Genomic DNA, 56,907 nt, shown 5'->3' on the forward strand with positions numbered 1-56,907 from the left:
AAGAAGCGCGTCATCGCGGAGACCGGTGCCGGACAGCACGGCGTCGCCACGGCGACGGCCGCGGCCCTGCTCGACCTGGACTGCACGGTGTACATGGGCGAGGAGGACACCCGGCGTCAGGCCCTCAACGTCGCGCGCATGCGGCTGCTCGGGGCCGAGGTCGTGCCGGTGCGGATCGGTTCGCGCACTCTCAAGGACGCCATCAACGAGGCGCTGCGGGACTGGGTGGCCAACGTCGAGACGACGCACTACCTGCTCGGAACCGTCACCGGCCCGCACCCGTTCCCGGAGATGGTGCGCGACTTCCACCGAGTGATCGGCGAGGAGGCGCGGGCCCAGCTCGCCGAGGAGACCGGGAGGCTCCCGGACGCCGTGGCGGCGTGTGTCGGTGGCGGGTCGAACGCGATGGGCATCTTCAACGCGTTCGTCGACGAGCCGGACGTGCGGCTGTTCGGGTTCGAAGCAGGCGGGGAGGGCATCGACAGCGGCCGGCACGCGTCCCGGTTCTCCGGCGGAGCGCCCGGTGTGCTGCACGGCGCACGGTCCTATCTGCTGCAGGACTCCGACGGCCAGACGCTGCCGACGCACTCGGTCTCCGCGGGCCTGGACTACCCGAGCGTCGGCCCGGCGCACGCCTGGCTGCACTCGCTGGGTCGGGCGACCTACCGCCCGGTGACGGACACCGAGGCGATGGACGCCTTCGCCCTGCTGTGCCGGACCGAAGGCATCATCCCGGCCATCGAGTCGGCGCACGCGCTGGCCGGCGTCCTGGCACTGGGTCCTGAGCTGGACTCGTGGGCCCTGGACCACGACCCCCTCATCCTGGTGAACCTGTCCGGCCGCGGCGACAAGGACGTGTCCACGGCGGCGCAGTGGTTCGGGCTGCTCGAGGAGGACGTGTGACGGACATCGGCCGCGGCTCGGCCGCGCGGCTGCACGCGTTGCGCGACCAGGGTCGCGCGGCCCTGATCGGCTACCTCCCGCTGGGCTACCCGGACGTGGACGGCTCCGTCGACGCGGCGCTGGCGATGGTCGACGCAGGCGTGGACGTGGTCGAGCTGGGCGTGCCGTACACCGACCCCGTGATGGACGGACCCACGATCCAGCACGCGGTCGAGCACGCCCTGGCGGCCGGCACGCGGGTCAGGGACGTGTTCGGGGCCGTCGAGCGGATCGCGGCGTCCGGGGCCCCGGTGCTCGTGATGACCTACTGGAACCCGGTGCTGCGGTACGGCGTGGGCCCGTTCGCCCGCGACCTCGCCGCTGCGGGCGGCGCCGGCCTGATCACCCCGGACCTCATCCCCGACGAGGCCACCGAGTGGGTCGCCGCCTCGGACGAGCACCATCTGGACCGCGTGTTCCTGGTCGCGCCCAGCTCGACACCGGAACGGCTGGCCATGACGGCGGCGGCGGCCCGTGGCTTCGTCTACGCGGCCTCCACGATGGGCGTCACGGGAACTCGCGCCCAGGTGGGCGACCAGGCCGAACGACTCGTGCGCGACACCCGGGCCGCCGGGGCGGACCTCGTGTGCGTGGGGCTCGGCGTCTCGACCGCGGCCCAGGCCACCCAGGTCGCCGGCTTCGCCGACGGGGTGATCGTCGGCAGCGCGCTGGTGCGTGCCCTGCTGGACGCCACGGATGCCGCGGCGGGCCGCCGCGAGCTGGCCCGGGTGGCGGCCGAGCTGGCCGCCGGTGTGGGGTCGGCGCGCGGATAGCGGCACGCATGCAACGATGACCCCGACATGAGCATCTCAGCCGCGGCGTCCACGCTGCTTCCCCTCGCCATCCCGAGCCCGTCGCAGAACGTCTGGCACTGGGGCCCGGTCCCGATCCGTGCCTATGCGCTGGCGATCATGACGGGCATCGTGATCGCGATCATCATCGCCCGCCGTCGGTGGGCCCAGCGGGGCGGGGATCCGGACACGGTGCTGGAGATCGCGTTCTGGGCCGTGCCCTTCGGCATCCTCGGGGGCCGCCTCTACCACGTGATCAGCTCGCCGGACGCCTACTTCGGGGTGCACGGCGACCCGGTACGCGCGCTGTACATCTGGGAGGGCGGCCTGGGGATCTGGGGCGCGATCGCGCTCGGCGGCGTCGGCGCGTGGATCGGCGCGCGCAAGCAGGGCGTCCGCTTCGCGGTGTTCGCCGACGTCGTGGCGCCCGCGCTGCTGGTCGCCCAGGCGATCGGCCGGATCGGCAACTACTTCAACCAGGAGCTGTTCGGTGGCCCGACGACGCTGCCGTGGGGCCTGGAGATCAGCCCGACCGCTCCGGAGTTCCCCCCCGGCTACCCGCCCGGCACGCTGTTCCACCCCACGTTCCTGTACGAGCTGCTGTGGGACCTGGCCGCGGCGGCCTTCATCATCTGGCTCGAGCGCCGGCTCCGCCTGGGCCACGGCCGGGTGTTCTGGAGCTACGTGATGGCCTACACGGCCGGCCGGGTGTGGATCGAGATGCTCCGGATCGACCCGGCGCACCACTTCTTCGGGTTGCGCCTCAACGTCTGGACCTCGATCGTGGCGTTCCTGGGCGCGCTGGTAGCCTTCCTGGTGGTCGGGCGTCGCCACCCAGGGCGTGAGACCACGGTGCTGGTCGAAGCACCAGGGGACACGGCACACGAGGCCTCGGACCCGGAAGCCTGAGGCGTTGCTCGCGCCGTGGTGGGCGCGTGCCGACTACGGCTGTGCGGCGTGAGCGGGTATCGTCGCCGCGATCCGGGCGACGACGCCCTCAGGACAGTTTGCTGACCACGTCCCCGGGTGCGCCCGGGCCGTATCGAGGACGGTGCAGATGAGCCGGCCGCTCCATGAGGTGCCCACGGGTCTGTACGACCCGACGGCCGAGCATGACAACTGCGGTGTCGCCTTCGTGGCGACCCTGCGCGGCACCCCTGGGCGCGACATCGTCGACGCCGGCCTGACGGCGCTGCTGAACCTGGACCACCGCGGCGCGGTGGGCGCGGAGACCGACACGGGTGACGGTGCCGGCATCCTCACCCAGATCCCGGACGCCTTCCTGCGCGACGTCGTGCACGTGGAGCTGCCGCCGGCCGGTGAGTACGCCGTCGGCACGGCCTTCCTGCCCACCGATCCCGCCGAGCGCGCCCGCACCGAGAAGGGCCTCGAGGCGATCGTCGTCGCGGAGGGCCTGGAGGTCCTGACGTGGCGGGACGTCCCGGTGACGCCAGACCTGGTCGGGTCCATCGCGCGCTCGACCATGCCGGTCTTCCGGCAGATCTTCCTCGGCGACCCGAGTCGACGGCTCGCGGGCATCGACCTCGACCGCCGCACGTTCCGGGTGCGCAAGCGCGCCGAGCACGAGCTCGGCCTGTACTTCGCGTCGCTGTCCGCGCGGACCATCACCTACAAGGGCATGTTGACCACGGGGCAGCTGGAGCCCTTCTTCGCGGACCTGTCCGACCCGCGGTACGCGTCGGAGATCGCGCTGGTGCACTCACGGTTCTCCACGAACACGTTCCCGTCGTGGCCGCTGGCCCAGCCGTTCCGCAACCTGGCGCACAACGGGGAGATCAACACCCTGCGCGGGAACCGGAACTGGATGGCCGCGCGCCAGTCCACCCTGCGCAGCGACGTGCTCGGGGACCTGGGTCCGCTGATGCCGGTGTGCACGCCGGACGCCTCGGACTCGGCGACGTTCGACGAGGTGCTCGAGCTGCTCCACCTGGCCGGGCGCTCGTTGCCGCACGCGATGCTCATGATGATCCCGGAGGCGTGGGAGAACCACGCCGAGATGGACCCGGACCGTCGCGCCTTCTACCAGTACCACTCGACCCTGATGGAGCCCTGGGACGGTCCGGCGGCGATGGCCTTCACCGACGGCACCGTGATCGGTGCGGTGCTGGACCGCAACGGCCTGCGACCCGGTCGCTACTGGATCACCGACGACGGTCTGGTCGTGCTCGCCAGCGAGAGCGGCGTGCTCGACCTGGACCCGGCCAGCGTGGTCCGCAAGGGCCGGCTCGAGCCCGGGCGGATGTTCCTGGTGGACACCGGGCAGGGGCGGGTCGTCTCCGACGACGAGGTCAAGGCGCAGCTCGCCGCCCAGCGGCCCTACGCCGAGTGGATCACGAAGCACTCGGTCTTCCTGCCCGAGCTGCCCGAGCGTGAGCACGTCGACCACAGCTTCGCATCCGTGCGCCGGCGCCAGCGCGCGTTCGGCTACACCGAGGAGGAGCTGAAGATCCTGCTCGGTCCCATGGCCTCCAAGGCCGCAGAGCCGATCGGCGCCATGGGCACGGACACGCCGGTCGCGGTGCTGTCCGACCGGCCGCGGCTGCTGTTCGACTACTTCACCCAGATGTTCGCGCAGGTGACCAACCCACCGTTGGACGCGATCCGCGAGGAGCTGGTCACCTCGATCGGTGGCGCGCTGGGCCCGGAGCCGAACCTGCTCGAGGACCTGCCCGAGCACGCCCGCAAGCTTGTGCTGCCGTTCCCGGTGCTGACGAACGACGAGCTGGCCAAGATCGTCCGGATCGACCGTGCCCCGGAGCTGAACGGTGTGTTCCGGGCGCACACCGTGCGGGGTCTGTACAAGGTGGACGGCGGCGCGCAGGCGCTCGAGGCCCGCCTCGAGGAGATCTTCGCCGAGGTCGACCGGGCGATCGCGGACGGCAAGAACTTCATCGTGCTCTCCGACCGCGACTCCGACGCCGACCACGCCCCGATCCCGTCGCTGCTGCTGTCCAGCGGGGTGCACCACCACCTGCTGCGCAACCACACGCGCACGCGGGTGAGCCTCGTGGTCGAGGCCGGTGACGTGCGCGAGGTGCACCACGTGGCGCTGCTGATCGGCTACGGAGCGGCTGCGGTCAACCCGTACCTCGCGATGGAGACCGTCGAGGGGATGGCCAAGGACGGCACGCTGGACCTGTCGCCCCAGGACGCGGTCGCCAACCTCATCAAGGCGCTCGGCAAGGGCGTGCTCAAGGTGATGAGCAAGATGGGGATCTCGACCATCGCGTCCTACCGCGGCGCGCAGGTGTTCGAGGCGGTCGGCCTGTCCCACGAGGTCATCGACCGGTACTTCAACGGGACCACGAGCCGGCTCGGTGGCGTGGGCCTGGACGTGATCGCGGCCGAGGTCGCCGCCCGGCACGCCGACGCCTACCCGGCGTCCGGCAACCCCCAGGCGCACCGGCGGCTGAACGTCGGCGGGGAGTACCAGTGGCGGCGGGACGGTGCCGAGCACCTGTTCGACCCCGAGACGGTGTTCCGGCTCCAGCACTCGACACGCACGCGTCAGCTCGACGTGTTCCGGCAGTACACGCGCCGGGTGGACGAGCAGTCCGAGCGGCTCATGACGCTGCGTGGCCTCCTGCGGTTCGCCGAGGGGGCGCGGCCGCCGGTACCCCTGGAGGAGGTCGAGCCGGTCAGCGAGATCGTCACACGGTTCTCGACCGGGGCGATGTCGTACGGCTCCATCTCGATGGAGGCGCACCAGACGCTCGCCATCGCGATGAACCACCTGAAGGCGCGGTCCAACACGGGCGAGGGCGGAGAGGACCCCGAGCGCCTGTACGACCCGGAGCGCAGGAGCGCGATCAAGCAGGTGGCCTCCGGGCGCTTCGGGGTGACCTCGGAGTACCTCACCAACGCCACCGACCTGCAGATCAAGATGGCACAGGGCGCCAAGCCCGGTGAGGGCGGACAGCTGCCGGGCGAGAAGGTGTACCCGTGGATCGCCCAGACCCGGCACTCCACGCCCGGTGTGGGCCTGATCAGCCCGCCGCCGCACCACGACATCTACTCGATCGAGGACATCGCCCAGCTCATCCACGACCTGAAGAACGCGAACCCGCAGGCACGCGTCCACGTGAAGCTGGTCAGCGAGTTCGGGGTCGGCACGGTCGCCGCCGGCGTATCGAAGGCGCACGCGGACGTCGTGCTGATCTCCGGGCACGACGGTGGCACCGGCGCGAGCCCGCTGACCTCGCTCAAGCATGCGGGCACCCCCTGGGAGATCGGCCTGGCCGAGACCCAGCAGACCCTGGTGCTCAACGACCTGCGCGACCGCATCTCCGTCCAGGTCGACGGCCAGCTCAAGACCGGCCGGGACGTCGTGATCGCCGCGCTGCTCGGGGCCGAGGAGTTCGGGTTCGCGACCGCACCGCTGGTGGTCAGCGGCTGCATCATGATGCGGGTCTGTCACCTGGACACCTGTCCCGTCGGCGTGGCCACCCAGAACCCCGAGCTGCGCGAACGGTTCACCGGCAAGCCCGAGTTCGTCGAGACCTTCTTCGAGTTCCTGGCCACCGAGGTGCGCGAGTACCTCGCAGCGCTCGGCTTCCGGTCGATCGAGGAGGCCGTCGGGCACGTGGAGGCTTTGGACACGCGGGCCGCGATCGACCACTGGAAGGCCGCGGGCCTCGACCTCGGACCGGTCCTCCAGGCCGTCGCGCCCCGACCCGGGTCGGACGTGCACTGCACCAAGGCGCAGGAGCACGGCCTGGAGCGGGCGCTGGACAACCAGCTCATCGAGCTGGCCGCAGACGCGCTGGAGAACGGCAACCCGGTGAAGATCGACCTGCCGGTCCGCAACGTGAACCGGACCGTCGGCACCATGCTCGGGCACGAGGTCACCAAGCGGTACCGCGGCGCGGGCCTGCCCGACGGGACGATCGACGTGACGCTCACCGGGTCGGCGGGCCAGTCGTTCGGGGCGTTCCTGCCGCGCGGGATCACGCTGCGGTTGTACGGCGACGCGAACGACTACGTCGGCAAGGGGTTGTCCGGCGGCCGGATCGTGGTCCGCCCCGACGTTGCCGCCGTACTGGGAGAGACGGACATCATCGCCGGCAACGTGATCGGTTACGGCGCGACCGCGGGCCAGGTGCTGCTGCGTGGTGTCGTGGGGGAGCGCTTCGGTGTGCGCAACTCCGGCGCGACCCTCGTGGTCGAGGGCGTCGGGGACCACGGCTGCGAGTACATGACGGGGGGCACCGTGCTGGTCCTCGGGCCGACCGGCCGGAACTTCGGCGCCGGGATGTCCGGCGGCGTGGCCTACGTCCTGGACCTGCGCGAGGGGGCCGTGAACGGCACGGCCCTGAGCACCGGTGCGCTGCGGCTCACGCCGCTCACGCCGGCGGACGAGGAGGTCGTGGAGACGCTCCTGCGCCAGCATGCCGAGGAGACCGGCTCGCCGCGCGCGGCCGCCCTGCTGGCGGACCTGCCCGCCTCGTTCGCCCGGTTCACCCGGGTGCTGCCGACCGAGTACGACCGGATGCGCACCGCACTGGCCCAGGCGGAGGCGGACGGCCTGGACGTCCACGCGCCAGGGGTGTGGGACAAGATCCTGGAGGTGTCCCGTGGCTGACCCGAGAGGTTTCCTCAAGGTACGGCAGCGCGAGCTCCCGCCGCACCGCCCCGTTCCCGTCCGCCTGAAGGACTACCGGGACGTCGTCGCCGAGCGGACCCGGTCCGCGGACGAGATCGCCATGGTCCAGCGCCAGGCCGGCCGGTGCATGGACTGCGGCATCCCGTTCTGCCACCAGGGCTGTCCGCTCGGCAACCTGATCCCAGAGTGGAACCACCTCGTGTGGTCCGGGCAGTGGGCGGAGGCGAGCGACCGCCTGCACGCCACGAACAACTTCCCGGAGTTCACCGGGAAGATCTGCCCGGCTCCGTGCGAGACGGCCTGCGTGCTCGGCATCAACGAGCCGCCGGTGACGATCAAGAACATGGAGATCACGATCGTCGAGGAGGCGTTCGCCCGCGGGCTGATCACGCCCCAGGTGCCGTACTTCCTCACCGGGCAGACGGTGGCGGTCGTGGGGTCGGGCCCGTCCGGCCTGGCGGCTGCACAGCAGCTCACGCGGGCGGGGCACACCGTGGCCGTGTTCGAGCGCGCCGACCGCATCGGCGGCCTGCTGCGCTACGGGGTGCCGGACTTCAAGCTCGAGAAGCGGCTGATCGACCGACGCATCGCGCAGATGGAGGCCGAGGGCACCCGGTTCCGTACGGGGGTCGAGGTCGGCACGGACATCACGTGGACCGAGCTGCTGGCGCGGTACGACGCCGTGCTCGTCACGGTCGGTTCCACGACGCCTCGGCTCCTCACCGTTCCGGGGTCCGACCTGGAGGGTGTGGTGCCGGCGGTCCGGTTCCTCACCCAGAACAACAAGGTGCGAGCCGGCGACGACGTGCCCGACCAGATCACCGCGACCGGCAAGCACGTCGTGGTGATCGGCGGTGGCGACACGGGTTCGGACTGCGTGGGCACCTCGCTGCGGCACGGGGCGGCCTCCGTGACCTCGCTGGAGATCGTCGACCAGCCGCCCGTCGACCGGCCCGAGAACCAGCCGTGGCCCACCTACCCGATGACGTTCAAGGTCTCGACCTCGCACGAGGAGGGGGGCACGCGGGAGTACCGCGCGTCGACCACCGAGCTCGTCGGCGAGGACGGCCACGTGCGCGCGCTGCGCCTCGCGAACGTGGAGCGCGACACGGACGGCCGGTTCGTGCCGGTCGAGGGCACCGAGCAGGAGATCCCCGCGGACCTCGTGCTGCTCGCGATGGGGTTCACGGGGCCCGAGACCGCCACGCTGGTCGAGCAGACCGGCGCGGACCTCACCGGCATGGGTACGGTGGCGCGTGGTGACGACTTCGCGACGTCGGTCCCCGGCATGTTCGTGGCCGGCGACGCGGGACGCGGGCAGTCGCTCATCGTGTGGGCGATAGCTGAGGGTCGTGCCGCGGCGGCCGGGGTGGACGCCTGGTTGCGGGGGTCCACCGAGCTGCACCGTCCGATCGACCCGACCGACCGGCCGTTGCGCGTCTGAGACGTCCTGACCTCGTGTGGTCGGGCGGGTGAACACTGCGTGCGCCGCGCGCAGCATGCAAAAGGTCCCATGATTGAGGGCATAGGCTGAAGACCATGCGTAGAGCAAAGATCGTGTGCACGTTGGGTCCCGCGACGGGAACCCCAGAGAAGATCCAGGCCCTGGTGGACGCGGGCATGGACGTGGCGCGGATCAACCGCAGCCACGGTGAGGCCGAGGAGCACGCAGAGCTCATCCGCGAGGTCCGGGCCGCCGCGAAGGCGGCCGGTCGCGCGGTGGCCGTGCTCGTCGACCTCCAGGGTCCGAAGATCCGGCTCGGCCGGTTCGTCGAGGGCAAGCACGAGCTCGCCGTGGACGACATCTTCACCATCACCACCGAGGACGTCCCCGGCACCAAGGAGCTCGTCTCCACGACCTACAAGGGTCTGCCCGGCGACGCCCGGGTGGGTGACCGGATCCTCATCGACGACGGCCGCGTCGCGGTCCGAATCATCGAGGTCGACGGTCCCCGCGTGGTGACCAAGGTCGAGGTCCCGGGGCCGGTGTCGAACAACAAGGGCCTGAACCTGCCCGGCGTCGCGGTGAGTGTCCCGGCGCTGTCGGAGAAGGACAAGGAGGACCTGCGCTGGGGTCTGGCGCAGGGCGCGGACTTCATCGCGCTGTCCTTCGTCCGGTCGGCCGCGGACTACGACGACGTCGCACTGATCATGGCCGAGGAGCACCGCAAGGTGCCGGTGCTCGCCAAGATCGAGAAGCCGCAGGCCGTCGACAACCTCGCCGAGATCGTCGACGCGTTCGACGGCATCATGGTCGCCCGGGGTGACCTGGGCGTCGAGCTCCCGCTCGAGCAGGTCCCGCTCGTCCAGAAGCGCGCGATCGAGCTCGCCCGCCGCTCGGCGAAGCCGGTCATCGTGGCGACCCAGGTGCTCGAGTCGATGATCTCAGCGCCGCGGCCGACCCGGGCCGAGGCCTCGGACTGCGCGAACGCGGTCCTGGACGGTGCGGACGCCGTGATGCTCTCGGGTGAGACGAGTGTGGGGGACTACCCCATCGAGGCCGTGCGGACCATGGCGCGGATCATCGACTCCACCGAGACGCACGGCGCTGACCGGATCGCGCCGCTGGGCTGGAGCCCCAAGACGCGGTCGGGGGCCATCACGCACGCCGCCGCCGACGTCGGTGAGACGCTCGGGGTGAAGTACCTGGTGACGTTCACGCAGTCGGGTGACACGGCCCGCCGGGTGTCGCGGCTCCGGTCCCAGATCCCGATGCTCGCGCTCACCCCGGACGAGGGTGTGCGCAACCAGCTCGCGCTGACGTGGGGCGTGCAGACCTACCAGGTCGAGACGGTCGCGCACACCGACGCCATGGTGGTCCAGGTCAACCAGACGCTGCGGCAGCACGGGCTCGCGCAGGCCGGTGACCTGGTGATCATCGTGTTCGGCGCCCCGGTGGGCATCCCCGGGACCACGAACTCCCTGCTGGTGCACCGCGTCGGCAGCTGATCCGGCTGGACGAGGGCCCCGGGCACGTGCCCGGGGCCCTCGTCGCAGGTCGGCTAGATGAAGAACCGACCGTTGGACTCGTTGGCCTCGCCGAGGAAGGTCGCGACGCCGCCGAGCTCGACGCCGTCGATGAGATCCTCCTCGCGGATCCCGAGCAGGTCCATGGTCATCGTGCACGCGACCATCCGGACGCCGGACGCCTTCGCGGCGCCGATCAGCTCGGTCAGGCTCGGCACGTTGTGGTCCCGCATGACCTTCTTGATCATCGCCGGGCCGCCACCGAGCATGTTCATGGTCGACAGCGGCATCGAGTCCGGGCCGGACGGCATCATCACGCCGAAGGCCCGTTCGAGCGTGGACTTCTCCGCCTTCGGGGCGTCCGGGCGCTTGAGTGCGTTCAGGCCCCAGAACGTGAAGAACATCGAGACCTCGTCGCCCATCGCCACCGCGCCGTTGGCGATGATGAACGCTGCGAGCAGCTTGTCGAGGTCCCCGGAGAAGACGACGAACGACTTCTTGTCCTTGATGCGTGCCGCGGCGCCGCCCAGGAGTGGGCCGCCCTTGCGGAACCGTGCGGCGAAGCCGGGACCCTCGGGCTTGATCTCGACCAGCTGGTGGCCGTTGCGCTGTGCCCACGCGGGTGCGTCGAGGGCGAAACCCGGGTCGGACACGTGCGCGAGCACCTCGTCGCCGGGAGCCATGGTCAGCATCGTCTTGGTCAGCCGCATGATCGGGCCAGGGCAGGCCAGGCCGGTGCAGTCCAGGTCGACGACGACGCCGGTGGGACCGGCGGTCGGGCCGCTGGCCTCCTCGGCGTAGGAGATCATCGGCGTGCTGGACTCCATCACCGTCGGGTCGACGTCGTGGAACGCGCGGAACGTGGTCGAGCCGCCGGACAGCGTCTTGACGTCGGTGAACCCCCGCTGGACCAGCGATCGGTAGGCGAGGTAGCTGCGGAACCCGACCGCGCAGTAGAGCCGGATCGGGGTGTCCTTGTCCCAGCCCTCCTGAGCGGTGCGCAGGGTCTTGAGCGGGACGTTCTCGGCACCGGGGATGTGCCAGATCGCGAACTCGTCGGGCCCCCGTACGTCGATGAGCCGGGAGCCGTCGGTGGCCTGCGGGTAGTCCTCGGCATACCAGAGCTGAAGGTCCCCGCGCAGCACGTTGGATGCGACGAAGCCGGCCATGTTCACGGGGTCCTTGGCCGAGCCGAACGGTGGTGCGTAGGCGAGCTCGAGGTGCTCGAGGTCGTGCACCGTCATGCCTGCCCGGATCGCGGTGGCGAACACGTCCAGGCGCTTGTCCACACCGTCGAACCCGGCCACCTGCGCGCCCAGGATCGCCCCGTCGTCGGGGGAGAACAGCACCTTGACGTGCATCATCGCCGTGCCGGGGTAGTACCCGGCGTGACCGTGCGGGTGGGTGCTGACGGTGCGGAACGGCACCCCGGCGGCCACCAGCTGCTTCTCGGAGGCGCCGGTACCGCCGGCGACCATGTCGAACACCTTGACGACGCTGGTGCCTTGCACGGAGTCGAAGGTCGTGTCGCGCCCGCAGATGTTCTCCGCCGCAACCCGGCCCTGGCGGTTGGCCGGACCGGCCAGGGGGACGAGCCAGCTGTCCGGCAGCACCGTGTGCCGCACCTCGACCACGTCGCCGGCCGCCCAGATGCTCGGGTCGGACGTGCGCATGTGGTCGTCGACGACGACGCCGCCGCGCGGCCCGATCTCGAGGCCCGCCGCAACGGCCAGCTCAGCGCTCGGGCGCACGCCGGCCGCCATGATCACCATGTCGGTCTCGATGAAGGTGTTGTTCTTCAGCTCGACCTGGGTGCGTCCGTTCGACTTGCGCGTGAAGGCCGCGGCCGCCGTGCTGAGGTGCAGCGTGATGCCGTGGCCTTGGAGGTACTTCTCCATCGCCCGGGTCATCTCGTGGTCGAGCGGTGGCACGATCTGGTCGGCCATCTCGACGACCTCGACCGTGACGCCGCGCTCGTGCAGGTTCTCGGCCATCTCCAGGCCGATGTACCCGGCGCCGATCACGACGGCGTGCCTGACCCCGCCGGTGCGCGCCTTGTCGCCCTCACCGTCGACGGCGGCCTTGATGGCGTCCATGTCGCCGATCCGGCGGAGCACGTGCACGGAGTCCAGCTCGATGCCCGGCAGCGGTGGCCGGACGGGGGCGGCCCCGGGCGCGAGGGCGAGGGCTTCGTACGGCTCGTCGTACTCCTCACCGGTGTCGACCACACGGGCCCGGACCGTCTTGGTCTTGCGGTCGATCGCGACGACCTCGACGCCGGTCCGGACGTCGATGTCGAGCGTCTCGTGCAGGGACTCGGGGGTCTGGAGGAGCAGGCGGGAGCGGTCCTTGATGGTCTGGCCGATGTGGTAGGGCAGGCCGCAGTTCGCGAACGAGACGTGACGACCGCGTTCGAACACGACGATGTCGGCGAACTCGTCCAGGCGCCGGGCGCGGGCCGCGATCGACATGCCGGCAGCGACACCACCGACGACAACGATCTTCATGGCAGGGGTCCTCTTTCCGTGGTCGGACGTGGCGCACGGAGACCCCCGGGGGGCTGTCGCGCACCCACGGTGGAGCGGAAGCCAGGGTGGTCGGCCACCCCGTTGCCATATACCGTAGGGGGTATGCAGATGCGCACGCTGGGCCCCCGGTCCCGGACTCTCGGCACCGTGATCGCGGCCCTCGCCGCCCTGCGGGGCTGGCCACTGCGCCGCTACCTCACCGCGGTGGTGACCGCACTGATCACGGTACTCGTGGTCGCGGTGCCGACCGCGATGATCCCGACCCCGATCTTCGGCCGGGAGATCGCAGTGACGCTGTGGGCGTGGCCGGCGCTCCTGCTCACGGCAGTGCTCTCCGGGTTGCTGTTCGCCACGTATGTACGGTCGGCCGACGAGCGGGCGGAGGCGACGAAGGAGGGCCGCGCCGGTGCGCTCGGCGGCTTCCTGACCTTCCTCGCGGTGGGCTGCCCGGTGTGCAACAAGCTGGCCCTCCTCGCGCTCGGCTACACCGGTGCGATCCAGTGGTTCGCCCCGGTCCAGCCATGGTTGGCCGTGCTCGCTGTCGGCCTGCTGTCGTGGGCCCTGGTGAAGCGGCTCGCGACGAGCGAGTCGTGCGCCCTGCCCGCATCGACACGCGGCTGACGCTCTCGCCGCACGCGCGTCGCGGACGTGCCGAGCGCGTGAACCCGCGCCACGATGGGGTGCCCGAAACCCCTCGCGCCGGGAGGACTGTCCGTGGGTACACCCGAACGGCCCGTGCCGCGTAGCGGGACGATGGCGCGACTGTGGACCGGGGAGGGCGCCCGGCTCGGGATCTCGGGCAACCTGCGGCGCCGGCCGCTGCAGCTCATCGTCCTGGGGTTCGCGGGGGCGGTGCTGGTGGGCACGGCACTGCTGGAGCTTCCCGTCTCGAGCGCGGGGTCCGGTCCGGGCCTGCTGGCGTCGCTGTTCACCGCCACGTCCGCGGTGTGCGTGACCGGGCTCGTGGTGGTGCACACCTCCACTGCGTGGAGTGGGTTCGGTCAGGTGGTCATCCTGGCCCTCATCCAGGTCGGCGGGTTCGGCATCATGACGCTGGCCTCGCTGGTGGCCATGCTCGTGTCCCGCCGCCTCGGGCTGCAGACCCGGTTGACCGCGGCCGCCTCGACCCGCTCGGTGGGGCTGGGCGACGTCCGGTCGGTGCTCGTCCGCGTGGCGCGCGTGACGGTCGTGATCGAGCTCCTGGTCGCGGCGATCCTGACCGTGCGCTGGATGATCGGGTACCACCAGCCGTTCGGGCGGGCCGCCTGGTGGGGGGTGTTCCACGCAGTGTCCGCGTTCAACAACGCGGGCTTCGCGCTGTGGCCGGACAGCCTCGAGCGTTACGCCACGGACGCCTGGATCTGTCTGCCCATCGCCGCCGCGGTGCTCGTCGGCGGCCTCGGGTTCCCCGTGCTGTTCGAGCTGTGGAGCAGGCACCGCCGTCCGGGACGGTGGAGCCTGCACACCAAGCTCACCATGCTGATGACCGCGATCCTCGTGCCGCTGGGGATGTTCTTCGTCCTCGCAGCGGAGTGGAACAACCCCGGCACCCTCGGAGCGCTCAGCGTGCCGGGGCGGTTCCTGGCCGCCTTCGTCCAGGGCGTGATGCCCCGGACGGCGGGATTCACCGTGCTGGACCCGGCCGCGATCCACCAGGGGACCTGGTTGGGCACCGACGTGCTGATGTTCATCGGGGGCGGCAGCGCCTCCACGGCGGGCGGCATCAAGATGACCACCTTCGCGGTGCTGGGGGCCGTCATCTGGTCCGAGCTGCGTGGCGACCCGGACGTGACGTTCTTCGACCGCCGGATCGCGCCCTCCGCGCAGCGTCAGGCAGCCGCGGTCGCGCTCGTCGGGGTCGCAGCGGTCATCGTGCCGACGATCGCGATCGACCTGACCTCGACGCTGCCGCTGGACCAGATCCTCGTGGAGGTCGTGTCGGCCTCGGCCACCGTGGGACTGTCGACGGGCATCACGTCCGACCTGGTGCCGTGGCACCAGGTGCTCCTGGTGGTGCTGATGTTCGCCGGAAGGCTCGGCTCGATCACGCTGGGCGCTTCCCTCGCGCTGCGCGAGCGCGCCCGAGTGGTGCGCAGGCCCGAAGGGGCACCGTTGATCGGCTGAGGCGTGAGCCGACCGCGCCTTCTCGCTGCCGACCTGCGACGATCACCCCATGACCGACACGCATCGCAGCCTGACCGTCGACCGCGCGCGCGAAGGGGTCTACGTGGCCCGTAACGCCGATGGGGTCGAGCTCACCTTCGGCGCCGGCGGGATGTCGCCCGTCGAGCTCCTGATGGCGGCCCTGGCCGGGTGCGCCGCCGTGGACGTCGACACCGCGACGAGCCGGCGGGCCGAGCCGGAGCGGTTCACCGTCCGGGTGGACGCGGAGAAGCTCACCGAGGGCGGCAACCGCCTCGCGGACGTCGTCGTGACGTTCGACGTCGCGTTCCCGCCCGGCCCGGACGGGGACGTGGCCCGGACGATCCTCCCTCGGGCGCTGGCGGTCTCGCACGACAAGGCGTGCACCGTCTCGCGGACCCTCGAGGCGCCGACCCCGGTCACCATGCGCACCGCGTGACCGCCTGACGGCACCGGTTGCCGGTGCCCGGAGCCGGGCGCAGACTGACGGCCTCTCCCCGAGGAGGCTCGCATGGTGACGCAGATCCCCGAATCGCTCCCGGTGCTGGGTCCCGGTGCGCACCGCAGGCCGCGCGACGGCGGTTGCTTCATGGAGTGGGCCAGCCTGCTGGCGGGTGAGCGGTGGAGCGACCACCCGCGCTGCACGCACCCCCTGCTCGCACACCTGGCGCGGGCCGTGAACGACGTCGTCGACGATCGCGCCCGGCAGCGCCTGGCCCCGTGGATCCCCGCGGTCGTCGGCCTGACCGGTGGCACGGTGCGGTGGGACCTCGAGATCGCGCTCCTGGTCACCCGACGTGCCATCGGGCTCGGCGGCACCCTGGACGTGCTCGGGCCACTGGCCGCGGGTCTGCTGACAGTGGACCGTGCGCTGGCCACTGTCGACGGCCGCACCGGCGCCCGGCTCCGTCCCGGGACCCGCGACGCGCTCGATCAGGTCCCCGCCGCGGCAGCGTGGGCCCGGGAATGGACCGAGCCGCTCGGGGTGCCGCGTTCCGGGTACCACGACCTCTCCCGCGCTGCGGTGGATCGCTCCCTGGCGGTGCTGGCCTCGCACCTCGGCCCGGGCCGCGACGCACTCCTGGTCGAGGTGCTCACCGACGCCATCGAGGTGTGCGCCAGGCTCGCGGGTCGGTCCGCTCCACGGCGGGTCCAGGCCGGCGCCGTGGCCTGACTCAGCCGCGCACCCACGACACGAGCGCCTCGACGAACTCCGCGGGCCGCTCGAGGTGCGGGCTGTGCCCGACGCCCTCGAGCAGGACCTCCGTGTACCGGCCGCCCGCACGCGCGTAGGCCTCGAGCACGTCGCGGGTCTGGCTCACCATGGGCTGCGGCGGGGCCACCTCGTCGCCGGGCCACCCGGGGACGAGGCCCGCCTTGCCCAGCATGTTGAGGTCGAAGAAGGACGCGTCGGACACGATGGCGTCGGCGGAGCCGTGGATCCACAGGATCGGGGGCTTGACCTCGAGATCGACCAGCCCTGCCGTGCTGAACCTCGTCGGGGCCAGGGTGTTGAGCACGCCTCGCGTGCCTGCTGCGAAGCCCGGCCAGCTCTCGCTCGGCACGGAGTCGCCGGGATAGTGGTCGACCCCGGTCGCGGTGCTGAGCATCGACTCGACCCAGAGGTCCTCGTGCTCGCTGGTGTACCCAGGGGCGACGTAGCCGCTGCGGAACACGCTGCGCGGCGAGGTGGGTGCGTCGGCCGAGGTGTCGCGGTCGATGATGCGCTGCACGAAGTCCGGGTTCGCGCCGCCGCCCCCGGTGCCCGCGCCGTCCTGGGTCAGCAGGGTGCCGTCCCGGCGCGTCCCGCCGAAACCGTACGGGGAGACCGGGGCCTGGAGCGTGAGGCTGAGCACCGGGTGGTCGAGCGCGTACTGCATGACCACCCCGCCGCCGAGGGACCATCCGACCAGGTGGACCGGCCCGCAGCCGAGCGCCTCGAGCGTCGCGTGGATGTCGTCGCTGTAGTCCCGGCACCCACGCGAGGCATCCACGGGCAGGGCCTCGGTCTCCCCGAAGCCGCGCAGGTCGACGGCCAGCACCCGCAGGTCCTCGGGCAGGGCGAGCATGATCTCCTGCCAGAACAGCGCGGACGAGACGTTGCCGTGGACCAGGACGACGGTTCGGTCATCGGGGGTGGATGGGTCGTCGTCCGTCCGTTCGAGGACGTTCACCGAGAGCCGCGTCGTGGGTACGGTGCGGGCCGTGATGCCGGGTTCGAGCGCCATTGCTCCTCCTGGGCTGGTCGCCTCACTCCACGCCGCGTCGGATGAGCTCGATCGTGCCGCGCAGGTGGTCGCGCATGTCGGGCAACGTCATGCGGTCCGTGAGGTTCTGGAAGATGAAGATGTCGGTCATGAAGTGCACGCACAGGTCCGCCAGCACCGAGCTGTCGACGTCGGGGCGGATCGTGCCGTTGTCCTGGTCACGCTCGATAGCGAGCAGGAAGAGGTCCCGGTAGCGGGTCTTGATCGCGCGGATCAGGCTCAGCGAGACGCCGGAGGCGTGGCTGTACATCACCTTGCCCATCTGGATGTGCAGCGGGTGGCGCGCGAGGAACTCGGTGTCCATCGCGTAGAAGTGCTCGAAGAACGTCAGGAACGGGCTCGTGAGGTAGTGCTCGAAGGCCGGTTTGGTGTACTCCCGGCGCTCCTCGCGGAGTCGCTCGAAGACGTAGACGTAGAGGTCTTCCTTGGTCTCGAAGTACTGGTAGATGCTGCCCCGCGGGATTCCGGCCGCCCGGACGATGTTCGAGAGCTTGGCCTCCTCGACGTTCCTCTTGCTGAACTCGTCGATCGCAGCCGCGATCACCGTCTCCTGCTTGGCGGCAGGGAGGTTGAGGAACGTCTGAGTGGGCATCGAATCCTGCCTCGGCGTGGTCCGTGGGGAGCGACTCACCGGCCCGGCGCCGTCGGCCGCCTGCTCCGATGAGTGCAGGGGACAGTATGGTGCACGGGCCGCCGGCGCCGGTCAGCATGCCTCGTACACGGAGGCGATGCCCATCCCGCCGCCGATGCACAGGGTCGCGAGTCCGTACCGCGAACCCCGTCGCGCCATCTCGTGCACCAGGGTGACCACGATGCGCGCGCCCGAGGCGCCGATCGGGTGACCCAGGGCGATGGCGCCGCCGTTGACGTTCACGCGGTCCCAGTCCCAGCCGAGGTCGCCGCCGACGGCCAGGGCCTGGGCCGCGAACGCCTCGTTCGCCTCGACCAGATCGAGGTCGTCGACCGCGAGGTTCGCCCTGGCCAGGGCGCGGCGCGTCGCCTCGATCGGGCCGACCCCCATGATCGCCGGGTCGACACCGGCCTGACCCCACCCGATGAGTTTGACCATCGGGGTGAGTCCCAGCTCGGCCACGGCCTCACCGCTGGCGAGCACCAGCGCCGCCGCCCCGTCGTTGATCCCGGAGGCCGACCCGGCCGTCACCGTGCCGTCCTTCATGAACGCCGGCCGGAGACTCGCCAGCGCCTCCGCGGTCGTGGACCGGGGGTACTCGTCGACCGCGAACTCCACCGTCTCGCGCCTGACCCGGACCGGGACCGGGACGATCTCCTCGGCGAACCGGCCCGCCGCGACGGCAGCCGCCGCCTTGGACTGGGACTCGAGCGCGAAGGCGTCCATCCGGTCGCGGCTGATGCCCCACCGCTGGGCGACGTTCTCCGCCGTGACGCCCATGTGGTCGCCGCTGAAGGCGTCGGTGAGCCCGTCGGTGAGCATCGTGTCACGCATGCTCGCGTCGCCCATCCGGGCACCCCAGCGGGCGGCAGGGACCACGTACGGCGCCGCCGACATGTTCTCGGTGCCGCCCACCACGACGACATGGGCGTCCCCGGCCAGGATCGCCCGAGCCCCCTCGACGATCGTCTTCATGCCCGACCCGCACAGCATGTTCACCGTCGTCGCCGTCACCTCGGCCGGGATGCCGGCGCCGATCGCGGCCTGCCGGGCGACGTTCTGCCCGGCGCCCGCCGTGAGGATGCAACCCAGGAGGACCTCGTCGACCTGATCCGGGGCGACGCCGGCCCGCGCCAGGGCCTCCGCCACCACGATGGTGCCGAGCGTGGCTGGCGGGACGTCCTTGAGGCTGCCTCCGAAGCTGCCGATGGCAGTCCGGCACGCGGAGACGAGGTAGAGGTCGGTCATGTCAGGTCCCTCCGTCGGGGCGCAGGCGTCACGAGATCGCGATGCCGGTGGTCTGGTGGTTGACGAAGCCCAGGACGAGTGCGGTGAACTCGGTCGGCTTCTCGTACATCGCGGCGTGGCCCGCGCCCTGGATCATGACGTGCGCCGCGCCCGGGATGCCCGCGACGAGCTCGGTCTGGTTGACCAGGGGCGTGACATGGTCGTGCTCGGAGCTGATGACCAGGGTGGGTGCGGTGACCTCGGCCAGCCGCGCGCGCTCGTCGTGGGTCTCGGCGCTGCGGGTCAGCCTCGCGAACGCGTCGTAGACCTCGGGCGTGAAGACCCGGACGAAGAACTCCTCGCGCGCCGCGATCCAGTCGTGGTTCGCCTCGTAGAAGCCGGGGGAGTAGACCACCGGGATGCACGTCGTGAAGAACACGTGGCCGTCGTGCGAGGCCATGGCGCGCTCCCAGGACTTGCCGATGTCGTACAGCCACGGCGAGGTGTGAGCAGTGGTGTTGGCGAGCACGAGCTTGCGGACCCGGTCGGGGTGACGCGTCGCGACGCGCAGCGCGACCTCGCCGCCATAGCTGACTCCGCACAGGTGGGCGTCGGCCAGGCCCAGGTGGTCCAGGAACGCGAGCACGACCCGCTCCTGGAGCTCCTGGGTGTACTCGTGGTCGACCGTGCCGCTGGCGCCCTGGTCGACCAGGTCGAGCAGCAGGAGCCGGTTGCGCGCCGAGAACGACGGCACGAAGGCCTGCCAGGAGGCGCACGACATGAAGATGCCGTTGAGCACCACCAGGGGCTCACCCTCGCCATGGTCCTCGTAGTGGATCGTCGTGCCGTCGAGCTCGAAGCAAGGCATCGTTACCGCCCCACCACCGCTGCGCGGGCCACCGAAGGCGCCACCGAGACGTACCCGCACCGCACCGCCTCCGCGTGCAGCTGTTCGCGGAAGTCGGGGTGCGCGATCGAGATCAGCCGCTCGACCCGCTCGGCGATCGTCGTGCCGCGCAGGCTGACCGCGCCGTACTCGGTCACGACCCAGTCCACGTCGTTGCGCGACAGCGAGACTGCCGCACCCGGGCGCAGGGTCGGCACGATCTTGGAGATGACCTGCTTCTCCCCGGTCACCCGGTCGGTCTTCTCCACGGTGGAGTACAGCGCGATGATCGACCGGCCGTTGCGCGAGCGCTGCGCCCCGGTCGCGGTGTCGGACTGGCCGCCCGTTCCCGAGATCTGCTGGGTGCCGATCGACTCCGAGCAGCACTGCCCGGTCAGGTCGATCTCGATGCTGGTGTTGATGCTGACCTGGTTGTCGTTGCGGGCGATGAGCCAGGGGTTGTTGACCTCCTCGCCGCGGCCGGTCCAGCAGTCCGGGTTCCGGTCGATGAACTCGTACATCTCCGCGCTGCCGAGCGCGAAGGCGAACACGGCCTTGCCGACGTCGACCTGCTTGCGGGCGCCGGTCACCACGCCGGCCTTCATCAGGTCCATGATCCCGGTGGTCATCATCTCGGTGTGGATGCCGAGGTCCTTCTTCTCCATGAGGTAGCCGCACACCGCGTTCGGGATGCCGCCTATCCCCACCTGGATGCAGTCGCCGTCGTCGACGAGGTCTGCGATGTACCGGCCGATGACGAGGTCGCGGTCGTTGGGTGCGACAACGGGGATGGTGCCGGGCCACCCGTCGGACTCGATGACGTAGTCGATGGAGTCCCAGTCCAGGTAGTTCTGCCCGTAGCAGTGCGGGGCGTTCGGGCTGATCTCGACGATGCGCAGGTCCGCGTCCCGGCCGATCATCTCCTCGTAGGTGTTGCCGGCGGCGAACCGGGTGCGCCCGTCGGCCTCGGGCATCGAGGCCAGCGAGATCAGCATCCGGGATCGCTTGTGGGCGTTGCGCTTGGTCCCCGCCAGGTGCAGGTGGTTGGGGATGAAGCTCACCCGGCCGGTGCCGGCCAGCTTGCGCAGCGGCGGCGTGGAGAACCAGCAGTCGATGGAGAACGAGGAACGGATGTTCTCCTCGGACAGGTACTCACCCATCACGGTGGGCAGGCAGTCCGTGATGGTGACGTCGCTGACCCGATCGGCGATCCGGTGCAGGCTGCTCAGGAAGGCCGGAGGCTCGTTGGCGCCCAGACCGACCGTGATGTTGTCGCCGTCACGCACGAGGTCCAGCGCTTGGTCGACGGTGATGAGCTTGGAGCGGTAGTCGACCATCACGCGACCTTTCCCCAGCGGATGCACGTGGCGGCCCACACGTAGCCGATACCGGCCGCGATGAGGGCCACGAGCGAACCGTCGGTGATCTTCCCGCTCGCCAGCCCCAGGTGGAGGGTGAGCATCTGGTCGACCTGTCCGATGTGGCCGTAGTCCTCGAGATAGGTGGTCTGGTTCGGCGTCAGGCCGAGCTCGGCGAGCATCGCCACGTGCTGGCTGCGCTTGAAGTGCAGGACGCCGAGGTAGTCGATGTCCGTGCGGGACAGGCCGCCGCTCTTGCGCAGGCTCTCGTCGATGCACGTGTACCAGGTGGGCAGGCTGGTCGCGTTGAGCCGCTCCTTCATCCGCACCGGATCCATCAGACGCAGCGAGCGGTAGCCCTCGTCGACGGTGGTGGCGGTGAAGGGCTCCGCGATGCCGCCGATCTGCACGCCGGCCGTGTGCGCGAGCGAGCCGTCGGACACGATGTGGGTGCCGAGGATGAGGTTCTCGTCCATGCCCTTGCGGACCAGGAACGCGCCGCCTCCGGCGCCGAGGTTGAAGAACATCGACGCCGTGGAGTCGGTGTAGTCCACGAAGTCGCCGTTGCGGTAGCCGCCGGCCACGAGGACCGTGTCGATGTCGTCGTCGGCCAGGAGCATGTCCTTGGCCATCTTGAGCGCGGTCAGGGTCGTGCAGCAACGGTTGGCCACGTCGATGCCCCAGGCATTCGTGGCTCCGATGCGGTCCTGGATGTACAGCGCCGACGTGGTCAGCGCGTACTCCTTCCACTCCTCGCCGACGCTCAGGATCACGTCGATCTCGAGGGGGTCGATCCCGGTGCGCTCGAGCGCGTCGAGCGCTGCGCGCGCCCCCATCTCCTGGGTGCCGTCGTCGGGACCCGGGATCGGCTTGCGGACGATCCCGAGCTTGTCGACCACGGCCTGCTCGGACCAGATCCCGCCCGTCGCTTCCGAGATCTCGCGCGCGGTCATGACGGGCTCGGGCAGGTACAGCCCGTAGCCGAGGATGCCGACGTTCTCCTGCGTGTTCATCACTGCCCCGTGAAGTCGTGGTGGTGCGGCGGGCCGGGGAACGCGGGGCGCTCCCCGGCCCGCACGCGTGCTACTTGCCCAGCAGCGCGTCGATGCTCTGCAGCGGCTCGACCGGCTCCCAGCCGACCGGGTTGGCATCGCTGACCGGCACGACCTTGGACAGGCTCATCTGCTGCGTGCCCTTGCGCTGGCCGTTCGAGTAGTCGATGGTTCCGCCGAACGGGTTCTGGATCGGCGCCTCCTCCATCGCGGCCTTGTAGGAGTCCCAGGTGACCTCCTTGCCCTCGAGGCGCTTGAGGCCCTCGACGAAGAAGGACGCGGCGATCCAACCGGTCTGGGCGTAGACGTTGTTGGCGTACTGCGAGTCCACGTTGGCCTGGAAGTCGGCGAGCGAGGCCTGGGCGGTGTCGGTGGAGTAGTCCACCCAACCCGGTCCGTACAGGTCGAACTTGCCCTGGATGTCGGCGCTCACCGCGTCGCTCATGGCCGAGGAGACGTTGACGTAGCTCGTGATCGCGTCCTTGCCCACGCCCTGCGCGGCGAGCTCCTTGACGATCGTCGGCATCGTGCCCTGGATCGCGGCGATGATCACGAAGTCGACGTCCGCATTCTTGATCGACGTCACTGCGGCGGAGACGTCGGCGGCGCCGGCGGCGACCTGCTCCTCCACGTAGTCCACGCCGTCCATGGACGTGATCTGGGAGACAGCGCCCTTCTCCAGGTCGGACCCCGCGTCATCGTTCGTGTAGATGATGCCGATCTTCGTGGCGCCGAACTTGCCCGCCGCGTACGCGGCCATGATGCCGCCCTCGGTGCGGTACAGCGGCTGGACGGGGAAGAGGTTGGCGCCCTCGGCGTCGGTCGTGGCGTCCTCCGCGTAGAGCTGGCCGATGCCGGTCGCGAAGTACACCGACGGGATGCCGGACTCCTTGAGGGTGTCGACCGTCGCTGCGACGACCGGCGTGCCGAAGTGGCCGACGATCGCGAAGACCTTGTCGTCCTCGATGAACTTCGTCAGGGCCGCTGCGCCCTTGGCGGGGTCGAACTCGTCGTCGGTGTGCAGGAACGTGATCGTCCGGCCGTCGACGCCGCCATCCTTGTTGACCATGTCCAGGTACCCCTGGATGCCGGCGATGAACGGCACGCCCACCGGGGCGTAGGCCCCGGAGGTGGCGGCGCTGTTGGCGATGAGGACCTCGGTGTCCGTGATGCCCTGGACCTTGCCGCCCGAACCGTCGTCGGTCGCGGCGCTGCTGCTCCCGTCCCCGGTGCCGGTGTCGGCAGCCGCGCCGCCGGCGCACCCTGCCATCATCAAGGCGAGCGACGCGGCCAGCGCCGTCGCGAGGAACTTCGTGCTCTTCACGGTGTCTCCTTCGTGTTCTTCTCCGGGTGCTTGCCGCCCGAGCCGAGGTAGGCCTCGACGAGCGCGTGGTCCTGGATGAGGTCTGCCGCCGGGCCCTCGAGGTGGTTGCGGCCCGTGGCGAGGACGTAGGCGTAGTCGGCGATCTTGAGCGTCTGGAGCGCGTTCTGCTCGACGATGAGCACGGTGGTGCCCTCGGCCCTGATCTCCGCGAGGATGCGGAAGATGTCCTGCACGACGAGCGGGGCCAGGCCGAGCGACGGCTCGTCGAGCAGCAGGAGCCTGGGGCTCGCCATGAGCGCCCGGGCGATGGCGAGCATCTGGAGCTCGCCACCCGAGAGCGTGTAGGCGAGCTGGCTCCGACGTTCTGCCAGCCGGGGGAAGTAGCGGTAGCAGCGGTCGAAGCTCGACGCGACCTGAGCCTTGCTGCGGACCGTGAACGCGCCGGTGCGCAGGTTCTCCTCGACCGTGAGGTCGGCGAACACCTGCCTGCCCTCGGGGGACTGGGCGATCCCGAGGCGCGTGACCTTCTCGGCGTCGAGATGCGTGATGTCGCGCCCCTCGTAGCTGATCGAGCCGGCCGCGACCGGGGAGAGCCCCGAGATCGCGCGGAGCGTCGACGTCTTGCCGGCGCCGTTCGCTCCGAGGAGGGCGACGACGTGGCCCTGCGGGACGTCGAGGTCCACGCCGCGTACGGCTTCGACGGCGCCGTAGCGGATGACGAGTCCACGGATGGACAACGCGGTGTCAGGCATCGTCCCGCTCCCCCAGGTAGGCCTCGTGGACGCGGACGTCGCGCTGGATCTCCACGGGGGTGCCGGAAGCCAGGAACTTGCCGAACGAGATCGCGCAGATCTGGTCGCACACGTCCATGACGAGCCCCATGTCGTGCTCGACGAGGAGCACCGAGCACCCGAACGTGTCGCGAATCCGACGGATCGTGTCAGCCAGGTCCTCGGTCTCGGACTCGTTGAGCCCGGCGGCCGGCTCGTCCAGGATGATCAGCCGCGGCTCGGCCATCAGGGTGCGGGCCATCTCGAGGCGCTTGCGCACCCCGTAGGGCTGGCCCCCCGCCAGCTGGTCGGCGAGGTGCTCGATCGACAGGAAGCGCAGGGCCTCGCGAGCCTTCTCGCGGTACTGCGCCTCCTCCGCACGTGCTCGTGGCAGCCGCAGCATCTGGGCGATCATGCTCGACCGGAAGTCCACATGGCCGCCGATGAGCACGTTGTCCAGCACCGTGAGCTCGGGGATGATCTCGACGTTCTGGAACGTGCGGACCAGGCCGTAGCGGATGACGCGGTGCACCGGCTGGCCGACGAGGTCGATCCGGTCCGTGCCGGCGTGCCCGGCGCGGACCAACCGGTCGACGCCCGGCGCGAACCAGACCGTCCCGGTGTCCGGCCGGTAGAACTGGGTGACGCAGTTGAACACCGTGGTCTTGCCCGCGCCGTTGGGGCCGATGAGGCCGAAGATCTCGTGGTCGGAGACCGTGAAGGACAAGTCGTCCAGGGCCTTGAGGCCACCGAAGCTGATGGACAGGTTCTCGACCTGGAGCACGTCGGTCATCGGGCCGCCACCTCGTCGCGGGCGGCGTCGACCGGCGCGCTCACGGGTCGACGGGTGCTCGCCATCCGCCGTCCGACGTCCCACACACCCCGCAGGCCCTGCGGGAAGAACATGATCACGACGATGATCAGCACGCCGGAGAAGATGTAGGGGAGCCCCGCCACGTCGCCGATCACGGGCAGCCGCTTGAGCACGAGCTCCGGGACCGCGAAGATCACGAACGCGCCGACGACGGTCCCGTAGATCGAGCGCAGACCGCCGACCACCACCATCGCGACCACGTTGAGCGACAGGAAGAGGTTCCAGGTCGAGGGGTAGCTGCTCTTGAGGAAGAACAGGTAGAGGGCACCCGCGAGGCCGGCGTACAACGTCGCGACGGCGAACGCGAAGAGCTTGTACGTCAGCACGTTGACGCCCATCGCCTGCGCGGCGACCTCGCTGGCTCGCATCGCGTGCAGGGCACGCCCGAGCTGACCGTGCACGATGTTGTGGGTGAGCATCATCACGAGCACGAGCGCGACCACGATGATTCCGAACACGAGGGCCCGGTCTGCCTGAACGCCCAGGATCACGGGGTAGTGCGACTGCTTGCCCGCCGTACCGTGCGTGAACCACTCGGCCTGCTCGAACGTCTTGAGCAGGATCTCGGAGATCGTCAGGGTCGCGATCGCGAGGTAGATGCTGCGTACCCGTAGGGACACGACGCCGACAAGGATCCCGATCACCGTGGGGATCACCAGCGCGGCGAGCACGGCGACCCAGAACCCCAGGCCCAGGTCGTCCTGGACGTACGCCGCGAGGTACGCGCCCAGACCCATGAAGCCCGCGGTGCCCAGCGAGATCAGGCCGGAGTAGCCGAGCAGCAGGTTCAGGCCCATGGCCACGATCGCGTAGATCAACGTGAAGCCGACGGTCATGAGCGTGCTGGTCATCATCAGGCCGGAGCCCGCCAGGACGGGCAGCGTCATGAGAGCGGCGCCGAAGACGGCATATCCGACGTGCGGGTTGCGGGCGAGCCGCCCGGCAGCGGTGAAGGTGGTGCTCATCCCTCACACCTTCTTCAGGTAGGTCTTGCCGACCAGCCCGTTGGGCCGGACCAGCAGGAACAGGAGGATGAGGAGGTACAGGAGCTGCTCACCCCAGACCGAGCTGACGTACAGCTGCAGGAAGTTGCCCGCCACGGCGATGAGGTAGGCCCCCAGCACCGGGCCGTAGAAGGTCTGGAAGCCGCCCAGGACGCAGGCGAACAGGGCGGTGACCTGCACGGTGTTCATGAAGGTCGGCGTCACCGTGGTCGCGGGCGCGATCATCACCGCGGCGAGCATGCCCAGCACGCCGGCTGCGGCCCATGCGAGCACCGTGACCCTGCGCGTCGGGATCCCCATCAGGCGGGCGGTCTGCTCGTTCGACGCCGTGGCCCGGATCGCGAGGCCGATCTTGGTCTTCTGCAGCATCACGAACAGCCCGGCGGCGATGGCGACACCCAGGCAGATGTTCAGCAGGCCGTTGTAGGAGAGGTAGGCGTCCCCGATGGTGAGCGCGCCGTCGGGTATCGCTTTCGGCAGGAGCATCGGTTCGGTCCCGAACAGGATGGGTGCCAGCCCCAGGAAGACCATGATCAGACCGAGGGTGACGATCTCCTTGCCGACCGCGGTGGCGCGCCGCAGCCGGCGGATCACGGCGAAGTCGACCGCGAACCCGAGGGCGATGGCGACCGCGGCCCCCACGAGCACGCTGGCCCACAGCGGCGCACCGGTGCGGTTGAGCACGAACGCGACCGCGGTGCCGCTGAACATGCCCATCGAGCCCTGCGCGAAGTGCATCACGAGGCTCGTGCGCCACACGAGGATGATCCCGAGGGCCGCGAGGGCGTACACGCTGCCCGTCTCGAGGCTCCGAAGGAGCGGTTGTAGCAGCCCCACCTGGCGGACACGCCCCTTCCTTGGAGAGGAATCTGACACCGATGACATCCATGACGGTCGCCAGTAGCCGCCCCTCCAGGGGAACGTGGTCGACCTTGACGCACGCGCTGAAGAGGAAGATATGACGCGCATGTCATCCGTGGCAAGAGGCGCACCGGAATTGGCCTCCTCGGGTCGTGGCGTCGCGCGACATTCCAGGTCAGGAGGATGTCGTCCCATGTCACGGCTCGATAACTCCGAAGCGAAGGCGCCACGGGCGTAGCTGTAGAGCGACGCGCCCGGGCCCGATCCCGCACCGTGTGATGACTGAGATGTCGCCCTGGGCGGTGACAGTCGGGGGGGTGCTTGACAGGCGACCCTGGCCGGGCTCTATTCTCCGGGATGACAAGGGTGTCATCATTTGAAGGGTCGGGGCATGTACGACGACGAACTGGCCGAGGGCGACTCCGCGTGGTTCGAGAAGACCATCTCCGAGGCCGACGTGTACGGCTTCGCCGGGATCGTCGGGGACTTCAACCCGGCCCACGTGAACCAGCGCTACGCGGAGCAGACGCGGTTCGGCGCCCGGATCGCCCACGGCATGCTCTCCGGCAGCCTGTTCTCGACGGTGTTCGGCACCTCCCTGCCGGGCGAGGGAGCGATCTACGTCTCGCAGACCCTGACGTTCACCGCCCCGGTGTTCATCGGTGACACCGTCCGGGCCACGGTCACCGTCTCCGAGAAGATGCCGAAGGGTCGCGTGCGGTTCGACTGCGTCGCGGCCAAGCCGGACGGCACGGTCGTCGTCACCGGCGAAGCCGTGCTCCTGCCGCGTCGGCGGCCGGCGGCGTCAGGAGACGAGTCGTGAGCCACGTCGCGTACGAGCTGTCCGACCAGGTGGCCACCATCACGATCACCCGGGAGGAGGCGCTCAACGCGCTCGACCCCGACGTGCTGAGCGAGCTCGAGACGGCTGTCGACCGTGTCGCCGCGGACCGGGCCCGCGCAGTCGTCGTGACCGGCGCCGGCCGGGCGTTCGTCGCGGGTGCCGACGTGGCGCGCATGTCGACCTTCTCGGTGGCGCAGGCGCGGGCCTTCAGCTCCCTGGGCAACCGGGTGTTCCGCAAGCTCGAGCTGGGAGCGCCCTCGATCGCGGCCGTGAACGGGTACGCGCTGGGTGGCGGCTGCGAGCTCGCGCTGGCGTGCGACCTCCGTCTCGCGTCGGATCGAGCGGTCTTCGCGCAGCCCGAGGTGGGCCTCGGCGTCACCGCAGGGTTCGGAGGGACGCAGCGCCTGGCCCGGGTGGTCGGGCCGGCGGTCGCCAAGGAGCTGCTGCTCACGGGCCGGCGCCTCAAGGCAGACCGTGCCCTCGAGGTCGGGCTGGTCAACGCCGTGCACGCGCCGGACGAGCTGCTCGGGGCGGCCCTGGCCCTCGCCGAGGAGATCGCCCAGCAGGCGCCCGCTGCGGTGCGGGCGACGAAGGCTGCGATCGCGCGCGGCGCCCACACCGACCTCGACACGGCACTGGGGATCGAGGTCGAGGAGTTCGCGTCCTGCTTCGAGACCGCGGACCAGCGTGAGGCGATGGCCGCCTTCGTGCAGAAGCGGCCGCACAGCCCGTTCCAGGACAGGTAGCCAGGAGGAGCAGTCATGCGTGTGGGAGTCGTGGGCGCCGGGACCATGGGCGCCGGGATCGCCGAGGTGTTCGCCCGGACCGAGGGGTTCGAGGTGACGCTGACCGATGCGGACCTCGACCTCGCCGAGGCGGGCGTCGCGCGGATCGCGGCGAGCCAGGACCGGCTGGTCGCGAAGGGCAAGATCGGGGCCGATGCAGCGGAGGCGACCACGGCGCGCGTCCGGGCCGGCGAGCTCGACGACCTCGCCGGGGCCGACCTCGTGATCGAGGCCGTCGTGGAGGCCATGGCCGCGAAGCGTCCGATCGTCGAGCGACTGGATGAGCTGTGCGGGCCGGGCACGATCCTGGCGACCAACACGTCCTCGTTGTCCGTCACGGAGCTCGGGGCCGGGCTGACCCACCCGGTCGTGGGCATGCACTTCTTCAACCCGGCGCCCGTGATGAAGCTCGTCGAGGTGGTCGCCGGTGCGGCCACCCCGACCCAGGTCGTGACGCGCGTGACGGAGCTCGCGACCCAGCTGGGCAAGACCCCGGTGCAGGTCAACGAGGCGGCCGGCTTCGTGGTGAACCGGATCCTGGTGCCGTTGGTCAACGAGGGCGTCGAGGTGCTCGCGGCCGGCACCGCGTCGGCCGAGGACATCGACACCGCGATGAAGCTGGGTGCGAACCACCCCATGGGGCCGCTCGAGCTCGGAGACCTCATCGGCCTGGACGTGGTGCTGGCCATCATGGAGGTCCTGCAGGCCGAGACCGGTGACCCGAAGTACCGGCCGCACCCGCTGCTGCGCACGTACGTCCGAGCGGGCTGGCTGGGCCGCAAGACGGGCCGCGGGTTCCACAGCTACGCCTGAGAAGCGGTACCCACCGTGACGCGCACACCTTCGTCGCCGGACCGGATGATGGCGTGCGCGACCTGCAGCGCGCGGCGGCCCGCCTCGGCCGGCACGGGGGGCGGGCCGCCCGCCCGCAGGGCGCGGAGCAGGTCGTCGACGTACCGGTCGAACGTGCCGTGGAAGTCGCGGGCCTCGTCGTCGAAGTACCCGGCCTGCCACACCCGGGCCACGTCGTCGCCGGCACGGGACAGGGTCAGGCGGCGCACGGTGTCCTCGACGAGGCCGCGCCCCTCGGTGCCGTTGACCTCCAGCAGGTGCGTCCCGGGGTAGGCGTACGACGAGTCGTAGGTGCCCAGGAGCGTTCCGACCGCCCCCGAGGCGAACTCGAGCGCGACCGCGAGCGTCGTGACGGTGCCGGGGTGCGTCCCGTCGAACGGCTGCGCCATCACCGAAGCGATCGGACCGCACAGCTGCTCGAGCATGTCGAGCCCGTGCACCTGGGTCTCGATGAGGTTGGCGTGCCGGGAGCCGCCGAGGTTGGGCTCGCCACCGAACCGCCAGGTCGCGAAGACGAGAGCGCCGAGGTCGCCGGCGTCGATGGCTGCCTTGAGCCGCTGGACCGGCTCGGCGTAGCGATGGTTGAGGTCGATCGCGACGAACAGGTCGCGCTCGGCCGCCGCATCCAGCAGGGCGTCGGCCTCGGTGAGGTCGAACACCAAGGGCTTCTCGACGAGCAGGGGCACGCCGCGCTCGATGAGGTGCAGCGTCGGGGCGAAGTGCTCCTCGTTGGGCAGGCAGACGGTGACCAGGTCCGGCTGCGCGGTGTCCAGCATGGCGTCCACGTCCGTGTACGCGTCCGTCCGGTAGGCGTCTGCGCGCGCACGGGCTCGCGTCACGTCGCGTCCGACCACTCCCACGAGCTCGGTGTCCGTGCGGTCGGCGAACACCCGGGCGTGCTGCTCACCCCACCCGCCGGTGCCGACCACCGCCACCCGCACCGGCTGCTCCGGGGTGGGGGTACGCGGACGGAAGGCCGGGCGGAACTCGGGTGCGGGGAGTGGGGGCATGGCTCCACTGTGCACCCTGAGCGCGCCGGCGGGGCGACGGACCGGCCGGGAATGCTCAAGGTCGCTCCCGTGTTGCCGACATACCAGATGACGGGCGGTGCTCGTCACGTACGCAGTACGCCGCCGAGCGGTCCGACATCCCGCCCTGGTGCTGCGTCCTGGTCGTACCGCGGGCCTGGAGTCATGGGCACCGGGTGCGGCCGGGTGGCGCGTCCCCGACGGCGACCAACGCGCCGGTCGTGGTTCAAGCTCCCCGAGAAGGGCAAACGGGGGAGCGGGCGGGGACGACGATGTCGATCCCGCACCGGGTGCCGCGTCGCGGAACCCGGTGCGGGGCTCATGCCACGTGCGCAGTCGTCGGGTCCCCGTCCGAAGGCACGCGTCGCGAGGTCCCGCTCGCCTCGACGAGGACGTCGGTGATCTCGTCGCCGACGAGCTCGTGCCGTTCCAGCAGCGCGTCGCGCAGCGCCTCGACGAGGTGCCGGTTCCGCGAGAGCAGCCAGACGACGCGCCTGCGGGCGTCCTCGAGCAGCTCCTCGACCTGCTCTCGTGCGGCCGAGTCCGCCAGCACCGCCTCCACGAGGTCCCGCCCGGTCGCCTGGAAGGAGACCAGCGAGCCTGTCATCCCCGCGGCCCCGACCATCTGCGCGGCCGTCCTGGTCGCCGCCGCGAGGTCGCTCGCCGGGCCCGTGGTGGTGTCGCCGAAGAACAGCTCCTCGGCCACGAGTCCCCCCATGGCGATCTGGACGAGTGCGCGCAGCTCCGAGGAGGTGTGGGTGTAGATCTCCTCGGTGTCCGAGTGCGCGAGGAGCCCCAGGGCCTCGCCGCGCTTGACGATCGTGAGCACCTCGAGCGTGCGGCCCGGCGCCACGAGCCACGCGGCCACGGCGTGGCCGGCCTCGTGGGTCGCGATGAGCAGCTGCTCGTGCTCGGTGTAGGTCACGGGTTGTCCCAGCCCCACCATCTCCGTGAGCCGCGCCTTCTCCACGTCCTCGTAGGACATCCGGGTGTCTCCCCGCCGGACCGCGTTGACCAGTGCCTCGTCGAGCAGGTGCTCGATCATCACCGGTGTCCATCCGCTGGTGGCCGCCGCGATCCGGTCCCGGACCGCGGGCTCGCCCAGCTCCGGTTCGTGGGCCCTGCGGTCCAGGAAGTGCTGGACCAGCTCGCGGCGTCCGTGCACGTCAGGAGTGGCGAAGGTCAGCCGCCGGTCGAAGCGCCCGGGCCGCAGCAGCGCGGGATCCAGCGAGTCCGCGCGGTTGGTCGCGGCGATGAGCAGGATCGGAGCGCGGACGGGCGTGATCTGCGGGATCTGGTTCTCCGCCGGGAGCAGCAGGTTGGCCGCCGCCACGACGCGGTTGACCAGCCGGGCCCCGCGCGACGGCTGGTCGAAGGACTGCATCTGCACGAGCAGCTCGTTGACGACACCCCCGGTGCCCTCGCTGATCATCGCCGACGTGATCGGGCCGCGGTCGGTGGTGGCCACCGATCCGAGCAGGCCGCCCCGGCGCGTGGCGATGGCGTCGATCTCCTCGATGAAGCCGATCGCGCCGCCCTCACGCCGGGCCGCGTCGCGCAGCGCGGCGAAGTACGCGCGGATCTTGCGGGCGGTCGCGCCGTAGTACATCGACTGGAAGGACGTGGCCGACACGAACAGGAAGGGGACGCCGGCCTCGGCGGCCATCGCCTTCGCCGTCATCGTCTTGCCGGTGCCGGGCAGACCTTCGAAGAGCAGGCCGCGGCGCGGCGTCCCGCCCATCTGCTCGGCGAACCGCCGGTGCGTCTGGAAGAGGTCGATGGATCGCCGTACGTCCTCCAGGACAGGGTCGATGCCCAGCACGTCCGCCAGGCGGACGTCCACCTGCTCGGGCCGGTACGTCAGGTGCGGGGAGCGCCCGGCGACCACCTGGGTGCCGAGCAGCACCACGATGAGCACGACGAAGAACAGCACCGGCACCAGGATCAGGGGGTCGGTCGACGGCAGCGAAGGCCAGGGCGACCGCCCGGTGAACGGCGCGACGATGAACCACGCTTCCAGGGCCAGGACGACCGTTGCCCAGCGGTAGACGCGGTGCCGGCGCAACCGGTCCCGATCGGCCGCGATGTCGTGCTGTGCCTGCCGGGGCATCTCGGACCCCCTCCGGGGTCGACCACCGACCCGTACTCCTACTGTGGGCGAACCGGGCATACCCGGCAACGGCAGGGGACCCATTCGGGTGAACGGTAGGTCCAGGGCACGCCGGAGGCTCTCAAGACGCCCGATCCGGCCGATCGTCGAGGAGCCAGCCCTGCCACGGATCCCCGGAGCTGCCGTGCCGTTCACGACCGCCTGGCCGGCGCCGTCAGCCGACGTGCGCCGGCACAGCAGGTACTTCCGCACGGCGACGGCGATCGCCACCCCGCAGAGGATGACGGCGGTCGTGGCCGGCCTGTACGCCCTGGGTGGGTTCACGGTGCTGGCCGGCGTGCTCGCGGTGCGCCCGGAGCGCTGGTTGCCGCTCAGCCTGCTCGGCGCGACCGGGGTGGTGGTCGCAGCAGCGCTCGCGGCGAGGCGGAACGTCCCGAGCAACGTGCTCGCCGCCCTGCCGGCGCTCGGTGCCGTGATCGTGACTGCGGACATCGCGCTCGCCGCGGGCACCCCTCTCGCGCACGCCTACGCGTTGCTCTACCTGTTCGTGATCGTCGACGCCTCCTTCTTCTTCGACTGGTGGACGGCGGCGCTGCACTGGGCCGTGGTCGCCGTGGCGCAGGTGACCACAGCCTTCGTGACAGGCGTGTCCTGGGTCGAGGTCGGTGCGGTGCTCGTCACCCTCGGCGTTGCCGGGGGCGTGACGGGCTGGTTGGTCCGGGTGGCTGCGCTGGCCGGGGTGGACCCGCTGACGGGCCTGGTGGATCGTGGCGTGGGCGACCGGGAGATCGAGGCGGCCGTGGGCCGCGTGGCGCGCACCGGTGAGGACGCCGCCCTCGTGCTGATCGACCTCGACGCGTTCAGCACGCTGAACCACGAGCAGGGTGTCGCCGCCGGCGACGACGTGCTGGTGCAGGTGGCGGGCGCGTGCGCCGCCGTGGTGGCCGGTACGGGGACCGGGTGCCGTTTCGGCAGTGACGAGTTCCTGCTGATCCTGGCGCGAGCCGACCGGGAGCAGGCCCTGGTGACGGTGGCGGACCTGAGGCGCCGGGTGGCACCGGTGCGCTTCTCCGCCGCCGTGACCACCGTCTCGCGTGCGGACACCCGCGCCGGAATCGCGTGGCGGCTGATGACGGCGTTGCGCGGGGCGACCGAGCAGGGCGGTGGGGCGACCGTCGTCGCGGACGACAGCGCCACGGCCACCGTCCGGCTGCGGGAGGCGATCGCGGGTGGAGAGCTGGAGATGCACTACCAGCCGATCGTGCACCTGGGCCGCCGCGAGGTGGTCGGCCTCGAGGCCCTCGTGCGATGGCGGGACCCTGACCGGGGACTGGTCCCACCGGACTCGTTCGTCCCGCACGCGGAGCGCGACGGGACGATCGTCGACCTCGGCAGGTGGGTGGTCGCCGAGGTCTGTCGCCAGATGCGCCAGTGGGCGGCCGAGGGGGTCGAGGTCCCGGTCGCGGTCAACGCCTCGCACGCCGAGCTGAACAGGTCGGACTTCGCGGACCGCTTCCTGCGGACGTGCCGGGAGCACGGAGTGCCACCCTCAGCCATCGTCGTCGAGGTCACCGAGACGACCGTCGCGCGCACGGAGGACCGTGTGATGGCGAATCTCGAGCGGCTGCGTGCGGCAGGTGTCGGGGTGTCCATCGACGACTTCGGTACCGGGTACTCGTCGCTCGCCAGGCTGCAGCGCCTGCCGGTCACCCAGCTCAAGATCGACCGGGCGTTCGTCGCCGCCCTCGAGGACGGCGGGGGCGGTGGACCGGTGCTCTCCGTGATCGTGGCGCTCGGGGCGGCCCTGGGCCTGGACGTCGTCGCGGAGGGCATCGAGACGCCGGCTCAGGCCGAGGTGCTGGGCCGGCTGGGGGTGCGGCACGGCCAGGGCTACCACTTCGCGCGGCCGATGTGCGCGGCGCAGCTCGCGGCGGGACTCGTCCGCCGCGGCCCGTGACCTACCTGGAGGACCTTCCGCGTCCCGCTGCCGGTGGGCCTTGCCCCGAACCGTCTCGGCTGTTACGTTACGTGGCGGAACGTAATGAGGATCGGGGAAGGCATGCTGGATGACGCTCGCGCCCCACGCCGTCCGGGCGGCCACGGCTCGGGGCGAGGGCGCCCGCGGGACCCCGAGCTGGACCGACGGGTCCTCGAGACCACCCTGGGCCTGCTGGCCGAGGTGGGCTACGGCGGTCTCACCGTGGCGGAGGTCGCCAGACGAGCGCAGGTCGGCAAGCCTGCGGTGTATCGGCGATGGGCAGGGAAGTCCCAGCTCGTGGTCGAGGCACTGGTCACGCAGCTGCGCCCCCAGGGCGACGCCGGTGCGGGCTCGGTGGTCGAGGACCTGACCGGACTCATCGGTGAGCTCGTCCACCTGCTGACGCGCACCCCACTCGGCCGCGTGCTACCCGGGCTGGTGTCCGAGATGGCCACCGACCCCGTTCTCGCGGAGAGCTACCGTCGGCTGATCATCGGCCCCAACCAGCAACGCTGGTGGTCCGCGGTCGAACGGGGGATCGGCCGGGGCGAGCTCGTCGCCGAGACGGACGTCGACGCGGTCGTGAACGCCCTCGCCGGCCCGCTGTACCTCCGCGTGCTCATCACGGGCGAGCCCGTCCCGGACGACTACGCCGCGACGGCGGTCGGCATGGTGCTGGCCCGCTACGGCGCCACGGCACCGCACTCTCGACCGATGGAGAAGGAAGGATGACCATGTCGGGCTCGACGCCCGCGCCCGATCGGGTGCTCGGTACGTCCCTGATCGCCGCCGGCCTGGGCACGGCCGCGGTCGCGGTGCTCGGTCCGCTCGTGACAGGCGTGATCCGCTATCACGCCTCGGAGTCGGCCGTGGCCCAGGTCGCCGGCGGCGACCTCGCCGGCCTGCTGCTGGCCGCACCGGTGAGCATCGTGGCCGGCGTGCTGGTCCTGCGCCGGCACCGGGCGGGAACGGTGCTCGCGCTCGCGCCCGCGGGATACGTCGGCTACACGGCTACCCAGCTGGCTCTCGGCGGCGACGTGATCCGCTACCCGGGCAACAGCGAGCGGTTCTTCCCGCTGTTCCTTGGCCTCCTCGTGCTCGCGATCGTCATCGCCGTGCGGGCATGGCGCGGGCTGGATCCTGCGACGCTACCCGTCGCCTCACGCCGCGTGGACCGCACCGTCGGGGTGTTCGCGCTCGCGGTCGCGGCGTTCCTCGTGCTCGGCCTGCACCTGCCCGGCCTCCTGGACGCGTGGAGCCCTACCCCCAGCGATCCTGGCTATCTGGCCGACCCGGTCGTGTTCTGGCTGGTCAAGCTGATGGACCTCGGGCTCGTGGTGCCGGCCCTCGTCGCCGTCGGCGGGGGCGCTCTGCGGGGTGGCGACGGCGCTCAGCGGGTGAGGTACGCCGCGGTGGGCTGGATGGCGCTGCTGGCGACCGCGGTCGCCGGCATGGCGCTGGTCATGCAGGCGCGGGACGACCCGGCGGCGTCGGTCCCCAGCACGGTCGCCTTCGCCTGCTTCGCGGGGATCGGCCTTGCCGTCGCGGGGATGGTGTTCCGCCCCGTGCTCGCGCCCGGCTCGTCCACGACCCCGGTGGGCCAGGGACCGGGCACGTTCACGGGCGCGGTCCCCGAGGTGGTCGAGTGATGATCGAGGAGGTCATGCGGGCCGCGCGCCGCCCGGAGCCCTTCCAGCCCAGCGAGGCGCCGTTCTGGGACGACCCCTACATCGCGGGCCAGCTGCTGGGCTTCCACCTGGACGACCGGACCGAGGCCGCCAGCCGGCCCTCGTCGGTCATCGCGCGGGACGTCGGCGTCCTCCTCGAGCGAGGCCTCGCGGGGCCGGGCCGGCGGGTCCTCGACCTCGGTTGCGGGCCCGGCCTGTACGCCCACCGGCTGGCCGCCGCCGGGTGTGCCGTGACCGGGCTGGACCTGAGCGCCGGATCGATCGAGTTCGCCCGCGCGCGGGCCGCGGACGCCGGACTGACGGTGGACTACCGCGTGCAGGATTTCCGCACGCTGGACGCGCATGCGACCTATGACCTGGTCCTGCAGTCGTTCGGGGAGGTGTCCACGTTCTCCGACACCGTGCGTGACGACCTGCTACGCCGGATCCGCCGCGCGCTGGCACCTGGGGGAGCGCTCCTGTTCGACATGACCAGGCCGTCGGCCCACCGTCCGCCGGCGCCGCGGCGCGTCGAGCTGCTCGACGGTGGTCTGTGGCGACCCGGGCCGCACCTCGTGGTCACCGACACGTACGTCTACCCGGACGACATCACCTGCGACCAGTACGTGGTCGCGGACGACTCCGTGGTCGTCTACCGCATGTGGTTCCACGACTACACACCGGCTACCCTCGCACCGGTGCTGACCGAGGCAGGCCTGATGGTTCAGGAGGTCTGGGGTTCGCTGGGTGGCGGTCCTCCTGCCACCGACGACGACTGGTTCGCCGTGCTGGCCCGTGCTGACGGAGCGTGAGTCGGCGTCTCGGTGATCGTGGCGCCGTCGAGCCTGGGGTCGTTGGCCTCAGGCACCCGGGTTCTTGAGGGCCGCGAGCCGTGCCTCGACCTCGAGGTCGTCGCCGGACCTCTCGAGCTCGTCGAACTGAGCCTCGAGGGAGGAGGTCGCGACCTCGGCCCGTCCTGCAGCGTAGGCCTCCTCGTGCCGCACCTTGTCCTCGAAGCGGGACAGCTCACTGGTCGGGTCGAGGACGCTGATCGCTGAGAACGCTCCCTGGATCTTCGCCTGGGCCTCGGCGCTCTTCTGCCGGGCGACCAGCGAGTCGCGGCGGGTCTGGAGCTCGGCGAGCCTGTCCTTCATCGCGGACAGCCCGGACTTGAGCCTCTCGACTGCATCGGCCTGCGAGGCGATCATCGGCTCGGCCGCGGCAGCGTCCCGCTCCGCGGTGATCTGCTTGCCGAGGGCGGCCTTGGCGAGGTCGTCGAACCTGTCGGCGTCCGCCGCGTTGCCGGCGGCCCGCAGCCGGTCCGCCCGGCTGGAGGCGGCCAGTGCCTTGCGGCCCCACTCGGATGCTGCGGCGACGTCGGCAGCGTGGTCCTGCTCTGCCAGACGCAGGTTCCCGATCGTCTGAGCGACCGCGTCCTGGGCCTCGACGACGGTGTTGGTGTAGTCCCGGATCAGCTGGTCGATCATCGTGCCGGGGTCCTCAGTGCGGTCCAGCAGCGCGTTGATGTTCGCCCGGGCCAGCTGGGAGATCCGGCCGAGCACGGTCCGCTTGTCCGCCATGGTGCGTCCTCTCGTGGGGTGGTAGGCCCGGGGCCGGCGGGGGAGTTTCGGGTCAGCAGCCTCGGCCGCGAAAGCCGTGACCTCGGAGCAGCTGGTTGACCAGTAACCCGCCGAGCATCACCTCGGCGCCCGATGCGGCTGCCTCGGGACGCCCGGTGTCCTGCGCCCGTGGGGTGGAGACGTCTCGCTCGGCGAGCGCTTGCGCCTCGTGGATGAGGCGGGCCGCCGTGTTGGCTTCCATGAGGGCTCTCTCCGGCTCGCCGTGGGCCAGGAGCCGTGCCCGTTCTGCCCGGCGCGCACCGTCGGCCACGCGCGTGCGCGCCTCGGCTCCCACGGCGTCACGGTGCGCGTCGACGTATGCGTTCACGGCGGCGATCTGGGCGTTGGCGTGGCCGAGGACCTCCGTGAGCCTGCCACGTGCCTCCTCGGCTCGGGCTGCACGGTCGCGCAGCGGGGCGATGGTCGCAGCCAGCTCGGCATGCTGCCGCGTGACGAGCCGCAGCGCGCCGAGCGGGTCGCCGTCGGTGCGGGCCTGCTGTGCGGCCGCGATCGCCGCCGTGGCGGCGGACCTGGCCGAGCTGACCGCGGGGTCCGTGGGCGCCAGCCGCTCGGCCTGGCCGATCTGCTCGCGCAGGCCCAGGAGCGCTTCGGCGAGCCCGCTCTCGGCATCCTGGAGCTGCGCGGGGAGTCCTTCGATCTCGTCGAGCAGACCCGATGCCCGATCGACCGCGGACCGAGCGGCCCTGGCTGCCGAGGCAGCCGCCGCCGGATCCGCTCGCTCGAGCGCCTCGCGTCCGGCTGCGAGGCTTGCCGAGGCTTCGCCGGCGAGCGCGTCGACCAGGTCGGGGTTGGCGCTGACCTGCGCGAGCGCCACCGCGGAGTAGGAGTGTGAGAGGGCCTCGAGGGTCTGGCGGGAGGCGGCGCAGCGGGCACCCAGCAGGCGTTCCTGCTGGGAGAGCTCGTCGATCGCGGCCGGCGCGTGTGCCTGCGCGGCGCGCTCGGAGTCGAAGTCGTGAGCATGGGACTCGAGGTCGCTCGTGACGGCGTCGCAGATCCGGATGATCTCGCTCGCGGTCGCCCGGCGTCGAGCCCCGGACCGGGCGTCGTCGTCGAGTTGGCGGCGCAGGACGAACGCCCGCGCGACACTGTCCTTCGCGGCGGCAACCGCTGCCTCCAACGGAGCCGTCGCCTCGGAGCCGAACTGCGCCTGGGCGAAGCCGAGCTCCTGGTCCCATCGCCGGACGCCGTCATCGACCGCGACGAGCGAGGCGTTCGCGCGCCTGAGCAACGAGGCCGTCGACTCGGGCTCGGCTCCCGCGGGGCTGCTCGCACCGGCGGACCGCTCAGCGCTCCGCCGTTTCGCGGCGCGACGCCCGCTGGCAACGAAGATCGCCAGCAGGGTACCGAGGACGGTCAACAGGACAGCAGTGCCGATGACTGCGATCACGCCGAGCTGATCGCTCACGCGCGGCTCCCTCCGTTGCGGTTCGTTCCCATGGCGGTGCGTGGGTGCTCTCGATCCCATCGTGCGGCGCTCAGTCGTGCGCCAGGCTGCGAAAGTGGCGAAGAATCGATGAAGAGTGCACGCGACGTCGTCTGTCGGGGGCCGGAGTGCACCGTGGCGACCTGGGTGGTGGAGTGGCACGGACGGCCTGGTGCCCGCTGGTCCAGGGGTCGTGGCCGCGCGGGACGTGCGGGACCGCCCGCGAACCTCCCGCAGGGTGGACGCCCGCAGTGAGGAGGACAGCATGATGGCAGCGGTCGTGGACGTCGTGGTCGGGTCGGGCGCCAGGGCGGCGGTGCCTACCGGTCTGGTGAGTGTCGGGAGTGGATGGTCGAGCCCGATGGCCTGGTTGGTCGTCGTCGCGGTTCTCGGTGTCCTCGCCGCGGTGGCCTGGTGGATCGCGGGCCCGGCCCGGCGGCGCGGTGCCCGACGCGATGCGGACAGGTATCCCCGTGAGATCGCGAGGGGTGGGCGACGACGCGGGGGCGAGCCCCCGGCCGGCCGCCCTGGCCCGGAATGAGGTGACGGCGGCGCACTCCGCCGGAGCAGTACCAGGCCCAGGGCGAGGAGACGCGACGGGATCCAGCCTCTGGCGTGCGACGCAGAGACGGCCGCGGGCGATCACACGAGAGCCCGAGGTCCCAGGGTTGGCGAGCGGTGGCGACCGTTCCCGGCGGATCTTGACGGAGTCTTCGTGGTTTCGCGGGCGTTGCTTCGGATCGCTCGAAGAGGCTGAGCCGTGCTCGATGGCCGCTGACGAACGGAGACCGCCCGATGGACGCCGCCCAGGTCGGCGCGACGGTACGGATGACCGTCGTGACCAGTGAGGCCTGCCACTTCTGCGAGCAGGCACAGCAGGAGCTCGCACGACTCTCCCAGCACTTCTCGCTCGGCGTCCGGGCGGTGCCTGTCGAGTCGCCCGAGGGTGCCGCGCTCCTGGCTCGTCACCGACCGGCGATGAACCCGCTCGTCCTGGCCGACGGGGCGTTCTTCAGTGCCGGCCGACTGCCGGTCAAGAAGCTGATCCGGCACCTGGAGCGCGTCGGCGCAACCCGCACGGCGGACGGGACGGCCTGATGGGCACCCTGCTGACGACCGGCAGCATCCTGGCCGCGTTCTTCGCCGGCGGCGTGGCGCTGTTCGCCCCGTGCTGCATCGTCTTCCTGGCACCCAGCTACCTGGCCGTCGCCGCGAAGAACCGTCGCTGGCGCCTGCTGCCGCTGACCTTCGTGTTCGCCGCTGGGCTCGCCCTGGTGCTGGTGCCGATCACCGTGGGTGCCAGCCTGCTCTCAGCCGCGATCGCGTCCTACCACTCGGTGCTGTACTACGGCGGAGCCATCCTCATGCTCGCGCTGGCCGTGCTGAGCCTGTCGGGGCGGATGTGGTCGCTCCCTTCCTTCATCGCATCGCCGGACACCAGTCGCGGTGACTCGGCGAGCTTCTTCGCCCTGGGGGTCTTCTCCGGAATCGCCTCGAGCTGCTGCGCGCCGGTGCTCGTCGGGGTGATGACCTTGTCGGCCCTCTCCGGTTCGGCTCTCGGTGGTGTGGCCCTGGGTCTGGCGTACGTGTTCGGCATGACGTTCCCGCTGTTCGTCATGGCACTGGTCTGGGACAAGGCACGACTGTCCGAACGACGCTGGATGCGGGCCAAGCCGCTGCGTCTGACCGTCGCGGGCCGGACGCTGGTCACGAACACCGTGAACCTGGCTGTCGCGATCGTGTTCGCGATCATGGCCGGCCTGGTGGCCTGGTTGGCCGCCGCCGGCGAGATGACCGGGGGGACGGGCGCCCAGGCTGCCATCGCCGCGTGGCTGACGGACGTCTTCGGCGCGGTGGAGACCTGGCTCGCCCCCGTGCCCGAGCCGGTCCTGGGTCTGGCGCTGCTCGCCGTTGCGGCCGTCTTCGTGGTTGCGACGCTGCGTCGCCGCCCCGTGCTCGTGGAGCCCGGGTCCGCACCGGAGCCGCAGGCTCCCACCTGCCACGCCATCATCGACCGTGAGGAGCAGACCCGATGAGCTCGACCAGCGAAGCACGTCGTCGCGAGGCGCAGCGTCAGCCACCCGTGGCACCCCTGCGGGCCAAGGCCGCACGCGGCCGCAGGTTGGGGTCCCTGTCCATCTGGTTGGGCGTGCTCCTGCTGGTGGCGGCAGTGACCACCGCGGGCCTGGTCACCTCTCGTCCGGCGAGCAGTGACGACCACCATGCGGCCCCGAACTTCACCCTGCCCACCACGGCGGGGACAACCGTGTCCCTCTCGGACTTCCGCGGCCGGCCGGTGCTCCTCTACTTCAACGAGGGCGCGGGGTGCGACGCGTGCACGGCCCAGCTCGCGGCCATCGAGCAGGACCGCGCGGCGTTCGACGACCTGGGCGTCGCGATCCTGCCCATCGTCATGAACTCCCGTGCGCAGATCCAGGCTGACCTCGACCGGTTCGGGGTCACCATCCCGGTGCTCCTGGACGACGGCGCCGTCTCCAAGGCCTACGACACCCTCGGCAAGGGAATGCACGCGGGCCTGCCCGGGCACTCATTCATCCTCATCGACGCCCAGGGCACCCAGCTGTGGTACGGCGAGTACCCGTCGATGTGGCTCGCTCCTGCCGACCTCCGCAAGGAGATCACCTCGCGGCTCGACGCGTGAGCGGTGCGCACGCGCCCGAGCCCGGGCCCGAGCAGCCGACCGAAGGTTGACGCACCCTGCCCGGAGCGTTCGCGCAGGCCGCTGACGCTGGACCCCACTTGATCAACCACGCAGGAGGCGCCGTGCGAACCGTGCCGTTCTCCGTCCCCGGACTGGATGATCTGGCGAGCGACGCCTCGACCGACTCCCGATGGCGCGCCGAGCCACGGCGCCAGACCACGACGGAGGTCGCCGGATGACCGTTGCGGCCCTGGTGGTGGTCGCGCTCATCGGGGTGATCTTCGTGGGCCTGGGCGTGTGGACGATCACTCAGATCTTCCCTGCGCCCCGTTCCGGGTCGCTGACCCGCGGGCACCACGGTGGACGGCGCCCGGCGCGAACGGGCATCGACAGGCGAGGGGAGGCGAAGGAGTGAGCGAGAGCTGCAGGGACATGACGGCGTCGAGCGGCTGCTGAGAGCGTGGCGAGTCGGACCGATGCGAGCGCGCGAAGCAGTCCTGAAGGTGGGCCCGTGCACGGCTCGTCACCGCCCGAGAGGTGCGGACACCCGGATCGTCGTCCCGGCGCCCAGCTGGGACTCGACCGCCAGCTGGGCGCCGATCCGCTCTGCGCGCTCGTTGGCTCCGATGAGCCCCAGCCCGCCGGTGCCGTCCCGGTCAGGGGAGAAGCCTCGGCCGTCGTCGCGGATGCTCACCGTGAGCCTGGCGCCGAACTCGACGTCCAGTGCCACGCTTCGCGCCCCGGAGTGCTTGGCGGCGTTGGTCAGTGCCTCCTGGGCGATCCGGTAGACGGCGAGCTCGACGTCGCTCGGGGCGCGGGTCACCGCGCCGACCGTCCGGACGTGGACACTGATCTTGGCCCGCTTCTGCACGGTGTCGGCGAGCTGGCGCAGTGCCGGCACGAGGCCGAGGTCGTCCAGGATGGGCGGGCGAAGACCTTGGATCAGCTGACGCAGCGCCGCGGAGGCGTTGCGGGCGACGTCCAGGCCGTCCTGCACGGGCTGGACGAGCACCGAGGGCAGCAGCGGGTCGCTGCCGAGCTCGTCGAGGCTCCTCGTGAGGTAGGTGAGCTGCTGGAGCGGGTCGTCGTGCAGCTCACGTGACAGGTGAAGCCGCTCCTGCTCCTGGACCTCCAGGACCCGGCCCGTGAACGCACGTTGGACCTCGCGCCGCCGGTGCTCGGGGGAGACATCCGCCAGGAGCACCTGGGTCACGGTGCGACCGTCCCGGTCGGTGAGCGAGTGGGTCGAGGGCATGTACTGGCGGACAGTGCCGTCCGGCCCCGCGATCGGGAGCGGGACGTCCCGCTCGAGGAGGTCGTGTGGGGTCTGTCCCACCACCGCGACCAGCGGTCGACCGACGACGGCGTGTCCGAGCACGCGGAGGGCGGCGCCGTTCGCCTCGACGACGACACCGTCGGCATCAGTGACGACCACAGGCGATGGCTGGTGCTCGAACAGGTCATGGAACCTGGCCTCGGCGACGGCGACCTGTCGCAGTGCACGCTCCGTGCGGGTCCGCGCGTCCCGTTCGGCATCCACCTGTCGGCCCACGACGGCCCCGCTCGCGCCCAGGACGACCATGCTGACGAGCTCGATCCACAGGTGCGCGCTCGTGACCGGGTCGCGGTGCACCACCAACCAGTGCAGCGCGAACAGCGCCGTCGCCCACCCCGCGGTCGCGAGGGCGCCTGCGGCGCCGAAGCTCATCGCCGCGTAGAGCACCGGGATGAGCATGAGGCTCGAGGTCAGGGGGGCAGGGATGCCCACGAGGTCCCGGCCGTCGAGCGAGGCCAGCACCAGCGTGTGGAGGGTCATGATCGCGAGGATCGTGGCCTGGAGGATCCAGAAGCGTCGGGACCGGACGGGCACGGTGAGCCGGTGGCGGCCACCGCCCGGCTCAGCGGTCGGCATCGGGGCCCCTGACAAGGCCGAGGGCGAGGGCTGTCACGACCGCCTCGGTCCGGGAGTGCACCGCGAGCTTGGCGTAGATGCCTTCGCAGTGGCGTTCCACGGTCCTCGGGCTGATGTGCAACCTCCCTGCGATGCGCTTGTTGGGCAGACCCTGGGCCAACAGGTCGAGCACCGCGTGCTCCCGCTCACTCAGGGCGGGAGCCTGACTCCGTGTGTCGCGGTGGGTCGCCAACAGACGTGCCAGCACATCGTGGCGGACGACGCTGCGGCCGGCGACCACCGACCGGATCGCGTCCACCAGGTCGTGGCCAGGCGCTGCCTTGCTGAGGTGGCCGGAGGCGCCCGCCTCCAACGCCCCACGGACGTACTCGTCGTCCTCGTACGCGCTGACGATCAACACGTGGACACGGGGATGGGCGTCCCGCAGGAGTCGTGTGGCCTCGATGCCGCTGATGCCGGGCAGCCGGACGTCCATGAGGACCACATCCGGCTCCAGACGCGCGGCGAGAGCGACGGCCATCTCGCCGCTGTCCGCCTCGCCGACGACTTCGATGTCCTGATGCTGGGCAAGGATCCCGCGCGCACCGTCGCGGTGGAGCGGGTGGTCGTCGACGACGAGAACACGGATGACCTCCGTCACGTCCCGAACCCTATGTCAGGCCGTTGCCTCGACCCCTGGGTGATCCCACGCAGTGCACCTGGGTAGAGCCCGCCGGAACGGCGCGGGGTAGGCCCCTGGCCGGGCCCGGACCCTGCTCGAAGAATCGAAGGGAGGTCGCCGACTCCCGTCGGCGAGTGACTGACCTTGGAGGGCACGAGTGATGCGCAGACGGATCCCGCACGCCAGGCGCCGGCCGTGGTGGACGGTGCTGGTCTCGTGCGTGCTGGCCGCCGCTGGGACCGTCTCGCTCGCCTCGGCGGCGTGGGCGCACGGCGACGGGGAAGGCGAGACCAAGGAGGGCTATCTCCTCGTCCAGCAGGCACTCGGCTATCTGGCCCACCAGGGAACGAACGGCATCGACGCCGCACTGGAGAAGATCGACGACACGCTCGCGACGACCGACCAGGAGGGCGTGGACGTCAGCCAGGTCGAGGCGGCCCAGAGCGCCCTCAGCTCAGGTGATGTCGCAAAGGGGCAGGAGCTGCTCCAGGCGTCGATCACGGAGGCGGTGAGCGACCTCCCGCCCGCCGTCGGCTCGGCGACCGGAACCACGGTCATCCCGTCCGACATGCCAGGGCGCGGAGCTCTCGGAGGATCGGACTGGGTCTTCCTGGGGGCATCGGCACTGTTCGCGGCGCTTGGCGCCTGGCTCGCGGCCAGGCTCCGGCCGGCGGACACCGTCCGGTCGCTCCGGGCGCGGCTGGGGACCGGGGAGCTGACACAGGGGAACGAGGAGTCAGCAGGGATGGAGCGAGCATGACCACGAGCACCCGAACGAGCCCTGGAACGACCGCCTCGGCGAACCCTGAGCAGAGTGATGTACGCCGCGGACGCGGCCGTGCCGTGCTGGACGTCGTCGACGAGCGGTTGGGCATCAGCGCCCTGGAGTATCCCGTACCCGGTCACGCGAACAACCTGGCCTGGAGCCTCGGCGGGATCACCGCTGCCTCGCTCGGCATCCTGATCGTCACAGGGATCCTGCTGGTGCAGTTCTACAGTCCGACGCCGGAGACCGCGAACGCCTCGGTGCGGCACATCGTCACCGGCGTCTGGGGTGGCGGGTTCGTGCGTGGTGTGCACTTCTGGGCAGCGCAGGCGATGTACGTGACCGCGCTGCTCCACCTCGGTCGGGTCTTCGTCTCGGGCTCCTACAAGCGCCCGCGCGAGGGCAACTACCTCGTCGGCGTCGCGATGCTCGGACTGGTCACCCTCGCGATCTTCACCGGCACCGTGCTCAAGTGGGATCAGGAGGGTTTCGAGGCTCTTGGTCACAACATCGAGATCGGCAACCTGCTCGGTGGCGCAGGGCTGTGGTTCTCACCGCAGTTCGCCGACCAGGTCCCCATCCTGGTGCGCCTGTACGCCGCGCACACCGTCATCGTCCCCGGTCTGATCCTCGTGCTGGCGGTCCTGCACGGACTTCTCGTCAAGAAGCACAGAATCTCGCCGCACCCGGCGCTACCCACCGACGCCTCGGGAACGCAGGCCCCCGCCGACGAGCCGACCGCGCCGTTCACCCACCACCTGCGCCGGATCGCGGCCTTCGGCCTGGCCCTGCTCGGGATCCTGGGGATCCTCGCGGTGCTGCTGCCGCCGGCCGTCGGCGCACCCCCGGTCGAGGGCATCGAGATCACCCGCCCGCCGTGGATGTTCTGGTGGGTCTTCACGCTGGAGAACTGGATCGGTCTGTCCGGCATCCTGTGGGGCGAGCTGGCCTTCTTCGCACTCCTCGTCGCCCTGCCGTTCATCGACCGCAACCCGAATCGCCTCTGGCGGCGCCGTCCGGTGGCGATGGCGCTCGGGTCGGTGCTCATGGTTCTCCTGGCCGTCCTGACCGTCCTCATGGTCGTGACTCCGGCGAAGCAGCACCTCGGAATGGGGATGTGACGGTGCCGACGCCCCCGCGAGAGCAGGTGCCAGATGCCGCTGGGCGCGCACGCCGGTCCTTCTGGGTGCTGACCGCAGCGGCGATCGCGGGAACCGGGTCGCTGAGCGGGGCGATCGGTGCTCCTCCGTCTCCGCTCACCGGCGTGTGGTTCGGGGTGAGCGCGCTCGTGGTCGTCGCCTCCCTCGGGCTGGCCCTGCGCGTGATGGGGGCACTGGCTCGCGTCGGCGGTGGAGGCGTCAGGGCGGTGGCCCGGGAGCTCACGGCTCCGTCTCGCGGGACGGGATCGGGTGCGGGCCGGTAGCGCACCACGTTCAGGCCACGGCTGAGCTCTTGGGCAACGCCTCCTTCGGCTCGGGTGTGCGCGGGGCCCCGATGAGCTCTCCGGTGGGGACCCGGCGACGCTGAACCTGGCACTCGTCCTGCTCGTGGACCCCCGACGGTCACTCCTTGACGAGCCATGCGTCGGGGCCGTCCGGCGCACCTGCCGACCGGCGCTCACGGCTGAGGGTCGGCGACCCGTGGCTGTGACGTACGCCGTGGTCGTGCCCTCATCGGAGCGCTTGCTCGGCCGGATAGGCGGCTTCGGCAGGGGCCTCGCTCGGGGCGCCGGGTCGAGTTGATCGACTCTTCATCGTCGTGGGGTCATTCCTTGCTGTGCGCGGGAGTAGGGTCGGAATACCCCGTGGGGGTATCGGATTGGCAATCGGAGGAGGGTGGCATGGCGGAGACGACGATCGACCCGGTGTGCGGGATGAGTGTGGACCAGGCGACCGCGCCGAGCGCTGAGGTCGACGGGACGACGTACTACTTCTGCGCCCCGGGGTGCCGCAAGGCGTTCGTGGCCGACCCGGCGTCGTTCCTCGGGGGCGGGCACACGCACGGTGGCCACGAGCACGGGCACGGCGGCCAGCACCACTGATGGCGCGCGGTCGGGCCCGTGCGTCGCGCGGGCCCGACCGGGGCCAGGAGGAGAGGAGCAGAGATGGCTGGGCAGATCATCGAGCTGGAGATCGGCGGGATGACGTGCTCGTCGTGCGCCTCCCGGATCGAGCGCAAGCTCAACAAGCTGCCGGGTGTCGAGGCGAGCGTCAACTTCGCCACGGAGAAGGCGCGGGTCGTTCTTCCCGAGGGCACCGAGACCGAGATCGCGATCGCGACCGTGGAAGCGACCGGCTACTCGGCAGTCCTGCCGGCGCCACCGGACGACGCCGACCAGGCAGACGGTGAGCCGGTCGACGCCGAGACCGAGGCGCTGCGCCGCCGGCTCATCGTCACCGCGGTGCTCACGACACCGGTCGTGCTGTTGTCGATGGTGCGGCCGTTGCAGTTCGACAACTGGCAGTGGCTGTCCCTGACGCTGGCCGCGCCCGTCGTGGTGTGGGGCGCTCTACCGTTCCACCGGGCGACGTGGACCAACCTTCGCCACCGTGCGGCGACCATGGACACCCTGATCAGCGTCGGCGTGAGCGCGGCCTTCCTGTGGTCGCTGGTCGCCCTCTTCTTCGGCAGCGCGGGCGAACCCGGCATGCGCATGCAGTTCACGCTGCTGCCCGCACGTGGCGCCGGCGGGATGACCGAGATCTACCTCGAGGTCGCCTCCGCGGTCACCGTCTTCATCCTGCTGGGCCGCTACCTCGAAGCCCGCGCCAAGCGCCGCTCGGGGGCGGCCTTGCGTGCCCTGCTGGAGATGGGCGCCAAGGACGTCGCCGTCCTGCGCGACGGCGCCGAGCAGCGCATCCCCGTCTCGCAGCTGGCCGTGGGCGACCGATTCGTGGTCCGCCCGGGCGAGAAGATCGCGACCGACGGCCGCGTCGTCGAAGGCGCCTCCGCGGTGGACGCCTCGATGCTCACCGGCGAGCCGGTCCCGGTCGAGGTCACCGTCGGCGACCAGGTCGTCGGCGCGACCGTCAACGCCGGCGGGCGCCTGGTGGTCGAGGCCACAAGGATCGGCGCGGACACCCAGCTCGCGCAGATGGCCAAGCTCGTCGAGGAGGCCCAGACCGGCAAGGCCCCCGTGCAGCGCCTCGCCGACCGGATCTCGGCGGTGTTCGTGCCGGTCGTCATCTCGCTGGCCATCCTGACGCTGTTCGGATGGCTGATCGCCGGTGCCGGCGCCCAGGCCGCCTTCACCGCTGCCGTGGCCGTGCTGATCATCGCCTGCCCGTGCGCCCTGGGTCTGGCCACCCCGACTGCCCTGATGGTCGGCACCGGCCGCGGGGCGCAGCTGGGCCTCCTCATCAAGGGCCCGCAGATCCTGGAGTCCACCCGCCGGGTCGACACGATCGTGCTGGACAAGACCGGCACGGTCACGGCCGGCCGGATGCAGCTGGTGGGCGTCGTCCCGGTGGGGAGCGCCGACGCCGACGAGCTGCTGCGCCTGGCCGGAGCGGTCGAGGGCGCGTCGGAGCACCCGATCGCTGCGGCGATCGCCACCGCGGCGAGCGATCGCCTCGGCCCGCTGCCGACCGTGGGTGACTTCGCCAACGTGCAGGGACGCGGCGTGACGGGCACGGTCGACGGTCACGCCGTGCTGGCCGGCCGCCCCTTGTGGATGGCGGAGACTCTGACGATCGCGCTGCCGGGCGAGGCCCAGGTCGCGGTGGACCGCGCCCAGGAGGCAGGCCACACCGTGGTCGCCGTCGGCTGGGACGGTGAGGTCCGCGGTGTCCTGATGGTCGCCGACACCCTCAAGCCGACCTCGGCCCAGGCGGTCCGCGAGCTCGTCGGGCTGGGTCTCACGCCCGTCCTGCTGACCGGGGACAACGCGCGAGCCGCGGCGACGGTGGCCGGCCAGGTGGGCGTCACTGAGGTCATCGCGGACGTGCTGCCCCAGGACAAGGTCGACGTCGTACGCCGCCTGCAGGCCGAAGGCCGCGTGGTCGCGATGGTGGGCGACGGCGTCAACGACGCGGCCGCCCTGGCCCAGTCCGACCTGGGCATCGCGATGGGCACCGGGACGGACGTGGCCATCGAGGCTTCCGACCTCACGCTGGTGCGCGGGGACCTGCGCGCCGCCGTGGACGCGATCCGCCTGTCGCGGCGGACCCTGGCGACGATCAAGGGCAACCTGTTCTGGGCGTTCGCCTACAACACCGCCGCGATCCCGCTGGCCATCGCCGGGATGCTCAACCCGCTGATCGCCGGCGCGGCGATGGCGTTCTCCTCGGTGTTCGTCGTGACGAACAGCCTGCGGCTGCGCCGGTTCACCGCCGTGTCGCTCGACGCCGCGGCGCAGCCGAGTGCTGCTGCGACTGTGCCGGTCGGTGCGTCGGCCTGACCGGGGCGGGGCGGGGCGCGAGGATGGACGGATGGTTCCGTCCCCGCCCCCACCCGGCGCCAAGGGCAGCGTGCTCGTCGTCGAGGACGAGGTGCCGCTCGCGCGCCTCATCGCCTCCTACCTGTCCCGGGAGGGGTTCGACGTCGACACGCTCGGCGACGGGCTGGAGGCCATCGACCGTGTGCGCACCGAGAACCCCGACGTGCTGGTGCTCGACCTCGGGCTGCCCGGCGCGGACGGGGTGGAGGTCTGTCGTACCGTGCGGACCTTCAGTGACTGCTACGTGATCATGCTGACCGCCCGGGCCGAGGAGGTCGACCGGCTCATCGGTCTATCGGTCGGGGCCGACGACTACGTGACCAAACCCTTCAGTCCGCGGGAGCTGGTGGCACGGGTTCAGGCGATGCTGCGGCGCCCTCGTGGCATCGGGACCCGTGCGGCCCCGGAGCAGACGCACGAGGTGCGTGAGATCGGTCGGCTGCGGGTGGACCTCTCGGCGAGGGAGGTTGCCGTGGACGGAGAACCGGTGGGCCTGACGCGCACGGAGTTCGACGTGCTGGCGGTGCTTGTCCGGCAGCCCCGGCGAGCCTTCTCCCGCGATCAGCTCATCGCCGAGGTCTGGGGCGAGGGATGGGTCGGCGACCCGCACCTCGTCGACGTCCACCTGGGGCACGTGAGGCGCAAGCTGGGCGACGACGCCTCGGCGCCGGCCTTCGTGCAGACGGTGCGGGGCTACGGCTACCGGCTGGGCCCGTGCGCCTGATCGACCGCGCCGAACGCGCTGACCTCGCCACGCGTCTCCTGCTGGCGATCGTCGTGGTGGTACTCGTCGGAGCTGCCACGGCGTGGGCCGTCGGGGCCGCTGTGGGACCGGGGCTGTTCCACGAGCACATGCTGCGCACCACGGGGACCGCGGAGAGCGCGACCGAGCACGCCGAACGGGCCTTCGCGACGGCGTCGGTGCTGTCGTTGTCGCTGTCGCTGCTGGCCGCGCTGGTGGCGTCGGCGGCCGTGAGCATCGTGCTCGCGCGTCGCATCCGCCGCTCGTTGGCGCCGTTGGGCGCCGCAGCGGAGCGGGTCGCGGCCGGTGACCTGACCGTCCGGGTGGAGCCGCCGCGGGTCGGACCGGAGTTCGACCAGCTCGCGGAGTCGTTCACCGCGATGGCCGCTGAGCTGGCCAGGGTCGAGCAGACCCGGACCCAGCTGCTCGCGGACCTCGCGCACGAGATGCGCACACCGGTCTCGGTGCTGGCCGGTTACCTCGAGGCGTTCGCCGAGGGGGTGGAGGCGCCCGACGAGGAGACCCTGCGCATGCTGCGCGAGCAGGTCGAGCGGCTCGCGCGGCTGAGCGAGGACGTCGCCCTGGTCACCAGCGCCGAGGAGGGCAGGCTCAGGCTCGAGCTGCGCGGCACCGACGTCGGGCAGGTCGCACGGGAAGCGGTCGCCCAGGCGCTGGCGCGGCACGTCGGCAGCGGGGTCGAGGTGGACGTCGAGGCCGAGGGCGGCCTGCTCGCGCAGGCCGACCCGGACCGCATCGGTCAGGTGCTGACCAACCTCCTCGACAACGCCGTGCGTCACACGCCGGCCGGTGGTCGCGTGTCGGTGCGTGCCGGGCGGGACGGCGGTGACGTGCTGGTCGTCGTGACGGACACCGGTGAGGGCATCGCCGCGGAGCACCTCCCGCGACTGTTCGACCGCTTCTACCGCGTCGACGCGGCGCGTGACCGCCGGCACGGCGGTTCCGGGATCGGACTGTCGATCGCTCGGGCCATCGCTCGTGCCCACGGTGGGTCGCTCGAGGCGGCGAGCCCGGGCCCCGGCCAGGGCGCGACGTTCACGCTGCGGTTGCCGGCCGTCTAGTCCGCGGCGGCCGTCACGAGGTGAGGTGCCCGGAGAAGGCGCTCAGCACCGGCCCGGCCACCAGCCCCAGGCCGAGCGCGACCACACCGGCGGCCACCGCCACGGTCGACGCGCTGCGCACCGCGCCACCGTCGGGCACCTGGTCGTCGGGGGGAGCGATGAACGCGGCGCGTATCCAGCGCAGGTAGTACGCGAGGCTGACGACCGTCAGGATCGCCGCGAGCACGACGAGCCAGGGCCAGCCGGCCCCCCAGGCGGCCGAGAACACGGTGACCTTCCCGGCGAAGATGGCGGTCGGCGGGGTGCCGACCAGACCGAGCATGGCGATGACGAGGGCGGTAGCGCTGGCCGGGTGGCTGCGCGCGAGGCCGGCCCAGTCGGCCATCACGCGGCGCCCCGGGTGCGCGGCGGCCACGGCGAATGCGGCCACGTTCGTGACCGCGTAACCCGCGAGGTACAGCCCCACGGCCGGAAGTGCCTCCGGGTCCGACAGCGCGGCCGGGGCCATGAGCAGGAACCCGACCTGAGCCACCGCGGACCAGCCGAGGAGCCGGCGGGTGTCGTCCTGTCCGAGGGCGGCCAGGTTGCCCACGATCATCGACGCCGCAGCCATGATCGCGACGGCCCAGGTGGCCGCGACCGCCACACCACCCATGAGGTCGACGATGCGGAGGACCGCCAGGACACCACCGATCTTGGGCACCGTGGTGACGAACGCTGCCGCAGTGACGCTGCCACCTTGAGCCGCGTCGGGCAGCCAGAAGTGGCCCGGTACGGCGGCGGCCTTGAACGCGAGGCCGGCGAGCAGTGCTACGAGTCCCACGGCGACGCCTGCCGGGGGGGCGGTGACGAGGCCTGCGTGCAGGTCGCGGTAGCCGGTGGCGCCGCCGACGCCGTACAGCACGACCGTACCGAGCAGCATCGTCACGCCGAGCATGGCGCCCAGCAGGTACGTCTTCAGGGCCGCCTCCGCGGCAGCGCCGGCGCGGCCCAAGCCGACGAGGGCATACACCGGGATCGAGGCGAGGAGATACCCCGCCGCGAGCACCGCGAGGTCGGTGGCACCGGCCAGCACGACGGCTCCGGCCGTGCCGAGCAGCACGAGGGTGTAGGTCTCCGCCTCACGTGTCGTGCGGGCCAGCTCACCTGCTCCGAGCCAGATCACCCCGAGACTCGCCAGTGGTGCGACCACTCGGGCCACGGCGGTGGCGGGGTCGAGCGCGTAGCTGTGCTCGAAGATCGATCCGGTGCCCGCCGCGAGCGCCGTGGCCACGGAGCCCAGCAGGACGGCGCTGGCGACCCAGCGGGTGAGCGGCAGGCGCCGGCGGGGGAGGAAGGACCCGAGGAGCAGCACCAGGACCGATCCCGCGACCAGCACGCCCTCGGGTGCCAGGGCGGTGTAGTCGTGCCCGCTCATCGCTCATCCTCCGCACGCACGCCCGTCACCCTCCGATCGCCGAGATCACGGACGCGGCGAACGGCCGGATCAGGTCGAGCACCGGGCCGGGGACGATGCCGAGGGCCAGCGACAGCGCCAGGAGGCCGCCTGCGCCCACCAGCTCGGCGCCCCGCAGGTCGGCGAACCCGCGCGTGGCGGGGCCTTCGGGGCCGGTGAAGACGCGGTGGAACGCCCGCAGGAAGAGGGCGGCCGTCAGCAGGATGCCCGGCAGGGCGAGCGCCGCGACCCAGGTCGCCGCGATGGACCCGGTGAAGATCTGGAACTCGGCCACGAACCCGGACAGCGCCGGGAGTCCGAGCGACGCCAGCGCCCCCACGGCGAACAGGGCCGTGTAGCGCGGGGCCACGCCCGCCAGGCCCCCGAACCGGTCCATCTCGTAGCTGTGCGCACGGCTCTCGAGGACCCCGGCAAGCAGGAAGAGCGCGCCGGTGACCAGCCCGTGGCTGACCATCTGGGTGACGGCGCCCGTGATCGCGACCTCGCGGGCGGTGGCCGAGTCGGGCGCCACCAGCCCCGCCGCACCGACCGCGAGCACCACGTAGCCCATGTGGTTCACCGACGTGTAGGCGATCATCCGCTTGACGTTGTTCTGCGCCAGGGCGACCAGCGCCCCGTAGAGCACGGAGACGAGCCCGACCGCCACGATCGCCCACGCCCAGGACCGCCAGGCGTCGGGAAGCAGGGGCATCCCGACCCGAAGGAAGCCGTAGGTCCCCATCTTCAGCAGCACGCCGGCGAGGATCGCGGAGCCGACCGCAGGTGCGTCGGTGTGGGCCGGGGGCAGCCAGGTGTGGAAGGGGACCGTCGGGGTCTTGATCGCCAGGCCCAGCAGGATCAGTCCCAGGACCGCGCCACCGGCCAGGGCGGTGCCGCCCTGGGCGCGCGCCACCAGCGTGGGGATGTCGAAGGTGTGCGGCGTGGATCCGAGGTACAGCCCGATGAAGCCGACCAGCAGGGCGAGCGAGCCCAGGAACGTGTACAGGAAGAACTGCAGCGCCGACCGCTTGGCCTGCTCTCCGTGACCCCAGCCCGCGATGACCGCGTACATCGCCACGATCGACAGGTCGAAGAACAGGAAGAACAGGATCAGGTCCTGGGCCGCGAACAACCCCAGGCACGTGGTCTGCAGAGCGAGGAACAGCGCGGCCAGGCGGCGGACGCGGTCATCCATGCGCAACGCCCAGACCGCACACGCAGCGAACAGGACGTCGGTCACCAGCAGCATCGGCAGCGACAGGCCGTCGACACCCACGTGGTAGGACACGCCCGCGCCGGGGATCCAGTCGACCTGCTCGGCGTAGGCCAACCCACCGGCTGCCGGCGGGCGGTAGCCCATGGTCATCGCGACCACCAACGCCAGGTCTGCGACGGTGACGGCGAGCCACACGCCCCGAGCGGGCCGTGGCCCGGTCCTGCTGAAGGCGAGCAGGGCCGCACCCAGCAACGGCAGGAACACGATCACGGTCAGCATCAAGGCCTCACCACCACGAGGAGGACGGCGCCAACGGCGAGCACGACGGCCGCGGCACCCAGGTACTGATGAACGAGCCCGGACTGCGGGCGTAGCGTGGCGCGCCCCGCGGCGCGCACGGAGCCGGCGACCGCGCGCACGGCACCGTCGACCCCCGAGACGTCCAGGCGTGCCGCGGCGGCGGCCACGGTCGTCGTCGCGCGGGCCGTGCCCGCGACCGCGCGGTCCAGCGCCCGGTCCAGCCGGTCGGCACGTGCGGCGAGCGTCTCGACGGGCGTCACCACGAGGACGGCCGCGGCACGGTCGAGGTCGAACCATCGCACCGCGCCAGGGACCGGTCGCGGCACCCGGCGCAGCACCAGACCGAACGCGGTCACGGCCAGCGCGGCGGACAGTGCCATCTCTGCTGCCCCCGGCGTGGCCGCTCCCGTCACGCCGAGCAGGGCGTCGACCGCGTCGGAGGCGGCCGGCACCAGGAGGGCGACGGGTGCCAGGGCGCCTCCCGCGAGCACCGCGAGGGGCAGGACGGCGGCCCGCGGCACGTGCCGGTCGCCGGGCTCCTCGCTGTCCCACCCGGGCCGATCGGTGGGACGGCGTTCGGGACCGCGCCACGCTGCCCGCAGCGCGACGGCCGCGTAGCCCGCGGACAGCACGGCGCCGATGAGCGCGACCCCGTACAGCCATCCGCTGCGTTCGGCGGCAGCGGCCAGGACGTGGTCCTTGGTCACCCACAGCCCGAGCGGGGGCAGTCCGGCCAACGTCAGCGCGGCGAGCGTGAACAGCACCCCGACGGCGCGCCACCAGCGCGCCGCGCCGGCCATCGCCTCGAGCTGTTTGGTCCCGAGGGCCGTGAGCCACAGTCCCGCAACGAGGAACAGCAACGCCTTGGTGCCCGCGTGCCCGAGCAGGTGCTCTGTCCCACCGGCCGCGTCGCCCACTCCTGCAGCCAGGACCACGAAGCCCAGCTGGGCGGAGGTCGAGGCGGCGAGGAGCTGTTTGAGGTCCTGCTGCGCCATCGCCACCACCCCGAGGACCACGGTGGTCACCGCGCCGGTCCACGCCGCTGCCGAGGCAACCGCGGGTGTTGCCGCAAGGAGCGGCTCGACGCGCAGGAGCAGGTACCCGCCCATCGCCACCATCGCCGCCGAGTGCAGCAACGCGCTGACTGGGCTGGGGCCCAGCATCGCCTTGGACAGCCAGACGCTGAACGGTAGCTGCGCGGCCTTCCCGAGCGCTGCGACCACGACGCCGACGGCCACGACCTGGCGCCACGGCGAGGAGAGGTCCGGGAGGGCCTCGAGCCCGAGCCCGAGATGGTCCGATGCCGAGCCGGCCGCCGCGGCGCCCGCCGCCAGGTACAGGCCGAGATCCGCTGTCCGGGTGGTGACGAACGCGGCCACACCGGCCGACGTCCGCTCCGGATCGCGCCACCGGAACCCGATCAGCGACCAGGACGCGGCGCCCATCAGCTCCCACCCGAGCAGCAGCGCCGGCAGCGACGTGGCGGTGAGCGTGACCGCGACCGCCGCCACGAACAGCAGCATCAACCCGTGGAACCGGGCGGCCGGCTCGGTGCGCTCGACGGCGGCCGCGACCAGCACCAGGAGGGCGACGGCCAGCACACCGGGCAGCAGCAGCGCGGTCAGGCCGTCCACGCCCAGCGCGAAGGCGCCCCCTGGGATGAACGACCACGTCAGGACGGGTCGGCCTGCGGACACCAGGATGCCGAGGGCCACGCTGAGACTCGCCGTGGCCAGGGCGATGCCGCTCGCGGTGCGATCCCGCGCCGGTGCGTGTCCCGTCCGGGCACGTGCGGCCCCGCGGCCCAGCAGGCCCGCGCCACCGAGCGCGGGGAGCGCGACGAGCGCGAGGAGCGAGCCGCCGCTCATCGCTTGAGCTCGCTCGCCATGTCCGTCATGTCCGTGCCACGACGTCGGTGCAGCAGGAGCGCGACGGCGAAGCCCATCGCCATCTCCACCGTCATCGCCGCGATCACCACGAGCAGGAGCACCTGGCCGTCGGGCGACGGCGTGGTGAACCACCAGAACGCACCGCCTGCAAGGATCACGGCGTTGATCATGAGCTCGATCCCCATCATCACCATCACGACCACCTGCTGGGACAGCGCGCCCCACAGGCCGAC

49 protein-coding genes (2 of these 49 only partly in view) are annotated in these 56,907 nt (G+C 71.4%); 27 read left to right on the top strand and 22 right to left on the bottom strand.

Features of this window, described 5'->3' with window-relative positions:
* The 6 genes from trpB to pyk form a co-directional block, all read left to right on the top strand.
* On the top strand, window positions 1-903 hold the 3' portion of the coding sequence (gene trpB / locus Q6348_RS10255) for a tryptophan synthase subunit beta (protein WP_304601957.1). It extends 300 nt beyond the left edge of the window; the window shows 903 of its 1,203 coding nt (coding positions 301-1,203); its start codon lies off the left edge, out of view; it ends in the stop codon at window positions 901-903.
* Window positions 900-1,715 (top strand): tryptophan synthase subunit alpha, encoded by an 816-nt coding sequence (trpA, locus tag Q6348_RS10260; RefSeq protein ID WP_304601195.1) that lies wholly within the window; start codon window positions 900-902, stop codon window positions 1,713-1,715. The genes trpB and trpA overlap by 4 nt, the downstream gene beginning before the upstream one ends.
* A 27-nt stretch (window positions 1,716-1,742) precedes the next feature.
* Window positions 1,743-2,642, top strand: a complete 900-nt coding sequence (gene lgt, locus Q6348_RS10265; protein ID WP_304601196.1) for a prolipoprotein diacylglyceryl transferase — start codon at window positions 1,743-1,745, stop codon at window positions 2,640-2,642.
* A 148-nt stretch (window positions 2,643-2,790) separates the two neighbouring features.
* The gene (gltB, locus tag Q6348_RS10270) at window positions 2,791-7,335 is read left to right on the top strand and encodes a glutamate synthase large subunit (RefSeq protein ID WP_304601197.1); all 4,545 of its coding nucleotides are present in this window, start codon (window positions 2,791-2,793) and stop codon (window positions 7,333-7,335) included.
* Window positions 7,328-8,800 (top strand): glutamate synthase subunit beta, encoded by a 1,473-nt coding sequence (locus Q6348_RS10275; protein WP_304601198.1) that lies wholly within the window; start codon window positions 7,328-7,330, stop codon window positions 8,798-8,800. Before gltB ends, Q6348_RS10275 begins: the two co-directional genes overlap by 8 nt.
* 95 nt (window positions 8,801-8,895) lie before the next feature.
* Entirely contained in the window at window positions 8,896-10,305 is a 1,410-nt protein-coding gene (gene pyk / locus Q6348_RS10280; protein ID WP_304601199.1) for a pyruvate kinase, read from the top strand.
* 53 nt (window positions 10,306-10,358) lie between these two features.
* Here pyk and Q6348_RS10285 read toward each other — a convergent pair whose 3' ends face one another.
* Window positions 10,359-12,830, bottom strand: coding sequence for an FAD-dependent oxidoreductase (locus tag Q6348_RS10285; protein ID WP_304601200.1), 2,472 nt, complete (start codon window positions 12,828-12,830; stop codon window positions 10,359-10,361).
* 123 nt (window positions 12,831-12,953) lie between these two features.
* On the opposite strand from Q6348_RS10285, the gene Q6348_RS10290 reads away from it, so the two are divergent.
* The 4 genes from Q6348_RS10290 to Q6348_RS10305 all read left to right on the top strand — a co-directional run bounded on the left by Q6348_RS10290 (window position 12,954) and on the right by Q6348_RS10305 (window position 16,167).
* The gene (locus tag Q6348_RS10290; protein ID WP_304601201.1) at window positions 12,954-13,472 is read left to right on the top strand and encodes a hypothetical protein; all 519 of its coding nucleotides are present in this window, start codon (window positions 12,954-12,956) and stop codon (window positions 13,470-13,472) included.
* Between the two features lie 93 nt (window positions 13,473-13,565).
* Entirely contained in the window at window positions 13,566-14,975 is a 1,410-nt protein-coding gene (locus Q6348_RS10295) for a TrkH family potassium uptake protein (RefSeq protein WP_304601202.1), read from the top strand.
* 49 nt (window positions 14,976-15,024) lie between these two features.
* Complete coding sequence (locus Q6348_RS10300; RefSeq protein WP_304601203.1) at window positions 15,025-15,432, top strand: OsmC family protein; 408 nt, start codon at window positions 15,025-15,027, stop codon at window positions 15,430-15,432.
* 72 nt (window positions 15,433-15,504) lie between these two features.
* Window positions 15,505-16,167: a hypothetical protein gene (locus Q6348_RS10305; protein ID WP_304601204.1), complete on the top strand. Its 663-nt coding sequence runs from the start codon at window positions 15,505-15,507 to the stop codon at window positions 16,165-16,167.
* A gap of 1 nt (window position 16,168) precedes the next feature.
* Here Q6348_RS10305 and Q6348_RS10310 read toward each other — a convergent pair whose 3' ends face one another.
* From Q6348_RS10310 to Q6348_RS10360, 11 genes are all read right to left on the bottom strand, one after another.
* Window positions 16,169-17,221: an alpha/beta fold hydrolase gene (locus tag Q6348_RS10310; RefSeq protein ID WP_304601205.1), complete on the bottom strand. Its 1,053-nt coding sequence runs from the start codon at window positions 17,219-17,221 to the stop codon at window positions 16,169-16,171.
* A gap of 22 nt (window positions 17,222-17,243) precedes the next feature.
* Entirely contained in the window at window positions 17,244-17,852 is a 609-nt protein-coding gene (locus Q6348_RS10315) for a TetR/AcrR family transcriptional regulator (RefSeq protein WP_304601206.1), read from the bottom strand.
* A gap of 111 nt (window positions 17,853-17,963) precedes the next feature.
* Window positions 17,964-19,139 (bottom strand): acetyl-CoA C-acetyltransferase, encoded by a 1,176-nt coding sequence (locus tag Q6348_RS10320; RefSeq protein WP_304601207.1) that lies wholly within the window; start codon window positions 19,137-19,139, stop codon window positions 17,964-17,966.
* 28 nt (window positions 19,140-19,167) lie between these two features.
* Window positions 19,168-19,986: an alpha/beta fold hydrolase gene (locus Q6348_RS10325; protein WP_304601208.1), complete on the bottom strand. Its 819-nt coding sequence runs from the start codon at window positions 19,984-19,986 to the stop codon at window positions 19,168-19,170.
* Window positions 19,987-19,988: 2 nt separating this feature from the next.
* Window positions 19,989-21,341 (bottom strand): acetyl-CoA hydrolase/transferase family protein, encoded by a 1,353-nt coding sequence (locus Q6348_RS10330; RefSeq protein ID WP_304601209.1) that lies wholly within the window; start codon window positions 21,339-21,341, stop codon window positions 19,989-19,991.
* The gene (locus tag Q6348_RS10335; RefSeq protein WP_304601210.1) at window positions 21,341-22,375 is read right to left on the bottom strand and encodes a 3-oxoacyl-ACP synthase; all 1,035 of its coding nucleotides are present in this window, start codon (window positions 22,373-22,375) and stop codon (window positions 21,341-21,343) included. The genes Q6348_RS10330 and Q6348_RS10335 overlap by 1 nt, the downstream gene beginning before the upstream one ends.
* 70 nt (window positions 22,376-22,445) lie before the next feature.
* The gene (locus tag Q6348_RS10340) at window positions 22,446-23,738 is read right to left on the bottom strand and encodes an ABC transporter substrate-binding protein (protein WP_304601211.1); all 1,293 of its coding nucleotides are present in this window, start codon (window positions 23,736-23,738) and stop codon (window positions 22,446-22,448) included.
* Window positions 23,735-24,490 carry an ABC transporter ATP-binding protein gene (locus Q6348_RS10345; protein ID WP_304601212.1) on the bottom strand — a complete coding sequence of 252 codons (756 nt, stop codon included), beginning with the start codon at window positions 24,488-24,490 and terminating at the stop codon, window positions 23,735-23,737. Before Q6348_RS10345 ends, Q6348_RS10340 begins: the two co-directional genes overlap by 4 nt.
* Window positions 24,483-25,301 (bottom strand): ABC transporter ATP-binding protein, encoded by an 819-nt coding sequence (locus Q6348_RS10350; protein ID WP_304601213.1) that lies wholly within the window; start codon window positions 25,299-25,301, stop codon window positions 24,483-24,485. The genes Q6348_RS10345 and Q6348_RS10350 overlap by 8 nt, the downstream gene beginning before the upstream one ends.
* On the bottom strand, window positions 25,298-26,347 hold the full coding sequence (locus Q6348_RS10355) for a branched-chain amino acid ABC transporter permease (RefSeq protein WP_304601214.1): 1,050 nt from the start codon (window positions 26,345-26,347) through the stop codon (window positions 25,298-25,300). The genes Q6348_RS10350 and Q6348_RS10355 overlap by 4 nt, the downstream gene beginning before the upstream one ends.
* 3 nt (window positions 26,348-26,350) lie before the next feature.
* Window positions 26,351-27,442, bottom strand: a complete 1,092-nt coding sequence (locus tag Q6348_RS10360; RefSeq protein ID WP_350339661.1) for a branched-chain amino acid ABC transporter permease — start codon at window positions 27,440-27,442, stop codon at window positions 26,351-26,353.
* A 196-nt stretch (window positions 27,443-27,638) separates the two neighbouring features.
* On the opposite strand from Q6348_RS10360, the gene Q6348_RS10365 reads away from it, so the two are divergent.
* Genes Q6348_RS10365 through Q6348_RS10375 form a run of 3 tightly spaced genes read left to right on the top strand, consistent with a single transcriptional unit; the run spans window position 27,639 to window position 29,689 of the window.
* Window positions 27,639-28,070 carry a MaoC family dehydratase gene (locus Q6348_RS10365; protein WP_304601216.1) on the top strand — a complete coding sequence of 144 codons (432 nt, stop codon included), beginning with the start codon at window positions 27,639-27,641 and terminating at the stop codon, window positions 28,068-28,070.
* Complete coding sequence (locus Q6348_RS10370; protein ID WP_304601217.1) at window positions 28,067-28,837, top strand: enoyl-CoA hydratase-related protein; 771 nt, start codon at window positions 28,067-28,069, stop codon at window positions 28,835-28,837. Before Q6348_RS10365 ends, Q6348_RS10370 begins: the two co-directional genes overlap by 4 nt.
* 15 nt (window positions 28,838-28,852) lie before the next feature.
* Complete coding sequence (locus tag Q6348_RS10375) at window positions 28,853-29,689, top strand: 3-hydroxyacyl-CoA dehydrogenase family protein (protein ID WP_304601218.1); 837 nt, start codon at window positions 28,853-28,855, stop codon at window positions 29,687-29,689.
* On the opposite strand, the gene Q6348_RS10380 is transcribed toward Q6348_RS10375, so the two are convergent.
* The gene (locus Q6348_RS10380) at window positions 29,680-30,738 is read right to left on the bottom strand and encodes a Gfo/Idh/MocA family protein (RefSeq protein WP_304601219.1); all 1,059 of its coding nucleotides are present in this window, start codon (window positions 30,736-30,738) and stop codon (window positions 29,680-29,682) included. The genes Q6348_RS10375 and Q6348_RS10380 overlap by 10 nt on opposite strands.
* Before the next feature lie 337 nt (window positions 30,739-31,075).
* Window positions 31,076-32,866: an AAA family ATPase gene (locus tag Q6348_RS10385; protein WP_304601220.1), complete on the bottom strand. Its 1,791-nt coding sequence runs from the start codon at window positions 32,864-32,866 to the stop codon at window positions 31,076-31,078.
* Between the two features lie 184 nt (window positions 32,867-33,050).
* On the opposite strand from Q6348_RS10385, the gene Q6348_RS10390 reads away from it, so the two are divergent.
* The 4 genes from Q6348_RS10390 to Q6348_RS10405 all read left to right on the top strand — a co-directional run bounded on the left by Q6348_RS10390 (window position 33,051) and on the right by Q6348_RS10405 (window position 37,323).
* A complete protein-coding gene (locus Q6348_RS10390) occupies window positions 33,051-34,823 on the top strand; it encodes a putative bifunctional diguanylate cyclase/phosphodiesterase (protein ID WP_304601221.1) in 1,773 nt (590 codons plus the stop codon).
* Between the two features lie 102 nt (window positions 34,824-34,925).
* Complete coding sequence (locus tag Q6348_RS10395; protein WP_304601222.1) at window positions 34,926-35,576, top strand: TetR/AcrR family transcriptional regulator; 651 nt, start codon at window positions 34,926-34,928, stop codon at window positions 35,574-35,576.
* Window positions 35,573-36,493 (top strand): hypothetical protein, encoded by a 921-nt coding sequence (locus Q6348_RS10400; RefSeq protein WP_304601223.1) that lies wholly within the window; start codon window positions 35,573-35,575, stop codon window positions 36,491-36,493. Before Q6348_RS10395 ends, Q6348_RS10400 begins: the two co-directional genes overlap by 4 nt.
* A complete protein-coding gene (locus Q6348_RS10405; protein WP_304601224.1) occupies window positions 36,493-37,323 on the top strand; it encodes an SAM-dependent methyltransferase in 831 nt (276 codons plus the stop codon). The genes Q6348_RS10400 and Q6348_RS10405 overlap by 1 nt, the downstream gene beginning before the upstream one ends.
* Window positions 37,324-37,371: 48 nt before the next feature.
* On the opposite strand, the gene Q6348_RS10410 is transcribed toward Q6348_RS10405, so the two are convergent.
* Both Q6348_RS10410 and Q6348_RS10415 read right to left on the bottom strand, forming a co-directional pair.
* Window positions 37,372-38,091 carry a PspA/IM30 family protein gene (locus tag Q6348_RS10410; RefSeq protein ID WP_304601225.1) on the bottom strand — a complete coding sequence of 240 codons (720 nt, stop codon included), beginning with the start codon at window positions 38,089-38,091 and terminating at the stop codon, window positions 37,372-37,374.
* 52 nt (window positions 38,092-38,143) lie between these two features.
* Entirely contained in the window at window positions 38,144-39,556 is a 1,413-nt protein-coding gene (locus Q6348_RS10415; protein ID WP_304601226.1) for a coiled-coil domain-containing protein, read from the bottom strand.
* A gap of 813 nt (window positions 39,557-40,369) precedes the next feature.
* Here Q6348_RS10415 and Q6348_RS10420 point away from each other — a divergent pair.
* From Q6348_RS10420 to Q6348_RS10435, 4 genes are all read left to right on the top strand, one after another.
* Entirely contained in the window at window positions 40,370-40,672 is a 303-nt protein-coding gene (locus Q6348_RS10420; RefSeq protein ID WP_304601227.1) for a glutaredoxin, read from the top strand.
* Window positions 40,672-41,610 (top strand): cytochrome c biogenesis CcdA family protein, encoded by a 939-nt coding sequence (locus Q6348_RS10425; RefSeq protein WP_304601228.1) that lies wholly within the window; start codon window positions 40,672-40,674, stop codon window positions 41,608-41,610. The genes Q6348_RS10420 and Q6348_RS10425 overlap by 1 nt, the downstream gene beginning before the upstream one ends.
* Window positions 41,607-42,236, top strand: coding sequence for a peroxiredoxin family protein (locus Q6348_RS10430; RefSeq protein WP_304601229.1), 630 nt, complete (start codon window positions 41,607-41,609; stop codon window positions 42,234-42,236). The genes Q6348_RS10425 and Q6348_RS10430 overlap by 4 nt, the downstream gene beginning before the upstream one ends.
* A gap of 235 nt (window positions 42,237-42,471) precedes the next feature.
* Window positions 42,472-42,651 (top strand): hypothetical protein, encoded by a 180-nt coding sequence (locus tag Q6348_RS10435; protein WP_304601230.1) that lies wholly within the window; start codon window positions 42,472-42,474, stop codon window positions 42,649-42,651.
* A 108-nt stretch (window positions 42,652-42,759) separates the two neighbouring features.
* Here Q6348_RS10435 and Q6348_RS10440 read toward each other — a convergent pair whose 3' ends face one another.
* Window positions 42,760-44,148, bottom strand: a complete 1,389-nt coding sequence (locus Q6348_RS10440; protein ID WP_304601231.1) for an ATP-binding protein — start codon at window positions 44,146-44,148, stop codon at window positions 42,760-42,762.
* Window positions 44,135-44,788 (bottom strand): response regulator, encoded by a 654-nt coding sequence (locus Q6348_RS10445; RefSeq protein ID WP_304601232.1) that lies wholly within the window; start codon window positions 44,786-44,788, stop codon window positions 44,135-44,137. The genes Q6348_RS10440 and Q6348_RS10445 overlap by 14 nt, the downstream gene beginning before the upstream one ends.
* Window positions 44,789-44,969: 181 nt before the next feature.
* Here Q6348_RS10445 and Q6348_RS10450 point away from each other — a divergent pair, with 181 nt between their 5' ends.
* The 6 genes from Q6348_RS10450 (at window position 44,970) to Q6348_RS10475 (ending at window position 51,834) form a co-directional block, all read left to right on the top strand.
* Entirely contained in the window at window positions 44,970-45,569 is a 600-nt protein-coding gene (locus Q6348_RS10450) for a hypothetical protein (RefSeq protein ID WP_304601233.1), read from the top strand.
* A complete protein-coding gene (locus Q6348_RS10455) occupies window positions 45,566-46,696 on the top strand; it encodes a cytochrome b N-terminal domain-containing protein (RefSeq protein WP_304601234.1) in 1,131 nt (376 codons plus the stop codon). Before Q6348_RS10450 ends, Q6348_RS10455 begins: the two co-directional genes overlap by 4 nt.
* A 719-nt stretch (window positions 46,697-47,415) precedes the next feature.
* Window positions 47,416-47,616: a YHS domain-containing protein gene (locus tag Q6348_RS10460; protein ID WP_304601235.1), complete on the top strand. Its 201-nt coding sequence runs from the start codon at window positions 47,416-47,418 to the stop codon at window positions 47,614-47,616.
* A 63-nt stretch (window positions 47,617-47,679) separates the two neighbouring features.
* Entirely contained in the window at window positions 47,680-49,974 is a 2,295-nt protein-coding gene (locus tag Q6348_RS10465) for a heavy metal translocating P-type ATPase (RefSeq protein ID WP_304601236.1), read from the top strand.
* Window positions 49,975-50,005: 31 nt separating this feature from the next.
* On the top strand, window positions 50,006-50,737 hold the full coding sequence (locus tag Q6348_RS10470) for a response regulator transcription factor (RefSeq protein WP_304601237.1): 732 nt from the start codon (window positions 50,006-50,008) through the stop codon (window positions 50,735-50,737).
* Window positions 50,728-51,834, top strand: coding sequence for a HAMP domain-containing sensor histidine kinase (locus Q6348_RS10475; RefSeq protein ID WP_304601238.1), 1,107 nt, complete (start codon window positions 50,728-50,730; stop codon window positions 51,832-51,834). The genes Q6348_RS10470 and Q6348_RS10475 overlap by 10 nt, the downstream gene beginning before the upstream one ends.
* A gap of 13 nt (window positions 51,835-51,847) precedes the next feature.
* On the opposite strand, the gene Q6348_RS10480 is transcribed toward Q6348_RS10475, so the two are convergent.
* The 4 genes in view from Q6348_RS10480 to nuoK are tightly spaced (at most 25 nt apart) and all read right to left on the bottom strand, a layout consistent with a single transcriptional unit that may run on beyond the window.
* A complete protein-coding gene (locus Q6348_RS10480; RefSeq protein ID WP_304601239.1) occupies window positions 51,848-53,251 on the bottom strand; it encodes an NADH-quinone oxidoreductase subunit N in 1,404 nt (467 codons plus the stop codon).
* A 25-nt stretch (window positions 53,252-53,276) separates the two neighbouring features.
* A complete protein-coding gene (locus Q6348_RS10485) occupies window positions 53,277-54,764 on the bottom strand; it encodes a complex I subunit 4 family protein (protein ID WP_304601240.1) in 1,488 nt (495 codons plus the stop codon).
* The gene (locus tag Q6348_RS10490) at window positions 54,764-56,653 is read right to left on the bottom strand and encodes a proton-conducting transporter transmembrane domain-containing protein (RefSeq protein ID WP_304601241.1); all 1,890 of its coding nucleotides are present in this window, start codon (window positions 56,651-56,653) and stop codon (window positions 54,764-54,766) included. Before Q6348_RS10490 ends, Q6348_RS10485 begins: the two co-directional genes overlap by 1 nt.
* Window positions 56,650-56,907, bottom strand: the 3' portion of a protein-coding gene (gene nuoK / locus Q6348_RS10495) for an NADH-quinone oxidoreductase subunit NuoK (protein ID WP_304601242.1). It continues 45 nt past the right edge of the window; only the last 258 of its 303 coding nucleotides appear in the window; its start codon lies beyond the right edge, outside the window; its stop codon occupies window positions 56,650-56,652. Before nuoK ends, Q6348_RS10490 begins: the two co-directional genes overlap by 4 nt.

The sequence above is a fragment of the Actinotalea lenta genome, from assembly GCF_030586465.1.
In the GTDB taxonomy this organism is placed as follows: Bacteria; Actinomycetota; Actinomycetes; order Actinomycetales; family Cellulomonadaceae; genus Actinotalea; species Actinotalea lenta.

Bases quoted from the DNA above. Each gene is read 5' to 3' on its own strand.
- Q6348_RS10290 (WP_304601201.1), top strand. From the start codon at position 12,954: ATGCAGATGCGCACGCTGGGCCCCCGGTCCCGGACTCTCGGCACCGTG.
- lgt (WP_304601196.1), top strand. From the start codon at position 1,743: ATGAGCATCTCAGCCGCGGCGTCCACGCTGCTTCCCCTCGCCATCCCG.
- Q6348_RS10330 (WP_304601209.1), bottom strand. From the start codon at position 21,341: ATGGTCGACTACCGCTCCAAGCTCATCACCGTCGACCAAGCGCTGGAC.
- Q6348_RS10450 (WP_304601233.1), top strand. From the start codon at position 44,970: ATGCGCAGACGGATCCCGCACGCCAGGCGCCGGCCGTGGTGGACGGTG.
- Q6348_RS10455 (WP_304601234.1), top strand. From the start codon at position 45,566: ATGACCACGAGCACCCGAACGAGCCCTGGAACGACCGCCTCGGCGAAC.
- Q6348_RS10360 (WP_350339661.1), bottom strand. From the start codon at position 27,442: ATGGGACGACATCCTCCTGACCTGGAATGTCGCGCGACGCCACGACCC.
- Q6348_RS10430 (WP_304601229.1), top strand. From the start codon at position 41,607: ATGAGCTCGACCAGCGAAGCACGTCGTCGCGAGGCGCAGCGTCAGCCA.
- gltB (WP_304601197.1), top strand. From the start codon at position 2,791: ATGAGCCGGCCGCTCCATGAGGTGCCCACGGGTCTGTACGACCCGACG.
- Q6348_RS10380 (WP_304601219.1), bottom strand. From the start codon at position 30,738: ATGCCCCCACTCCCCGCACCCGAGTTCCGCCCGGCCTTCCGTCCGCGT.
- Q6348_RS10465 (WP_304601236.1), top strand. From the start codon at position 47,680: ATGGCTGGGCAGATCATCGAGCTGGAGATCGGCGGGATGACGTGCTCG.
- Q6348_RS10335 (WP_304601210.1), bottom strand. From the start codon at position 22,375: ATGAACACGCAGGAGAACGTCGGCATCCTCGGCTACGGGCTGTACCTG.
- Q6348_RS10310 (WP_304601205.1), bottom strand. From the start codon at position 17,221: ATGGCGCTCGAACCCGGCATCACGGCCCGCACCGTACCCACGACGCGG.
- Q6348_RS10375 (WP_304601218.1), top strand. From the start codon at position 28,853: ATGCGTGTGGGAGTCGTGGGCGCCGGGACCATGGGCGCCGGGATCGCC.
- Q6348_RS10365 (WP_304601216.1), top strand. From the start codon at position 27,639: ATGTACGACGACGAACTGGCCGAGGGCGACTCCGCGTGGTTCGAGAAG.
- Q6348_RS10470 (WP_304601237.1), top strand. From the start codon at position 50,006: ATGGTTCCGTCCCCGCCCCCACCCGGCGCCAAGGGCAGCGTGCTCGTC.
- Q6348_RS10350 (WP_304601213.1), bottom strand. From the start codon at position 25,301: ATGACCGACGTGCTCCAGGTCGAGAACCTGTCCATCAGCTTCGGTGGC.
- Q6348_RS10480 (WP_304601239.1), bottom strand. From the start codon at position 53,251: ATGAGCGGGCACGACTACACCGCCCTGGCACCCGAGGGCGTGCTGGTC.
- Q6348_RS10490 (WP_304601241.1), bottom strand. From the start codon at position 56,653: ATGAGCGGCGGCTCGCTCCTCGCGCTCGTCGCGCTCCCCGCGCTCGGT.
- Q6348_RS10300 (WP_304601203.1), top strand. From the start codon at position 15,025: ATGACCGACACGCATCGCAGCCTGACCGTCGACCGCGCGCGCGAAGGG.
- Q6348_RS10315 (WP_304601206.1), bottom strand. From the start codon at position 17,852: ATGCCCACTCAGACGTTCCTCAACCTCCCTGCCGCCAAGCAGGAGACG.
- Q6348_RS10420 (WP_304601227.1), top strand. From the start codon at position 40,370: ATGGACGCCGCCCAGGTCGGCGCGACGGTACGGATGACCGTCGTGACC.
- Q6348_RS10460 (WP_304601235.1), top strand. From the start codon at position 47,416: ATGGCGGAGACGACGATCGACCCGGTGTGCGGGATGAGTGTGGACCAG.
- Q6348_RS10400 (WP_304601223.1), top strand. From the start codon at position 35,573: ATGACCATGTCGGGCTCGACGCCCGCGCCCGATCGGGTGCTCGGTACG.
- Q6348_RS10285 (WP_304601200.1), bottom strand. From the start codon at position 12,830: ATGAAGATCGTTGTCGTCGGTGGTGTCGCTGCCGGCATGTCGATCGCG.
- Q6348_RS10485 (WP_304601240.1), bottom strand. From the start codon at position 54,764: ATGCTGACCGTGATCGTGTTCCTGCCGTTGCTGGGTGCGGCCCTGCTC.
- Q6348_RS10385 (WP_304601220.1), bottom strand. From the start codon at position 32,866: ATGCCCCGGCAGGCACAGCACGACATCGCGGCCGATCGGGACCGGTTG.
- Q6348_RS10355 (WP_304601214.1), bottom strand. From the start codon at position 26,347: ATGAGCACCACCTTCACCGCTGCCGGGCGGCTCGCCCGCAACCCGCAC.
- Q6348_RS10395 (WP_304601222.1), top strand. From the start codon at position 34,926: ATGCTGGATGACGCTCGCGCCCCACGCCGTCCGGGCGGCCACGGCTCG.
- Q6348_RS10410 (WP_304601225.1), bottom strand. From the start codon at position 38,091: ATGGCGGACAAGCGGACCGTGCTCGGCCGGATCTCCCAGCTGGCCCGG.
- Q6348_RS10345 (WP_304601212.1), bottom strand. From the start codon at position 24,490: ATGCCTGACACCGCGTTGTCCATCCGTGGACTCGTCATCCGCTACGGC.
- Q6348_RS10320 (WP_304601207.1), bottom strand. From the start codon at position 19,139: ATGACCGACCTCTACCTCGTCTCCGCGTGCCGGACTGCCATCGGCAGC.
- Q6348_RS10305 (WP_304601204.1), top strand. From the start codon at position 15,505: ATGGTGACGCAGATCCCCGAATCGCTCCCGGTGCTGGGTCCCGGTGCG.
- Q6348_RS10325 (WP_304601208.1), bottom strand. From the start codon at position 19,986: ATGCCTTGCTTCGAGCTCGACGGCACGACGATCCACTACGAGGACCAT.
- Q6348_RS10405 (WP_304601224.1), top strand. From the start codon at position 36,493: ATGATCGAGGAGGTCATGCGGGCCGCGCGCCGCCCGGAGCCCTTCCAG.
- Q6348_RS10425 (WP_304601228.1), top strand. From the start codon at position 40,672: ATGGGCACCCTGCTGACGACCGGCAGCATCCTGGCCGCGTTCTTCGCC.
- Q6348_RS10435 (WP_304601230.1), top strand. From the start codon at position 42,472: ATGACCGTTGCGGCCCTGGTGGTGGTCGCGCTCATCGGGGTGATCTTC.
- pyk (WP_304601199.1), top strand. From the start codon at position 8,896: ATGCGTAGAGCAAAGATCGTGTGCACGTTGGGTCCCGCGACGGGAACC.
- Q6348_RS10440 (WP_304601231.1), bottom strand. From the start codon at position 44,148: ATGCCGACCGCTGAGCCGGGCGGTGGCCGCCACCGGCTCACCGTGCCC.